52 protein-coding genes (2 of these 52 only partly in view) are annotated in these 57,671 nt (G+C 48.8%); 30 read left to right on the top strand and 22 right to left on the bottom strand.

Annotated elements, in window-relative coordinates:
• From IEV98_RS10480 to IEV98_RS10460, 5 genes are all read right to left on the bottom strand, one after another.
• On the bottom strand, positions 1-1,612 hold the start of the coding sequence (locus IEV98_RS10480) for a SusC/RagA family TonB-linked outer membrane protein (RefSeq protein ID WP_229738667.1). Its footprint begins 1,670 nt before the window's first position; only the first 1,612 of its 3,282 coding nucleotides appear in the window; it begins with the start codon at positions 1,610-1,612; its stop codon lies off the left edge, out of view.
• Positions 1,613-1,899: 287 nt separating this feature from the next.
• Entirely contained in the window at positions 1,900-3,117 is a 1,218-nt protein-coding gene (locus IEV98_RS10475; RefSeq protein ID WP_188505786.1) for a FecR family protein, read from the bottom strand.
• A 76-nt stretch (positions 3,118-3,193) separates the two neighbouring features.
• Entirely contained in the window at positions 3,194-3,808 is a 615-nt protein-coding gene (locus IEV98_RS10470; protein WP_188505785.1) for an RNA polymerase sigma-70 factor, read from the bottom strand.
• Between the two features lie 279 nt (positions 3,809-4,087).
• The gene (locus IEV98_RS10465; protein ID WP_188505784.1) at positions 4,088-4,708 is read right to left on the bottom strand and encodes a response regulator transcription factor; all 621 of its coding nucleotides are present in this window, start codon (positions 4,706-4,708) and stop codon (positions 4,088-4,090) included.
• 67 nt (positions 4,709-4,775) lie between these two features.
• Positions 4,776-7,748 (bottom strand): sensor histidine kinase, encoded by a 2,973-nt coding sequence (locus IEV98_RS10460; RefSeq protein WP_188505783.1) that lies wholly within the window; start codon positions 7,746-7,748, stop codon positions 4,776-4,778.
• A 129-nt stretch (positions 7,749-7,877) separates the two neighbouring features.
• Here IEV98_RS10460 and IEV98_RS10455 point away from each other — a divergent pair, with 129 nt between their 5' ends.
• From IEV98_RS10455 to IEV98_RS10425, 7 genes are read left to right on the top strand one after another with little or no spacing between them, the layout of a single operon-like run.
• Entirely contained in the window at positions 7,878-8,951 is a 1,074-nt protein-coding gene (locus IEV98_RS10455; RefSeq protein ID WP_188505782.1) for a complex I subunit 1/NuoH family protein, read from the top strand.
• Between the two features lie 60 nt (positions 8,952-9,011).
• Entirely contained in the window at positions 9,012-9,572 is a 561-nt protein-coding gene (locus IEV98_RS10450; RefSeq protein ID WP_188505781.1) for a 4Fe-4S binding protein, read from the top strand.
• Positions 9,573-10,121, top strand: a complete 549-nt coding sequence (locus IEV98_RS10445) for an NADH-quinone oxidoreductase subunit J family protein (RefSeq protein ID WP_188505780.1) — start codon at positions 9,573-9,575, stop codon at positions 10,119-10,121.
• The gene (nuoK, locus tag IEV98_RS10440) at positions 10,118-10,423 is read left to right on the top strand and encodes an NADH-quinone oxidoreductase subunit NuoK (protein WP_188505779.1); all 306 of its coding nucleotides are present in this window, start codon (positions 10,118-10,120) and stop codon (positions 10,421-10,423) included. The genes IEV98_RS10445 and nuoK overlap by 4 nt, the downstream gene beginning before the upstream one ends.
• An 11-nt stretch (positions 10,424-10,434) precedes the next feature.
• Positions 10,435-12,477, top strand: coding sequence for an NADH-quinone oxidoreductase subunit 5 family protein (locus tag IEV98_RS10435; RefSeq protein WP_229738666.1), 2,043 nt, complete (start codon positions 10,435-10,437; stop codon positions 12,475-12,477).
• Complete coding sequence (locus IEV98_RS10430; protein ID WP_188505778.1) at positions 12,474-14,075, top strand: complex I subunit 4 family protein; 1,602 nt, start codon at positions 12,474-12,476, stop codon at positions 14,073-14,075. The genes IEV98_RS10435 and IEV98_RS10430 overlap by 4 nt, the downstream gene beginning before the upstream one ends.
• Before the next feature lie 5 nt (positions 14,076-14,080).
• Positions 14,081-15,556 (top strand): NADH-quinone oxidoreductase subunit N, encoded by a 1,476-nt coding sequence (locus IEV98_RS10425; protein ID WP_229738665.1) that lies wholly within the window; start codon positions 14,081-14,083, stop codon positions 15,554-15,556.
• Positions 15,557-15,664: 108 nt separating this feature from the next.
• Here the strand turns inward: IEV98_RS10425 and IEV98_RS10420 are convergent, their stop codons facing one another.
• From IEV98_RS10420 to IEV98_RS10395, 6 genes are all read right to left on the bottom strand, one after another.
• The gene (locus IEV98_RS10420) at positions 15,665-16,411 is read right to left on the bottom strand and encodes a hypothetical protein (RefSeq protein ID WP_188505776.1); all 747 of its coding nucleotides are present in this window, start codon (positions 16,409-16,411) and stop codon (positions 15,665-15,667) included.
• Positions 16,398-16,784 carry a GntR family transcriptional regulator gene (locus IEV98_RS10415; RefSeq protein WP_188505775.1) on the bottom strand — a complete coding sequence of 129 codons (387 nt, stop codon included), beginning with the start codon at positions 16,782-16,784 and terminating at the stop codon, positions 16,398-16,400. Before IEV98_RS10415 ends, IEV98_RS10420 begins: the two co-directional genes overlap by 14 nt.
• 1 nt (position 16,785) lies before the next feature.
• A complete protein-coding gene (locus IEV98_RS10410) occupies positions 16,786-17,526 on the bottom strand; it encodes a hypothetical protein (RefSeq protein WP_188505774.1) in 741 nt (246 codons plus the stop codon).
• 59 nt (positions 17,527-17,585) lie between these two features.
• Positions 17,586-18,431, bottom strand: a complete 846-nt coding sequence (locus IEV98_RS10405; RefSeq protein ID WP_188505773.1) for an ABC transporter ATP-binding protein — start codon at positions 18,429-18,431, stop codon at positions 17,586-17,588.
• 317 nt (positions 18,432-18,748) lie between these two features.
• A complete protein-coding gene (locus IEV98_RS10400) occupies positions 18,749-19,525 on the bottom strand; it encodes a GLPGLI family protein (RefSeq protein WP_188505772.1) in 777 nt (258 codons plus the stop codon).
• A gap of 5 nt (positions 19,526-19,530) precedes the next feature.
• Positions 19,531-22,323, bottom strand: a complete 2,793-nt coding sequence (locus IEV98_RS10395) for a TonB-dependent receptor (RefSeq protein WP_188505771.1) — start codon at positions 22,321-22,323, stop codon at positions 19,531-19,533.
• Positions 22,324-22,737: 414 nt separating this feature from the next.
• Here IEV98_RS10395 and IEV98_RS10390 point away from each other — a divergent pair, with 414 nt between their 5' ends.
• From IEV98_RS10390 to trpA, 8 genes are all read left to right on the top strand, one after another.
• Positions 22,738-24,105, top strand: a complete 1,368-nt coding sequence (locus IEV98_RS10390; protein WP_188505770.1) for a dipeptidase — start codon at positions 22,738-22,740, stop codon at positions 24,103-24,105.
• 60 nt (positions 24,106-24,165) lie between these two features.
• On the top strand, positions 24,166-24,870 hold the full coding sequence (locus tag IEV98_RS10385) for a lysophospholipid acyltransferase family protein (RefSeq protein WP_229738664.1): 705 nt from the start codon (positions 24,166-24,168) through the stop codon (positions 24,868-24,870).
• 41 nt (positions 24,871-24,911) lie between these two features.
• Complete coding sequence (locus IEV98_RS10380) at positions 24,912-25,670, top strand: ABC transporter ATP-binding protein (RefSeq protein WP_188505768.1); 759 nt, start codon at positions 24,912-24,914, stop codon at positions 25,668-25,670.
• A gap of 221 nt (positions 25,671-25,891) precedes the next feature.
• Positions 25,892-26,113 (top strand): DUF2795 domain-containing protein, encoded by a 222-nt coding sequence (locus tag IEV98_RS10375; RefSeq protein WP_002996718.1) that lies wholly within the window; start codon positions 25,892-25,894, stop codon positions 26,111-26,113.
• 257 nt (positions 26,114-26,370) lie between these two features.
• Positions 26,371-27,357: an anthranilate phosphoribosyltransferase gene (gene trpD / locus IEV98_RS10370; protein WP_188505767.1), complete on the top strand. Its 987-nt coding sequence runs from the start codon at positions 26,371-26,373 to the stop codon at positions 27,355-27,357.
• Positions 27,354-27,980 carry a phosphoribosylanthranilate isomerase gene (locus tag IEV98_RS10365; protein WP_188505766.1) on the top strand — a complete coding sequence of 209 codons (627 nt, stop codon included), beginning with the start codon at positions 27,354-27,356 and terminating at the stop codon, positions 27,978-27,980. Before trpD ends, IEV98_RS10365 begins: the two co-directional genes overlap by 4 nt.
• Positions 27,973-29,157 (top strand): tryptophan synthase subunit beta, encoded by a 1,185-nt coding sequence (trpB, locus tag IEV98_RS10360; RefSeq protein WP_188505765.1) that lies wholly within the window; start codon positions 27,973-27,975, stop codon positions 29,155-29,157. The genes IEV98_RS10365 and trpB overlap by 8 nt, the downstream gene beginning before the upstream one ends.
• Positions 29,158-29,159: 2 nt before the next feature.
• Positions 29,160-29,933 (top strand): tryptophan synthase subunit alpha, encoded by a 774-nt coding sequence (gene trpA, locus IEV98_RS10355; RefSeq protein WP_188505764.1) that lies wholly within the window; start codon positions 29,160-29,162, stop codon positions 29,931-29,933.
• Positions 29,934-29,949: 16 nt separating this feature from the next.
• On the opposite strand, the gene IEV98_RS10350 is transcribed toward trpA, so the two are convergent.
• Positions 29,950-30,399 (bottom strand): PepSY-like domain-containing protein, encoded by a 450-nt coding sequence (locus tag IEV98_RS10350; protein WP_188505763.1) that lies wholly within the window; start codon positions 30,397-30,399, stop codon positions 29,950-29,952.
• A 178-nt stretch (positions 30,400-30,577) separates the two neighbouring features.
• On the opposite strand from IEV98_RS10350, the gene IEV98_RS10345 reads away from it, so the two are divergent.
• The 4 genes from IEV98_RS10345 (at position 30,578) to IEV98_RS10330 (ending at position 36,021) form a co-directional block, all read left to right on the top strand.
• Complete coding sequence (locus tag IEV98_RS10345) at positions 30,578-31,171, top strand: hypothetical protein (protein ID WP_188505762.1); 594 nt, start codon at positions 30,578-30,580, stop codon at positions 31,169-31,171.
• A gap of 69 nt (positions 31,172-31,240) precedes the next feature.
• A complete protein-coding gene (locus tag IEV98_RS10340) occupies positions 31,241-32,824 on the top strand; it encodes a flotillin family protein (protein WP_188505761.1) in 1,584 nt (527 codons plus the stop codon).
• 62 nt (positions 32,825-32,886) lie between these two features.
• Positions 32,887-33,339, top strand: a complete 453-nt coding sequence (locus IEV98_RS10335; RefSeq protein ID WP_188505760.1) for an HYC_CC_PP family protein — start codon at positions 32,887-32,889, stop codon at positions 33,337-33,339.
• Between the two features lie 117 nt (positions 33,340-33,456).
• Positions 33,457-36,021, top strand: a complete 2,565-nt coding sequence (locus IEV98_RS10330) for a TonB-dependent receptor plug domain-containing protein (RefSeq protein ID WP_188505759.1) — start codon at positions 33,457-33,459, stop codon at positions 36,019-36,021.
• A gap of 91 nt (positions 36,022-36,112) precedes the next feature.
• On the opposite strand, the gene IEV98_RS10325 is transcribed toward IEV98_RS10330, so the two are convergent.
• The 4 genes from IEV98_RS10325 to IEV98_RS10310 all read right to left on the bottom strand — a co-directional run bounded on the left by IEV98_RS10325 (position 36,113) and on the right by IEV98_RS10310 (position 39,449).
• On the bottom strand, positions 36,113-36,670 hold the full coding sequence (locus IEV98_RS10325; protein WP_188505758.1) for a Maf family nucleotide pyrophosphatase: 558 nt from the start codon (positions 36,668-36,670) through the stop codon (positions 36,113-36,115).
• Positions 36,667-37,161, bottom strand: a complete 495-nt coding sequence (locus IEV98_RS10320) for a KdsC family phosphatase (protein ID WP_188505757.1) — start codon at positions 37,159-37,161, stop codon at positions 36,667-36,669. The genes IEV98_RS10325 and IEV98_RS10320 overlap by 4 nt, the downstream gene beginning before the upstream one ends.
• Positions 37,162-37,593: 432 nt before the next feature.
• Positions 37,594-38,595 (bottom strand): flotillin-like protein FloA, encoded by a 1,002-nt coding sequence (floA, locus tag IEV98_RS10315; RefSeq protein WP_188505756.1) that lies wholly within the window; start codon positions 38,593-38,595, stop codon positions 37,594-37,596.
• Between the two features lie 134 nt (positions 38,596-38,729).
• Positions 38,730-39,449 carry a head GIN domain-containing protein gene (locus IEV98_RS10310; RefSeq protein WP_188505755.1) on the bottom strand — a complete coding sequence of 240 codons (720 nt, stop codon included), beginning with the start codon at positions 39,447-39,449 and terminating at the stop codon, positions 38,730-38,732.
• 199 nt (positions 39,450-39,648) lie between these two features.
• On the opposite strand from IEV98_RS10310, the gene IEV98_RS10305 reads away from it, so the two are divergent.
• The 8 genes from IEV98_RS10305 to IEV98_RS10270 all read left to right on the top strand — a co-directional run bounded on the left by IEV98_RS10305 (position 39,649) and on the right by IEV98_RS10270 (position 49,629).
• Positions 39,649-40,815, top strand: coding sequence for a hypothetical protein (locus IEV98_RS10305; protein ID WP_188505754.1), 1,167 nt, complete (start codon positions 39,649-39,651; stop codon positions 40,813-40,815).
• Positions 40,816-40,903: 88 nt separating this feature from the next.
• Entirely contained in the window at positions 40,904-43,984 is a 3,081-nt protein-coding gene (locus tag IEV98_RS10300) for a response regulator (protein WP_188505753.1), read from the top strand.
• A gap of 10 nt (positions 43,985-43,994) precedes the next feature.
• The gene (locus tag IEV98_RS10295) at positions 43,995-44,807 is read left to right on the top strand and encodes a CheR family methyltransferase (protein ID WP_188505752.1); all 813 of its coding nucleotides are present in this window, start codon (positions 43,995-43,997) and stop codon (positions 44,805-44,807) included.
• Positions 44,800-45,417, top strand: coding sequence for a chemotaxis protein CheB (locus IEV98_RS10290; RefSeq protein WP_188505751.1), 618 nt, complete (start codon positions 44,800-44,802; stop codon positions 45,415-45,417). Before IEV98_RS10295 ends, IEV98_RS10290 begins: the two co-directional genes overlap by 8 nt.
• A 2-nt stretch (positions 45,418-45,419) precedes the next feature.
• Positions 45,420-47,033, top strand: a complete 1,614-nt coding sequence (locus tag IEV98_RS10285; protein WP_188505750.1) for a hybrid sensor histidine kinase/response regulator — start codon at positions 45,420-45,422, stop codon at positions 47,031-47,033.
• Between the two features lie 133 nt (positions 47,034-47,166).
• Positions 47,167-47,700: a plastocyanin/azurin family copper-binding protein gene (locus IEV98_RS10280; protein ID WP_188505749.1), complete on the top strand. Its 534-nt coding sequence runs from the start codon at positions 47,167-47,169 to the stop codon at positions 47,698-47,700.
• A 124-nt stretch (positions 47,701-47,824) separates the two neighbouring features.
• Positions 47,825-49,231, top strand: coding sequence for a dihydrolipoyl dehydrogenase (lpdA, locus tag IEV98_RS10275; RefSeq protein ID WP_188505748.1), 1,407 nt, complete (start codon positions 47,825-47,827; stop codon positions 49,229-49,231).
• Positions 49,232-49,239: 8 nt separating this feature from the next.
• A complete protein-coding gene (locus IEV98_RS10270; RefSeq protein WP_188505747.1) occupies positions 49,240-49,629 on the top strand; it encodes an acyl-CoA thioesterase in 390 nt (129 codons plus the stop codon).
• A gap of 1 nt (position 49,630) precedes the next feature.
• Here IEV98_RS10270 and IEV98_RS10265 read toward each other — a convergent pair whose 3' ends face one another.
• Positions 49,631-49,933, bottom strand: a complete 303-nt coding sequence (locus tag IEV98_RS10265) for a DUF3817 domain-containing protein (RefSeq protein WP_188505746.1) — start codon at positions 49,931-49,933, stop codon at positions 49,631-49,633.
• Positions 49,934-50,116: 183 nt separating this feature from the next.
• On the opposite strand from IEV98_RS10265, the gene lpdA (IEV98_RS10260) reads away from it, so the two are divergent.
• Positions 50,117-51,505, top strand: a complete 1,389-nt coding sequence (lpdA, locus tag IEV98_RS10260) for a dihydrolipoyl dehydrogenase (RefSeq protein WP_188505745.1) — start codon at positions 50,117-50,119, stop codon at positions 51,503-51,505.
• 80 nt (positions 51,506-51,585) lie between these two features.
• Here the strand turns inward: lpdA (IEV98_RS10260) and IEV98_RS10255 are convergent, their stop codons facing one another.
• From IEV98_RS10255 to IEV98_RS10235, 5 genes are all read right to left on the bottom strand, one after another.
• Positions 51,586-52,599: a LacI family DNA-binding transcriptional regulator gene (locus tag IEV98_RS10255; RefSeq protein WP_188505744.1), complete on the bottom strand. Its 1,014-nt coding sequence runs from the start codon at positions 52,597-52,599 to the stop codon at positions 51,586-51,588.
• Between the two features lie 93 nt (positions 52,600-52,692).
• On the bottom strand, positions 52,693-54,147 hold the full coding sequence (locus IEV98_RS10250; protein ID WP_188505743.1) for a S41 family peptidase: 1,455 nt from the start codon (positions 54,145-54,147) through the stop codon (positions 52,693-52,695).
• A 5-nt stretch (positions 54,148-54,152) separates the two neighbouring features.
• Entirely contained in the window at positions 54,153-54,794 is a 642-nt protein-coding gene (locus tag IEV98_RS10245) for an HAD family hydrolase (RefSeq protein WP_188505742.1), read from the bottom strand.
• Between the two features lie 78 nt (positions 54,795-54,872).
• Positions 54,873-55,361 carry a hypothetical protein gene (locus tag IEV98_RS10240; protein ID WP_188505741.1) on the bottom strand — a complete coding sequence of 163 codons (489 nt, stop codon included), beginning with the start codon at positions 55,359-55,361 and terminating at the stop codon, positions 54,873-54,875.
• A 5-nt stretch (positions 55,362-55,366) separates the two neighbouring features.
• Positions 55,367-56,029: an ABC transporter ATP-binding protein gene (locus tag IEV98_RS10235; protein WP_188505740.1), complete on the bottom strand. Its 663-nt coding sequence runs from the start codon at positions 56,027-56,029 to the stop codon at positions 55,367-55,369.
• Between the two features lie 153 nt (positions 56,030-56,182).
• On the opposite strand from IEV98_RS10235, the gene sucC reads away from it, so the two are divergent.
• Both sucC and asnS read left to right on the top strand, forming a co-directional pair.
• Positions 56,183-57,373, top strand: a complete 1,191-nt coding sequence (sucC, locus tag IEV98_RS10230; protein WP_188505739.1) for an ADP-forming succinate--CoA ligase subunit beta — start codon at positions 56,183-56,185, stop codon at positions 57,371-57,373.
• Between the two features lie 147 nt (positions 57,374-57,520).
• Positions 57,521-57,671 carry the 5' end (the start) of an asparagine--tRNA ligase gene (gene asnS, locus IEV98_RS10225; RefSeq protein WP_188505738.1) on the top strand. The gene runs 1,295 nt beyond the window's last position, so 151 of the gene's 1,446 nt are visible here — the first part of the coding sequence; its start codon is at positions 57,521-57,523; its stop codon lies off the right edge, out of view.

The following is a 57,671-nucleotide window of genomic DNA, read 5'->3' as shown; positions in this document are numbered from 1 at the left end:
CTTCGACAATAGCTACTTCCAAATATCCATTTACGAGGAAACGATTGACCGTGGTAAAATCCTTTCTTGCAAGCTCCGCCATTGGATTGACGGTTTCCCGATAACGTCCGTTCATTTGATCGGCAAAAGGAAAAGGGCTCCCATCAGCCCGGAAAGGTGATAAGGTAGGCGGGGCCGCTACGGCACGACCTAATATCCCTTCGCGTGCACTGGTTACGTTGACACCGGTACCACCCGCCCTGACTTTATTTTCGCCAGTAATGGTGTAGTAAAGACTGGTACCGACTTTTACCGATTTATTGATTTTCTGATCAACATTCAATCGGAGTGCATATCGTTGATAATCACTATTTTTAATCACTCCTTCTTGATTGAAGTAGTTTAGTCCCAAAGCCGCCTGTGTGTTTTCACTGCCGCCTACTACAGAAACCTGATGGTTCTGGATACTTCCCTGGCGCAACACCAAATCCAGGTAATTCGTTCCCTCGCCTAAGATTGCTGGATCTTCGTAAATCACATTGGGACTGTAGGTGTCATTTTCCAACTCGGCGAACTGCGTTGCGTTAAGGATGTCAAGTTTGTTTGTGGGAGACTGCTGGCCGATATAGCCATCATAGGTAACATTTGTCACACCGCCCGTCCCTCGTTTAGTAGTGATCAACACGACACCATTTGCAGCCCGTGCGCCATAAATCGCCGTCGCAGAAGCGTCCTTTAATACTTCTACCGATGCAACATCCGATGGATTGATCTGCGACAACGGGTTGGCTGCATTAATCGCCGATGATGCAGAAATTTGTATACCGTCTATCACATATAAGGGTTCTGAAGTACCATTGATTGAATTGGTTCCGCGAATCCGAATACTGATATTTCCGCCAGGGGTTCCCGAATTTTGTCTCATATCAAGCCCCGCTACCCTTCCCTGTAAACCCTGCGCTAAATTCGCAACGGGCGTTGTGGTCAGTTCTTCCGGCTTGACCGTAGCAACGGATCCGGTAATCGACTTTCGGGTTCTTGTTCCGTATCCCACCACGACGACTTCATCCAAATCGCTTATGGATACCTTCATGGAAATATTAACAGTAGAAAGCTCTCCAATTGACTGTTCCATGGTTTCAAATCCTACGATCGAAAAAACCAGCATGTTTCCTTGCTCATCCACAACGATACGATAGTCTCCCGTCGTACTCGTTTTGACAGCAACGGAAGTACCTTTTACGGTAACCGTTACCCCGTCAATCGGGTTCCCCTGTTCATCTGTAACTTTACCCGATACCACGCGCTGCTGTAACGGCTCCGTTTGCGTAACAGGCCGGGATGGTTTAGCAGTAATCGTCACAATACCTTCTTCTAGCACCCAGTCTAATCCTTTTTGTTCCAGGATAGTCCTCATGGCGTCCGCAAACTCCACCTGCGCTAACTTGACGTCTACGCGAATGTCGGCAATGTGGTTGCCATGGAACAAAAACGAATAACCCTGTTGCCGCTGAATTTCCCGCATGACCTCACGGAGCGGTGCGTTCTTTTTATGAAGCGTAATCTTCTGTGCTTTACTCTCTGCGATGGCGTGAAATGCAAAAGCAATGGTTAAGAATATCGCCAATTTCATAATTAGTAAAAATCGGTAGTTAATAGACCAATAAAGGCCTGTTACACATCGTGTAAAAATCATATATTTGTCCTGTTTGGATAGTTTATAAATGGGTTTTCGACCGAGCTTTCGACGCACAGGCCGTTTATCAGTCCGGACAAGCTAACGGGTGATGGAGCAAACATCATCCGTTTTTTTGTGGACATTCGCGGTTACAATAAGGTTATGTTTCCATGGTTATCTCCTCTTTAGCATTAATAATCGATTCCATATTTAGTCTGTCGGCTTCTGCATCGCTTCACTCATTACCTGTTTCCCGAGACTTGCAACTCCTTCCTTTCGCCGGATGAGGTGACCTCGAATTTAAGTCCATTCTTAGCTAACGCATTCAACACGGCACTGAGCGGCTTGTCCCGGTCAATCATCCCAAAAACGATGGTTTCGGGTGTGTTTCCATCGTAAATCACATCAAGGTCATACCACCTGGCCACCTGTTCAATTGCCTTCCGCGACGGAATATTGTCAAAGTAAAACAGGCCTTCTTTCCAAGCGGTGTGGGGCTCGGTATCGACCTTGCGGATTTGGGTGGCCGCTCCACGGGTGGTGGCCTGCTGGCCGGGTGATAATAGATTGGAGGCGTGAGATTTGAGATTTGAGATCTTTACCTTGCCTTCTATGAGCGTGGTTTTGGTTTCGGGATCATCAGTGTAGGCCGATACGTTGAATTGGGTACCTAGGACCTCAACCGTTTGGCCAGCGGTTTGGACTTTAAAAGGCAGACGTCTGGCAGGCAGCCCCCCGCGGTCAGCGGTCGGCCCTTTTCCGGTTGTCGATGACTGATGGCTAACGGCAAAAAAGGCTTCACCCTCTAAAATTACTTCTCTTACATCTCCCGTGAATTGGGATGGGTATTTCAGGGTACTGTTCGCGTTGAGCCAGACTTGTGAGCCGTCAGGGAGGGTAATGGAGTAAGTGCCGCCCTTCGGAGTGGTGAGCGTCAGCTTGTGAGTTTGTGAGCTTGTGAGTTCCTCACCGACCCCCTTACTCAGTGATTCACTAAGTACAGCGCTTCCGTCCAGGTAGGTAATTCCGTCCGCTATGACGATACCGGCGTGCCCGGAACTTAAATTGATTGTCCGGCCATCGGCCAATGTGAGTGTAGCGCGATTGGCTCCCGGTGCGACATCCTCAGCATTCACCAGCTTTTCGGCGGGCATCTGCTGGCTGAATTGGTCACTGAAGAATAGCCAGGAAGCGGCTGTAACCACAAGTAAGACAGCGGCTGCATATGGCATCCACCGACGGAGCCTACGGATGGTGGTTGACGCTGTATTACGGCGGATATGACGGTGCATGCGCCGCATGGCGCGGTCGGGGTTTTCAGCATCCGAATGGATAAAGGTGTCGTCGCTATGGTTGTTGTACCATGACTCGAAATCGGCTTCCTCTGCCGGCGTGAGGGTGCCAAGCCGGTACTTATGGGCTAATGCTTCAATATACTCCTTAGAAAACCGGTCGTTCATCCGCTTTTGTTTTCTCTTTAGTGCGGAAAACAGCGCGTACCCCTTGCCCGGAAACAGTATTTTTTCTAAATCTCTTTCAACAGACTGATAACCAAACGACAAGTTTAAAAGAATGTATCCAATGGCTCACTATGATGGCGGGTGCAACCGCGCTTAGGTTATTGCGGATATCGGATAGCGCACGGGTGATGTGTCCCTCCACAGTCTTTTCGGATATTCCAAGTTCGGCGGCGATTTCTTTATTGCTTTTGCCTTCGTCCCTGCTCAACCGGTACACCATACGGCACTTTTCGGGCAGCGCCTGCACAGTGGTCTCGATCCGCGCCATCAGTTCCTTCTCAAAGAGCGCCAACTCGGGCGAATCGACTGTGGATTCGTCGGTAACCTCCCCTGCCAGCTGTGTGCGCTTTAAATAACGCAGATCGAGTCGTTTGATCACCTGATACTTGATGGCTGCGCCCAGGTACGTGTTGAGCGTGTGCTTCACGACGACATCGGCACGCCGCAGCCAGAGGCTGGTGAAAACATCCTGCACGCATTCTTCTGCTTCCTGCTCGTCGCCAAGCCGATTGATGCATACGGCCAGCAGTTTGTCCCAATACCGGGTATATATCTCGGTAAACGCGCCCCGGTGATCCCGATTCAACAAGTGGATGAGCTCGGTATCCGATAGGTTTTTCAGCGTTTCCATGGTTTTCTTGGCCTTTAGCAAAGTAAAGATAAGAAGAAAACCATGGAATATCATTATTTCTGATTAAACACTTCTTTAAGCGCTTCCAAATATTCGGTATCCGATTCGAGATAATCCCTCCTTTACTTTCAAATAAACTAACTCCCATTACGAATCTAACCTAATCAGTTTAGGAGGCATCCAGCCAGGTCATCCCAATTCCTATTTCACGCAGCTACGAGCGCGGCATCCACAATTCAACAATGCTTCATTCCGTTGCGAGGAATGGTTCCAAACCGTTTATTTGTACTTACGGCTGATCAGTGCATGGCGGCTATTGACCTGCAGTTTCTCGTAGATGTTTTTGATGTGATATTTGACCGTTTCGAGGGAAATATCGAACCGGATGGCCACTTCTTTGTTAGTAAGGCCCTGCTCGATGGCTTCCACCACCTGCGCTTCGCGCGGGGTCAGTTTTTCGTAAAGATCGGTCGTCCCCTTCGGATTGAAATATTCCACCACCTTCCGCGCAATGCCGGGCGACATCGGCGCGCCGCCTTCATGGAGTGACAACACGGCCTCTTTGATTTTCTGCAACGGTGTTTGCTTAAGCAGGTACCCAGACGCCCCGTTGCATAGGGCTTGGAATATACGGTTGGCATCGTCATAGACCGTCAGCATGATCACCTCGCACTTCGGCGCGTGCTTCTTGATGCGCTTTACGCCCTGGATGCCCGACTCTCCCGGGAGACCGATGTCAGAAAGGACGATATCCAGAAAGATGTCAGCTTTCCACTGCTCGAAAAATGCTTCTACCGAATATGCGGACAGCAGGCATGAAAAACCGGGCTGTTCCTTGAAAAAATCAACCAGCATAGTCCTGATCTCTTCGTCATCTTCTATAATGCCTAGGCGAATCATATCGTAAAGGTATGGAATGCCGATTAAAACTCACACCCCCCTTTTGGGTAGTGTGGGCAATGACGTACTAAGGGACAACCAGTTCGAGGCGGAATACGCCACTTTCTGCCGTGTACGAGAACTCCCCACCCACCCGGGCTGCCCGTTGCTGCATATTTTGCAAGCCACACCCGCCCTGCTGGTCGATGATGGGGCCATTGCCCCCAGAATACCGATTCTGGAGGGTGAGTCGGATGGCGCGGTCGAAGTTCAACTCGATGATGATTTCCGAACCGTCGCCATATTTGATGGCATTGGTTAACGCCTCCTTGAAAATAAGGAATAGGTTTTGCCTTACGAGCTGTGTCACAGCACGCGCGGATTGGTCGCCTTGCACATCAAACCGATAGGTAATATCCAGCTCGTCGCGCAATTTGTACACGTAGTCCTTCATGCGGATCAGCAGATCCTTTACCGTATCGAAACGCGAGTCGATAGACCATACCATGTCGCTCATGGTGAGCAACGCCTGTTTACTGGTATTGGCAATCTGCCGCAACTGCTTATCGTCAGTCAACTCCCGGTGTTTGGCCGACAGCATATCTGCCTGGAAATAGATACGGGTGAGCGAGCTGCCCACCTCATCATGCAGATCACTGGCAATCTTAATACGCATTTTCTTCTCATTCCGCTGGATGTTTTCGCGGTACCTGAAAAAGCCGCCAATGACGCCGGCTACCGTCAGGAGAACCAATGCATTAAACCACCACGTTTCATAAAAGTGCGGCAGTTTGGTAATCGTAAACATTCGTCTACTAGCCGTTACTGCGGCGCTCCGTGTTTCCAATTGGAACCGGTATCCGGCTGGCGAGGGTTCGATAAGTGAAATGAATTGGCCCAATTCCAGCGGCTCCCAATTGCCGTCGTTTAGCAAATACCGGATCTCGCTATTCATGCGGTGATTGCCCGGTGTCCCCACATACAGACCGGTTAAGCTCTGACCAGGTTGCAGTTCTAACGCGTCCTCACCCCGATAGGGCCATGTGTAGTCGGCTGATTTTGCGCCTGAAGCACCGCTGGTTGTATGTATTTCCGTCACATAACTCTCCAGTCGATGTCGGCGGTCAAACCACGGCTGGGTCATATCCAGCACCGTGTATCCCATCAACCCGCCCACATACATTCGCTGTCGTGCCTCATCCCAAAACGATGCGCCCGAATTGAACTCCGACTGGCTCAAGCCTTCCGGCATGCCGATCCGTCGGACGCGCTCACCGATGACTAGGTTCAACCCGTCTGCCGTACCAGCAACGAAGAGACCGTTGGCATATTCTAAGCTATACACCAAGTTGTTACTGAGCCCTTCGCCCGTGGTGATTGTCCGGAGCGGATGTCCTGCGTTATCTATTGCCACCATCCCATTCCCTTGGGTAGCCAACCAAATCGTGTCGCTTACTACGACCGACTTGAAAACACCAATATTGCCGGTCTGGGGGTATCGTTTGGTAACACGTCCCCTCCGCACCTCATAGAGTCCCAGATGCGTACTTAATAACAAACCGCTGTCGGGCAGTAACCGGATATGCCGGATTTGCACATCCAATCCATTGGCCTCCATGGAGACCAATGGATACTTATCCAACCGATGGCTTTCCTTATTCAGCAGCCAAAGTCCGCCCATGCTACCGATGAGATAGTCTGTCTCGGTCTCGGCGAGGCTCATCACGTAGGTGGGCAGGTTAAAAGCATATTGATTGCTAGCTGCCTCGGAAAGCGTGTACCGGAGATCCGATATCCGACGGCGTCTTCGGTCAAAGATTTTAAGCATCCCCCCCTCCGTACCAATCAACAGTTCGTTGTCGCTCATCGGGAGCATCACATAGGCATGCTTCAAATCCTCCAAAACCACTGTTTCTCCATCGGGCGCGACGAATCCGGCTCCGTTATAGGTTCCATAGAACCGCGCTCCATCGGGGTAGATATAGATGCCCCGCGTGCTTTTGTTGGCACCGGCATTGGTAGGGATGAATTGCGAGAGTCCATCGGTTTTTCGATAAACCACAAAAATCCCCTCGTCGGTACCCAGCAGTGCCTCATTTCTAGAAATCGTAATGCTGGTGGTATTGAACCGATGCATCGACGGGATGGACAGCTGCTGTTGCAGACCGAGGCCAGCGTCTAACAAACAAGCCGATTCATCGTCGGCGTAGATGCACATACCACCATCCTGCGCCAAAACGTAGGATTTATCGTTCGACAGGGAGAATAATTCATCGGGTGTATAAACGCGAAGCCCCTCCTGTGCATCGAATCGAAAAACACCCTGTTCATAGACGTCCAGCAGCAAGGCGTCTTCTTGGGCAATCAGGAAATTAACAATATGGTCGATGCCCGGTAACCGATGGTACCGGGTATGGATGGGGTCAGTGGCCTCGATAGACAATACGCTGCCGGCAGTGGTGCCTACCCAGTATTTCCCTTTCCAGAAAGCCACGCATCGAGGCGATACCCGATTATTGGCCACATGGCCCCGTTCGTATAATTCGTCTATCCGTGTTTGTGTATCGCCCCTGATCAGGAGCAGGTGTCCGTTCTCATAGGCCACCATCACGCAAGAATCGGGTAGCTGCTCGATCCAAACCACCGTTCGGTCCTGCACGGGCGGCAGCAACGCCGAATCCACGGCATGCACCTGCCACGTTTTGAGATCGAGGTAACTCAGGTTCGCATTCCCGGCCATCCACAATCGATTCTGTTGATCGACGAGGATGCGTTGAGGCATGTCGTCCGTGAGCCGCTGATCTGCAATGGTCTTCAGGATATCCAACGAGCGATAGCCGTCATAGCGATAAATTTCGCCATTTGTCAAGAACCAAATAAAACCAAGGCTGTCTACGGTTACATCTTTGATAAGTACTTCTTCACGATCGGGGAAAAGCTTCAGTTTGGCGATGGTATACTCTTGGCTCTGCCCAGCTAACGCGATAAGCAAAAGCCAAACACAACAGCCGATATGAAAACGCCATTTTCCCAGCAAACTGGTCAGTAGATGTAAATACACCCTTCAAAGGTAACACAAATTGGGGTAAATTTGAGGTGCTTAGAACCATTCAAAATAATCTACCAATCCGCTATATATTATCCCACCAAATCCGTATGTTTGCACGATATTTTCAGCGGATAGCGCAACGTGGCTTTTTACCTCACATACCTCATTATCGGCATCGTCTTGTTCGGGTTTATCGCGGGCTTTACGTTGTTTGCGGTATACAGCGAACGTAAAATAGCGGGGTTCGTGCAGGATCGGCTTGGGCCAATGGAAACCGGCAAGTACGGCAGCTTGCAAACGCTTGCAGACATCCTCAAGCTTATTCAAAAAGAATTCATCACACCTTCAGCGGCCGACAACATATTGTTTGCCGCGGCACCGGTAATTATCTTTGTGGCGGTGTTCCTCGGCTTTGCCGTGATGCCATGGGCACCCGGCATGGCTCCATCAGCGCTCAATCTGGGGCTTTTTTATGTCCTCGCCATCATCTCGGTGGATGCCATCGGCCTGCTGATGGCTGGCTGGGGATCTAACAACAAATTTTCGCTGCTTGGCTCCATGCGGGCGGTGGCACAGATCGTTTCGTATGAAATTCCGGCAGGCATCGCCCTGATTTCAGTCGTCATGATCGCTCAGTCACTTAATTTGCAGGAAATCGCACTCAACCAAGGCATTAAGGCGGCCAGCCCCCAACTTTTTATCGGACTATGGGATGTCAGCGGAATCGGAGGAATACTGGCGTGGAATGTTTTTCAGGCACCCCATTTGCTGCTGGCTTACGTCATTTTCTTTATTGCTTCACTGGCCGAATGCAATCGGGCACCGTTCGATATACCCGAAGCGGAATCGGAACTGGTGGGCGGCTTCCACACCGAATATGGTGGTTTGCGGTTTGCTTTTATCTTCCTCGCTGAATATGCCATGATGTTTTTAGTGGCCATGATCGGTGTGGTGGTTTTCCTTGGCGCATGGAACACGCCACTGCCTAACATTGGAGCGTTAAAACTCGCCGATTGGACCACGGGGTTGGTATGGGGTATCTTTTGGACACTCTCCAAGACCTTGCTCGTTGTAGGGGTACAGATGTGGATCCGATGGACCCTGCCCCGTCTGCGCGCTGACCAGCTCATGTCGCTCTGCTGGAAAGTATTGACGCCGCTAGCCTTTCTGTGCATGGCCATTTCGGGAATTTGGCGGGTATGGGTAATGGTTTGAGTTGTAGCTATTAGTTAGCCACTAAAGATTAAAGTAGAATATACGGCATAAGACATCAAAATGTTCAAAACCACCTTACATGCATTCATCACCGCAGCGAAGGGACTGGTAGTTACCCTTGCGCACCTCTTCGGTGCGCGCCGATCGCGCAAAATACGGGATGTACGTAAAGTGGACTACTTCGATAAACAGGATGGTGTAACTACTGTGCAATTCCCTAGGGAAAAAATGCCTATACCAGAGGTAGCGCGTTATCAATTGGATGTCGAGATAGACGACTGCATTGTCTGTGATCTCTGCGCCAAAGCCTGCCCAGTAGATTGCATCACCATCGAATCCGTTAAATCACCGGATGTCATCGGAAAGACATCGGATGGAAGCGTGAAACGCCTTTATGCTGCGCAATTCGATATCGACATGGCCAAGTGTATGTATTGCGGGCTATGCACGGTGGTATGTCCCACCGAGTGCATTGTGATGACCGATCAATACGACCGCAGCATGACGAACTTGGCCGAGCTGACGTATTCCTTTACCGATATGACGGCCGAGGAGGTGGAGCAAAAGAAACGGGAATGGACCAGATTCCAAGCTGAAAAGGAGGCAGCAAAGAACAAATAGATGACGATACAAACGCTTTTATTTTATGGTCTATCAGCAATAGCAATTGGATCGGCAGTCATGCTGGTGAGTATGCGCAACATCGCCAGGGCATTGTTCCTATTTTTCATCGTGCTCTTCTCCGTTGCCGGGCTGTATGTTTTTGCACTGGCCGATTTTGTGGCAATCACGCAGATTTTGGTATATGTAGGCGGCGTATTGGTACTGATGCTCTTTGCATTCATGCTGTCCAGCAAAACACTTGTTGACCAGTTGCAAAACGGTGCGTCTCATTTTTTTGCGTTACCGGTATGGCAATCACTACTAATTGCCGCTTCTTTTCTGGCCATATTGGTCTATGCATCGCTGCAATTTGGCGCGCACGAACCAACATGGATCGTTACAGCTAGGGAATCGGGCACTGCTATCGAACCCACCGCCAATACGGTACAGCAAATCGGCGTGCAGGTGATGACACGGTACCTGTTGCCCTTCGAAATCGTTTCGGTGCTGCTCATGATGGCCTTGATCGGTGCCGCCCACCTCACACGGAAGGAGGGAAAATTGTGATTACGCTTACTCACTTCCTTGTTGTCGGCGCATGTATATTTGCTATCGGGCTGTATGCAGTCATCGCACGTCGCAATGCCATCCTGGTATTGGTTGGCATCGAATTGATGATCAATGCCGCGATACTCAACCTTGTCGCTTTCGGCCGCTATGACAGTACACGTTACGGTGGTCAGGCATTCGCATTGTTTGCCATCGTATTGGCAGCAGCTGGTGTGGCGGTCGCGTTGGCCATCATCCTCAACGTGTATAAGCACTATAAGACGATAAATCCGGAAGACATCAATAAATTAAGAGACTAAAAACGAAAACATTGCCCCTACCGACGTTGACATATCCCGTGCTGGCTGCCGTTTCGGCAGTACTGCTTCCGTTCGTCGGATTTCTCCTGCAGGCCTTGATGGGTAAAAGAAGCCAAAACGGTGCCATCGCCCTCATTACAATTGCACTAAGCTTGCTGGCCGCCGGCTACACGTTCGCACAGGTGTGGGGCAATGAGCCGATCCATGTCCAGTGGCGTTGGTTTACCATCGGGCAACAGGTCTTTTATGTTGGCCTGTTGCTGGATAACGTTTCCGTACTCATGCTGCTGTTAGTGGCTTTCGTTGCGCTGCCGGTACATGCCTATTCGGTTGCCTATATGAAGGGGGATTCCGGTATCCACCGGTACTGGACCTACCTCAGCCTGTTTTGCTCGGCGATGTTGGGACTGGTCGTAGCCGATAACCTGCTGCTGATGTATGTCTGCTGGGAGCTTGTGGGCTTTGCCTCCTACCTGCTTATCGGCTTCTGGTTCACGAGGGATGCCGCAGCGGCCGCCAATAAAAAGGCGTTTATCGTAAACCGCATAGGAGACATCGGTTTCCTGATCGGCTTCGCCATCCTCTACAGCTTTTTGGGCACCTTAGACCTAAACACGCTGTTCGGACAAGAGGGATTTTTCGCTACCGCCAGCGGCGCAGAGGCCTCCGGTATCATCGCGCATCCTAAAATCCCCGCCGGTTGGCTCACGACCGCCGGATTGGCATTTTTTCTTGGAGCTATGGCCAAATCTGCACAATTCCCCCTGCACGTATGGCTGCCCGCAGCGATGGAAGGGCCCACATCGGTTTCATCGCTCATCCATGCAGCTACTATGGTGGCTGCCGGGGTGTTCCTGCTTGCTCGGATATTCCCATTATTTGACGATACCGCGCTATTGGTGATCGCCACTACCGGCGCGGTCACCGCCTTCGTCGCGGCCTATTTTGCACTTACCCAATACGACATTAAAAAGATACTGGCCTACTCTACCATTTCCCAGCTGGGTTTTATGATGGTTGGTATCGGGATCGGCATGTATCAACTTGCCTTGTTCTATCTGGTTACGCATGCATTCTTCAAATGCCTGCTTTTCCTTGGTGCCGGAGCAATCATCCATGAGTTGCAGCACCTCAACGACAAGCACCAGCTTGGTATCGACCCACAAGACATCCGCCACATGGGTGGACTTCGTAAGTACATGCCCATTACGTTCGTTACCATGCTCATCGCCTCCTTGGCGCTGGCCGGGTTCCCGCTCACTGCCGGATACCTCTCCAAAGATGCGCTACTGATACATGCCTTCGAATGGGCGGCATTGCAGAACGATGCATCAGTCGCGATACCTTACGTACTTGCTGTGGCGAGTATCCTCACCAGCTTTTACATTCTTCGCTTGTTGGCCAAGGTCTTCCTTGGATCGCCGGCTATAGGCGTTATGACGAGTGCCCGTCCTCATGAAGCCTCCGCATGGATGCTCGTGCCCATGCTCGTACTGGCAGCTTGCTCCCTCTTCCCACTATTTACGACGAGCCCGCTCAATTACGGACAAGCGTGGCTTTTACAGAAAATCTTACCAATGGCGGCATTGCCTCCGCTTCCTTTGCTGCATGTGCTTGTTCCCCTACTGACGACGATGGCTACCGTGGCCATGACGCTGCTGGTATGGCAATGGTATGTCAAACAAAAATATCCGCTGAAGGCAGGTGGTCTGTTTTTCCGCTTATCCCAGCAACAAGGTTACGTGGATGTTTTCTATGATCGAATCGTGGCAGCAGCGGTCCTGAGGTGTTCCAACGTCTTGTTTTGGGTCGATAAGCACATCATAGACGGTGCAGTAAACGGCCTTGCTGCGCTGGGACGCATATTGGCTGCAATTGCCGGATGGGTAGACCAGCGGCTGGTAGACGGTTTCGTACGGCTTGTTGGCAAACTAGCCTGGGGGCTGGGCAATGTGCTTAGACGTTCTCAGACCGGGCGGTTACAAGACTACATGGCCAGCGTATTTTTTATTATTTTGGTGATTTTGCTATATCATCTAATCGTGCAAGCATGAACCCACACCTATTAACCATACTCATTTTCATACCGTTGGTTGCCGCGATGATCATGTTCATCGTGCCTTCCGGTAAACGGGCTGCCTACAAGTACATTGCCCTTATCACGGGTATCCTCCAACTGGTATTGAGCGGTGGGATGTATTGCCTGTTCCATCCAAAAGGCGCCGGCATCTCCGAGGAACGCTTATACCAGTTCGTAGACCACATCCCGTGGATACGGTTAGATATGGGCAGCTTCGGCAGGCTGGAAATCGATTATTTCATCGGAGTTGACGGGCTCTCCATGCCCCTGCTCTTCCTATCGGCACTGGTTATGGTCGTCGCCATCGGTGCCTCGTGGAACGTTCAGAAAAGCGTAAAAGGATATTTCATTCTACTCATGATCCTCGACATGGCAGTGATGGGCGTATTCTCCGCGCTCGATTTTTTCCTGTTCTACGTTTTTTATGAGCTGATGCTACTCCCGCTCTATTTCCTCATCGGCATTTGGGGTGGCGCCAGGCGCGAATATGCAGCGATGAAGTTTTTCCTCTACACCCTGTTCGGCTCGGTATTCATGCTGCTCATCATGGTGGGACTTTATTTCTCGGTGACCAACCCCGATACAGGTGCGCATACGTTCAACATGCTGCATATGATGAACCCTGCTAATTACGTCAATGGATCGTTCTTTTCCGCATTAGCCAATCAGGAACTTTTCGGCATATCCGCCCGGCTGCTGGGCTTTGTTGTACTGTTCATCGCTTTTGCGATCAAGGTACCCATTGTACCGCTGCATACCTGGTTGCCCGATGCGCACGTGGAGGCACCGACACCGATCTCCATCATCCTGGCAGGTATCTTGTTGAAAGTCGGCGGATATGGTATCCTTCGTATCTGCTTCAGCATCTTTCCGGATGCCGCCCTGCAATCCGCATGGTGGTTGGGTTTAATTGGTGTCGTATCCATTGTCTATGGCGCGCTTGTCGCGTTGGCGCAGCGCGACTTGAAGCGCATGATTGCCTATTCGTCGGTGTCTCACATGGGCTTCGTGTTGCTCGGTATTGCATCACTCACCACAGAGGGCACTGCGGGCGCCCTATTCCAGATGGTCAGTCACGGCTTTTTGTCGGCAGCCCTATTTTTCCTGGTAGGTATGCTCTATGACCGGGTACACGACCGTAATATCTACCATTTCAGAGGGCTGGCAACCGTGATGCCGCGGTACACGGTATTCATCGCGGTCGCGTTTTTTGCCTCACTCGGTTTACCCGGATTTTCGGCATTCATCGGCGAGGTATTCGTGATCATCGGGGCCTTCAATGCGGAAAGCATAAATGGCCTACTGCCGAGGTGGATGGCTATCGCCGGTTCACTGGGTATTTTACTCAGCGCGGTGTATTTCCTGTGGACCTTGCAACGCATGTTTTTCGGGCAGGTACGGCTCAAAGGTGGCAACGTTTGGTCGGCTGCGCTTACTGATGCTTCGCCACGGGAGACCGTGATTATGGTGCCCATGCTCGCCCTTGCTTTGGTGTTAGGCATATACCCCGCCCTGGCGTTGGATAAAATCAATGCGTCGGTACTGGCGTTGGTTGAGTTGATCACGAAATGAATTCCATGCTACCTGACATCACCGAAAAACTGGACCACATCCTCAGTGGCTTACCCGCGTTGACACCAGAGTTGGTGTTGATTGCAGCATTCATAGCGAGTATCCTAACCGGACTGTTCGTCGACCGACTGTGGCGCCACAGCACCTTTTTCATTACGGTAATCGGGATGGCCCTTTCTGCGTTGTACAGTGGCTTCTTGCTTTACGAACCCAACGCCGATGGGGTATTATTCGGCATGGTGGCGACCGATGCGTTCGGCCAGTATATGCGCATACTGATCGCTCTTGTATGTATGCTGTTTGTCCTCTTCGTAAACGCCAGCCCCGATTTTAGGGTACACCGAAAAAAAACAGCCGACTTGTACAGCATTTTGATTGCCGTGCAGATCGGTCTAAACTTGATGACGCTTGCCACCAATTGGCTGATGACATTCGTTGCGATAGAAATGGTATCAATCGGTTCCTATCTCATGGTGGGCTATTTGGCCAAAGAGGCACGGCAAACCGAAGCCGCGATGAAATACGTATTGTTCGGTGCCGTGTGTTCCGCCGTGATGCTATACGGGATGTCACTGCTGTACGGGTTGACCGGCAACCTCGATTACACGTCGGCCCAACACATCCAAGGGCTCAACGATGCATCCCCCCTACTGGTTACCCTGGCCCTCCTCTTCGTCTTCACCGGCATCGGCTTCAAACTTACCTTCGTTCCTTTCCACTTCTGGACACCGGATGTGTATCAGGGCGCACCTACACCGGTTACCGCATTCCTTTCCACTGCTCCGAAAATCGCCGGTATTGCCTTGCTAGCCCATATCCTGTATGCTTGGCCGGAAGACAGTTTTGCCTATCAGAACCTCCGGTTGATGTTAGTGGCTGCCGCTGCCGTGACGATGCTGTGGGGTAATCTGGCGGCGTTGCGGCAAACTGATGTGAAACGCATGATGGCCTATTCATCCATCGGCCATACCGGTTTTCTGATGATGGCTGTACTGGCCTACTCCGCTCAGGATTATACCGTTTTATTATATTACCTCGCCGTTTACTCGCTGATGAACATGGGGGTATTCATGCTTACCGGCTACATCGAATCGCGCACAGGCGCTGTAAACGTGGCGCAATACCACGGCTTGGGCAAGTCCATGCCATTGGCAATGATCTGTTTTACGCTAATCATGATATCGCTCACGGGTATTCCGCCTACATCAGGCTTCGTAGCGAAGTTGCTGGTGTTTACTGCGGTGTTCCATGATTGGCAGGCCACGGGCGAGATCGGTATGGTCGTGCTGTTGATTATCGGTGCCCTCACCACCGTCATTTCCCTTTTCTTTTACTTTAAAATACCGTTGCATGCATTCCTAAAAACAGCGGAAAAGGAACCGGAAATGAAACCCTTGCGGTATTCCATCCTATGGTTGGCCGTACTGCTTACTGTGGTAATTTGGATACTTGGGATATTCCCCAACTGGCTGGTGGGGTGATCGCTTGCCGGCGTTCAATCCACCACCCCGAGCGTACTATTCAATATCATCTCAAACGTGTTTTCGGACGGCATCGGCTTTCCGTAGGTGAAGCTCAATCCGTGTGTTTCAATGATGTGCTCCATGGGCTGTTAGTTGGGCACCTTTAACAATGAACTGGCCCTTATCGGCTACGTCGGTAGACACTGCGCCGATTTGTGTGTGATCCAACGTAATTGTAGCCTCATCGCCCACGGTTAAGGAGGCATGTCCTAACTCATTCCCCCGAATCTCCACCACGCCCGCGCGGTCTGCCCTAGCGATCAGAGAGTCGACCGTTAAACCGTCTAAGACTACTTCCATACCATCCACTGCCAAAACATTCAGCCCCGCGCCGTGAAAACCCTCGATGGTCACCTGGCTTTTCTGGTAATACCGCCGCGTGATCACGTGAGCGTCTGCCGGGAGGTCCAGGCTATCCAGCGGAATCCCGATAGCGGTTAACGCAATCAAATCCGGGCATTCGATGATGATTTCCGGTTGTCTTTTGATATCGGTTTCATAGTCTTTCACATGGTCGACATTGATTTTAAGGGTCTCCCCCACCAGTTCCATACGGATGAAATCCAGCGCGGTATACCGCACGTTGACACGCTCGGCGTACTTCACGGTGACATGTAACCGCTTACCGATGTTGCGCGGCGCCGTGCCCGAGATTTCAACGGTGTTGAAACTTGCCATTGGAAACTCCGTGAACCGCGTTGCTTTACTTGAAACCATCTCGGCAAATCGGCTCTTAAGCGTCAGCGCATTGACCACCGCAGCCGTAACCAATAGCAGCACAGCCGCTACCAATAATTTATTACTCGTCTTCATGATCTGTATAATTTTCATTTAGGTACGCCTGGTATCTTGCCGCAATTTCATCCGGCGAGATACCTAATAGGTACATGTTTCTAAAAAACTCCGGCAGGTCGCGGTCTAAAAAGCGCTCGCGTTGCTGCTTCTTGATGTGGCGCTTCGCCTGTTCAGCGACGAAAAACCCAATACCCCGTTTGTTGAAAATGACGCCCGACTGCTGAAGGTGCTCGTACGTCCGCATCACGGTATTCGGGTTTACCTGAAGGTCTGCCGCCAGCTCCCTCACCGAAGGAATCTTTTCATTGACCGCCCATCGCCCCAACAGAATGTGCTCATTGACGTAGTCAGCGATCTGCATGTAAATGGCATCTTTGCTTTTAAACTCCATATCACCCCTCCTTTTCGCGTAATTTATGGTACGATGCGACCCAGAGCAGGCCCATAACCGCTATCGAAAGCGCAAGTAACCAATAAGGCCAATCTGGAATATCTACTTGATAAACCATACCGTCCCCTTGGAGAAATAGTGGCATCAACGGCAACAGCGGTGTCTGCTGGATATCCAGCTGGAACAACGAACGATATAACATCCCGTTGACCACCCAATACGCCAACACCACCAAAAGCAGCGCCAGCGCAGTCTTCAGCACCGCCATTTTACGGAACATCAACGAACCATAGAGTGCAAACGAATGCAAAAACAAATATATCGCTGCGAGTACCCACGCCATCGATATGCCGTTCTGCTGAAACAAAATCCGATCGTAATCCAGAAATCCCGACACTTCATATCCCTGTGCCGCATAATACTGCAACACGGCGTAGCGAATCACAAAAAACACGACATTTGCACAAATCGTGTAACCAACCAACGATACCAACCAACCCAATAAGAACTTTTCAAATCCTGATGCCGGAAGCATCAGCTGAAACGGGCCTTCCCTTGGTCGTTGGAAGGGCTGGAAAACTCCAACGGTGAAAATAAATAAGCCAGCATAGATTACGATAAGGTACACGAAAAACTGCTTGCCGGCGACTATTGCCTCCTCTCGATAAGAAGAGACTACCAATACAAACAAGCCGATGGTCACACCGGCGAACACGACGCAGCTGATCAAATATGTCTTCAAGTTCTTTCTAAAATGGCTGCCCACTAGATGTAGAAATCGGTTCAAATCAAATATTTGGCTCATCGTACTCCCTCCGTTGTTAAATAATCCAACAATATCCCCGAATCACTCACCACTGCATTGAATAGCAGTTCTAAATTGGGCTTGCTTGACGCCCCCTCCGGATTTGGGAGGATGGCATGTGTGCCATCAATTGCTTGTTCGCCGTACAGGATGTCCGCAGTGTCGGCTCCAGAAACATTTCCAAAGCGGATTTGCGATGTCAGTTGATCCAATGGAGCGTTGAGTTTTATCGCTCCACCATGCAGTATGATCACCGAGTCAATCAGGTTATCGAGGTCCCGTACCTGATGCGTGGATAACACAATGCAGCGGTCTTCATCAAATGCCGATGCCAGCACTTTGCGGAACTGTACTTTGGACGGGATGTCCAGACCGTTGGTCGGTTCATCCATCACCAATAGTTTCGTGCGGCACGCCAAGGCAAATGCCACCATGAATTTCTTTTGCTGCCCCAGTGAAAGCTTGGTGAGCACGCGTTGCTCGGGCACTTCAAAAGCTTCCAGATAACCTCCGAATAATGTCCGGTCGAATTGCGGGTAAAACGTGCTATTCATTCCCAAAAAAACTTTTGCGGTTTGGTCTGGGACGTAGGGCTCTTCCGGCAGGAAAAACATGCGACTCAGCACGTTGGGGCGACGCTTGGCCGTATCCTCCCCGGCCACCGTTGCCCGGCCAGCCTGCGGGCTGCGTAGCCCGACCATATTTTTCAGCAATGTTGTCTTACCCGAACCATTTTTACCCAGTAAGCCATAAATATGCCCAACCCCTAGTGACAGGTTGAGGCCGCTGAACAGCGATGGTTGGTTTCGGTAACCAAATGACAAATCTGTCAATCGAACCATAATTTAGTGTATTAGTTAAATAGTACACTACAAAAGTAATAGTTCGGTTTAAAAATACAAGAAAATGTTTGATTTTTTTTGCCTTCGTTGGGTTAAACCATACTACACAATAATGCGCTGTGTGCCCGGCGCAAGAAAGCGTTGCATCACGGAGGGGTCAGCTTGCTGTCACACTGCTGTTGGCCTGCTTTAACGGTGCTGCAAACACCCACCACACAGCCAGGCCACAGCACGCAAATAGCTAGGCCACGCGCAGCAGTCCGGGAGCCGTCGGGGAGCAGGTGCACAGCCTTCCTACAGGTTTAGCTAAACAGCCCCTAAAGCATCATTGCCTTCACAATGGATTGTGCATAATCGCCCCAATTCTTCAGACTGGCTTCCAGCTGCTCCCGCAGCTCGCGGTAGTTGACGGCCTTCCCTTTTTTCGGGGCTTCCAATTCCTTCGCCGATACCGGTCGATCATCGACCTTCGTTGCAAAAAAGGTTGTGTTTTCATACGGAAGCGCTACCCCTAGGATCATGCCCGGTAGGCCAGTGAATGATTCCGGCCCGCCCGAAACGGGAATCTGATCGGTATAAAAAGCGACCACATAGATCGAATCGAGCACCAGCGCATTGGCACGGCGGCATTCATACCCTGCTATCTCACGTGTTTCGTTTGTGAAGCGCCATTGGATGCGCCGGGTACTGTCGGTGATGAGATACGTTTCCTCATAGATACTTTTCTGACTAATGCTCTGACCGGCGAGCAGGTCGGTAAAGATGATATTGCCCAAGTCTATAGACGGATCGTTACCAAAGAAACCTCCTGAGGAACTCCCTTGCTCAGCGTGGGGCCAAAAGCGTGTTTTGTTTAGGTCGAATGCCAAACTATATTTGAACGCTTTAAACTGCGGATTGCTGCGCTGGTATTGTTCAAATGCCTGCTCCATAAACGTGCTGTTGCCAACCCGATTCTTGATTTTGGCATACATGTTTACGCGTTTTTCGAACTCAACCACACCGCTTTCCACGAAACGGGCATACTGGGCGATCAATGGCTGTGTTAAAAACATCAGCGCAGACAGACTACATATGATACGGACAGTCTTCATAATAATCAATTTTGTATGGAAGCACCACCCATTTTGTTGAAATCCCAGGCAAGGGAGAACATGAGGAAGCGCGTAATCGTCGTATACCTATTTTGTGAAATTATATTATTATTCGCATAACGGCTAAAGCCTACATTCTGGTTAAAGATATCGTTTACACCTACTGAAAAGCGGAGTGTTTCATCTTTCAAGAATTTCTTGCTTACGGAAGCATCGACAATAAGCCGTTCGAAATTTTCATCAAAAGACTGAGTAGCTGCCGTATACGTATACCGGCCTTCAGAAGATATCTGAAATTTCAATGGCAGATAGATATTAAAAGAATAGTTACCATTCAACCCCCAGCCATTGTTGTTTTGCTGCCGCTGTAAGGAAGATTCACCGTAGGTATAAGTTGGACCGAAGGTGAGGTAGAAGTCGTATTTCTTCTGGATATATTGCCTGAGATTGAGTGTACCTGAATACGTTGTACTCTGGGTTTTATTCAATTCTCCGTTGGTTAGGTTATAGTAAATGTTGCCGTTTGTATTAAGACCACCCCCTACATTGATATTCCACTTTTTCAGATTCTTGCTGAAACTGCCGTAGAAATAATAGTTCATGGGCGCTTTGTCGGTCAGGTTGGCGTATTGGAACGTATTTCTCCCTACCGAATCGGTATAGGTATTGCTCACGATCGGATTGTTGGTGTTAGAGAAACTACCCGAAAAATAGACGTATTGATTGCCTATAACCTTAAATGAGTTGTAAGACATGTTAAACCTATTGGTGTAGGAGGGCTTCAGATCAGGATTCCCGAGTATGATGTTCATTGGGTCGTCATTAACCGTTACCGGCTGAATCTGGTTGATCGAGGGCTGCGTATTGTTGCCGTTGTACGAAACCGTAAACGACTTCTGTTGGGAAAACCGATACTGGTACCTCAATTGTGGATTGTGGTTCGTAAAACTCCGCTCAAAGCGGCTATCCACATACCGATCCGTTTGGTCGAATTGGACGCGGCTTACCCGCGTTCCAAAATTGAGGGTTGACTTTCCCTTCTTGAAATTGAATATCGCGCCCAACTGGTTGGAAAGCTGGTTGAGTTTGAAATCGTTGCTGAACAAGGAATCTAATTCGGTGTATTCACCATTTGCCGGGTTGAAGGCCTGCCTGAGCGATGTGGCATTATTTGCGGTAAGCCGGTAATTCAGCACCAGGGCCAGCGCCTCGGTAAACGGCTCTGAATACGTAACGTTTGAGTTGAACACCGAACTGCTGCTGTTATTAACCTTCATTTGGTCGACCAACAGCACGCTGTCTACTCCCCCATCGCTGTAGAAGCTGTTTTCGGAAAACAGGAATCCGTTGGCTTTGCTCTGGTTAATGGTCTCATTGACTTCCCAAGAGAGCGTTCGCCCCTTTTTCCTCATTTTCTTTGTCCACAGCGCCGTGAGATAAGCGCTTTGCCCTTCCGTATCATTGGTCGTCCTGCGCGTGGACTGGTTGAGCATCCCGCCGTCGCCATCTGTACCCGTTGACTGGTTGAACTCTGTCGTTTCACCATTACGGAGGGTCCCATCTACCGTTACCTTTAATGTAGACGTGGAATCCAACTGCACGTCATAAATCGCTCCACCCCGCTGCCGGAATATCCGGCGATCGAACGTCTGGCCGGAATTGGTATTGATGATCCCGGTAGGAAGGTTGTTCTGGCTGATCGTATTGCTTGTGCCCTTTACGCCCAATTCTCCGATCTTATAATTGCCGTTGATCGACTGTTTATCATCATCCCACTTATTGCTATAAAAAGCTCCACCATTCAGTACAGATGGGATTCCCCGGCCGTCATACCGTCCGCCCCATGATTCGATGTCATCCTGCCCACCCCCCATCGAAATCATGATACCGCCGTCGTCAGTGAGGGTTGTAGAACCTGAAGGCGCATAACGGTCGGCATCCTGCCAGCTCAGCCCAGTACGCCCCGTGTTTCCGATGGTACCGAAAGCCGAAAAGCGCTGCTTATTATTAAAGCGATTGAACATCGCCTGCCCCTGATACATTTCATTGGTACCTGCCCCCACATCTACCTTACCGAAATACCCCTTCTTTTTATCTTCCTTTAGCTTGATGTTGAGGGTTTTCGAGCGTTCGCCATCATCCACGCCGGTAAACTCCGCTTGATCACTCCGCTTATCATACAGTTGCACCTTGTCTACCATATCACCGCGAAGGTTACGGGTAACCAACGTGGGGTCATCACCAAAAAATTCCTCCCCATCTACGAGCACCTTATTCACGGTCTGTCCCTGTGCGGTGATTTTCCCATCTTGGTCTACCTGTATACCCGGAAGTTGTTTCAGCAGGTCCTCCACCTTGGAGTTGGGCTGTATCGTAAAACTCGCTGCATCGTACTCTGTCGTATCCCCCCGGATGGTGATTGCCTGACTGCGGTTAACCAACACTTCTTCCAATAGCTTGGCGCGTAGTACCAATCCCAGATGACCGAGATCCACGGTGCTTGCCGTACTATCCAATGTAAAGTGTTCAACGTAGTCCGCATATTCCGGAAAGGTGGCGAAAAGAATATACGCTCCTGTATCCAGCCCTTCCATCTGAAAGCGACCGGATTCATCCGTCCGTGTAAAACGGTACAGCATCGAATCCTGCGCATGCACAAGTACAATGGACGACTTCGCCAGCGTTTTACTGGAAGCGGTGTCTATTACCGTGCCCATAATGGAATAGTTCCCCTCTTGAGCAACGGCCCCCAACCAGCATAAGCAGGTTACAACTAACGTAAAAAGCGATCTTTTCATAATGGCCTTCAATACTACAGTTTATTGCAAGTTTATCGTACGGTTGCAAACGATCCCGTCCGTGCCTAACACTGCTCCCCTTCGTCTCCAACCGCCGGCAAATATAGAACTAAAAAATTAGTTTTTAGGTTCGGTCGCATTTTTTAACATTTTTTAGCAAATCGGACACCGCGCACGCACTCCAGTTTTGGTCTTAGACGTGCTTCCGCGTTAGATGTTGCAAAAACCGATCGTTTTTACCTAAATTTCATCTCGACTTTTAGTTTTCAAAAGCAGGCGAGCGATCGCTAACTTGCCTATCTCTGACAAATTAGCTAAGTTTCGCTTGTCACGCTAATTTTTTAAGGCAAGCGAGAGATCGCTAATTTGCCTTTCTTTGGCAAATTAGCTAAGTTTGCGGCAAAGCCTTAGGATATGCAAACAATAAAAAAATATGTGGAAGCGAACAAACAGCGCTTTCTGGATGAGCTATTTGAATTGCTTCGTTTTCCTTCCGTAAGTGCCGATCCGAAATACAAGGACGACGTACGAAATGCTGCGGAATATGTAGCCGAAAAATTACGGGATGCTGGTGCGGACAACGTGGAAGTATGCCCCACCGCAGGCCATCCCATCGTATATGGTGAAAAAATCATTGATTCCAGCAAGCCAACCGTGTTGGTTTATGGCCATTATGATGTACAGCCGGCCGACCCGCTGGAGCTTTGGGAAACTCCGCCTTTTGAACCGACGGTGCGCGATGGTAAAATCTTTGCCCGTGGCGCGTGCGACGATAAAGGACAATTTTACATGCATGTGAAAGCTTTTGAATTGATGCAGGAAACCGGTACACTGGCGTGTAATATCAAATTCATGATCGAAGGTGAGGAAGAAGTGGGTTCCGACAACCTCGGCACATTCGTAAAGGCCAACAAACAACGGCTCGATGCGGATGTCGTGCTTATTTCGGATACGGCGATGATTAGCCTGGATAGCCCGTCGTTGGAAACGGGCTTACGCGGTTTGTCGTACCTCGAAGTGGAGGTAACAGGGCCAAACCGCGATCTGCATTCAGGGGTATACGGAGGTGCTGTGGCTAATCCAGCGACCATATTGGCCAAACTGATCGCCTCATTGCATGATGAGAGCAACCGCATCAACATCCCCGGTTTCTATGACGATGTCGTTGAATTAAGTGATGTCGAACGCAAGGCGTTGAATGAAGCGCCTTTCGATGAAACCGATTACAAAAGTGATTTAGGGATTAAGGCGCTTTGGGGTGAAAATGGCTATACCACCATCGAACGTACGGGTATCCGGCCCACGCTCGAAGTAAACGGTATCTGGGGTGGGTATATCGGCAAAGGCGCCAAGACCGTCCTTCCATCAAAGGCACACGCCAAAATTTCGATGCGCCTGGTACCCAATCAGGATTCCAATAAAATCACTGCGCTCTTTAGCAAGCATTTTGAAAGCATCGCACCCGATTACGTAACGGTAAAAGTAACTCCCCATCACGGCGGCCAGCCCGCGGTTACGCCCACTGACAGTATCGCCTACCGTGCTGCCGAGAAGGCCATTGAAGAAGCTTTTGGGAAAAAACCGATTCCTACACGCGGCGGGGGCAGTATCCCCATCGTTTCTTTATTTGAAGACGAACTCGGCTTGAAAACAGTACTGATGGGCTTTGGGCTTGATAGTGACAACCTGCATTCACCCAATGAGAAGTATGATATTGCCAATTATTTCAAAGGGATCGAAACCATTCCGCTGTTTCACAAGTATTTTGCGGAGTTGAGCTAGCGAACGCAAAGCCTAAATGGGATGATACGTTTATTAAGAAAAATACACAGGTGCCTATATTTGGCATCTGTTTTATTTTTCTTTCTGCTCTTTTATCCGGTATTGTTCTTTTTAGCAAAAGATCCCCAGCGGCATTCCCATCATCTCGCCCGTTGCCGCCGCATCATCGCGTTCCTGAGCTCGACATCCGTAGGGATATTTTACCGGTTCAGATACAAAACGCCTATTGATTGGTCGAAGCCTTGCGTGATCTGCGCCAATCACACCTCCAACCTGGATATCACAGCGATGGTGTTGCTCTGCCCCTCCGACTTCTCGTTTATGGGCAAAATCGAACTGCTCAATAACCCGGTTACCGGAATGTTCTTCAGGACCATTGACATCCCGCTCGACCGGCAGCGCAAGATTTCTGCTTTCAAGGCCTTCAAACGAGCGGATGAGCAGCTTAAGAACGGACGATCCATGGTGATTTTTCCAGAAGGCCAGATCGGGAATGAATATCCACCGCATTTGTGTGATTTCAAGAGCGGACCTTTCAAACTAGCCATCGAAACCAAAGTGGATATCATCCCCGTAGTCATCCATAATGCCTGGAAAATCTGCTGGGACGATGCTAAACAATTAGGAAGTCGGCCAGGTATCGTGCACATCGATGTACTACCTCCCATCAGTACGACCAACCTCCTGCTAAAAGATGCCGAACAGTTACTGGGCGAGGTACATGCCCTGATAAAAAATCATTGGAATGGAACGGGCGGCCTGTAACTTTTCCTATATTAGCACGTCTTAAGCAAAAAGAAAGAGCTATGTCGCAACAGCCACTCATTGAAATTACGGATATCGGGCGTAAATACGTCATTGGCGCGGAGACCATCCACGCGCTGAAGTCGGTGACGCTGAATATCAACAAGGGTGAATTTGTCGCATTGATGGGTCCCTCGGGTTCCGGTAAATCCACGCTGATGAATATCCTGGGTTGTTTGGATACGCCTACCCGTGGTGAATATATCCTCAATGGCATCAATGTAAGCGACATGACCGATGACGAGCTGGCCGAGGTACGCAATAAGGAAATCGGTTTCGTCTTCCAAACATTCAACCTATTGCCGCGGTCTACATCGCTTGATAATGTAGCCTTACCGCTGGTGTATGCAGGATACAGCAAGAGCAAACGGAGCGAAATGGCCCAAAAAGTATTGGAGAGTGTCGGCTTGGGCAACCGCGTGGACCACAAGCCGAACGAACTTTCTGGTGGCCAGCGTCAACGGGTGGCGGTGGCCAGGGCTTTGATCAATAATCCGTCGATCATCCTGGCCGACGAACCAACAGGCAACCTGGATACCAAGACGTCTGTTGAAATCATGGCGCTGTTGGAAGAAATACATTCCAATGGCAATACCATCATTCTCGTAACTCACGAAGAAGACATCGCCCAACACGCACACCGCATCGTCCGCATGCGGGATGGGCTTATCGAAGATGACTATCTCAATAATGACATCAAGAGCGTGTCACCACGGCTTGCGGCGCTACGAGAAAAAGGCAGCGATTTCGAGAATATTTAGTGGTTTTCACGGGGGTGATGCCTTGCATATGAGCATACCTCATATTGTATTTTATTCTCCGGGAAAAGCCATTTTTTTGTAAAAAAGACGCCCAGAACGAACAATAAACAACTGTATATCAATAACTTAAATCGATCATAAAAAATATTAACAAAAAACTCAAAAATCATAATAGAAATATTATATTTTTGCGCAAAAATGAAAACTTAAATTGATAGGTTATGTATTGGACATTAGAGTTAGCCTCACATTTGGAAGATGCACCTTGGCCGGCCACGAAAGACGAGCTGATTGACTACGCCATCCGCTCAGGGGCCCCTGTGGAAGTGATTGAGAACTTGCAGGCCCTGGAAGACGATGGTGAACCCTATGAAAATATAGAGGAGATCTGGCCCGATTATCCGACCAAGGATGATTTCTTCTTCAATGAAGATGAATACTGAAGCATAGCTGCCCCGAACAAGAGTCCGGGGCGGTTTTGTTTTACACCAAACACATAAAAGCCCGACCGCTCTTGCATCTTTCAAAACAAAAGCCCATATTTGCCTCACAACAATAATGGATTTTCAAACAGGACATATTACTTGGTGGTGGCATAGCAATTAAGGCTGTGGCAACCTCCTATTGTAAGTAATAGTTACTGAAACGTATAGCGGCTTGCCCATCATCGGCAAGCTTTTTTTATGGATATGAAACAACGATGAAACAGATCTTAGCGCATCTTTTCGAATTCAAGACCTTCACCCGTCGTGAGGCGTATGAAATATTGACCAATATCGCATCCGGAAAGTATAACAATTCCCAAATAGCGGCATTCATGACTGCTTATGGGATGCGAAGCATCCGTGTGGAAGAATTGGAGGGATTCCGCGATGCCATGTATGATTTATGCCTGCAGTTGGATTTTCCCGGCTATAAGCTCATCGACCTCTGTGGTACGGGGGGCGACGGCAAAAACACCTTCAACATCTCTACGCTAGCTTCCTTCGTGGTAGCCGGTGCCGGTTATCCCGTGGCTAAACATGGTAACTATGGTGTGTCATCCGGGTGCGGATCGTCCAACGTGATGGAGTACCTTGGCTATCAATTCACCAATGACAAAGCGATTATCAGCCAGCAATTGGAAAGCGCCTGTATCTGCTTTCTCCATGCGCCGCTTTTCCATCCGGCCATGAAGACCGTGGCCCCTATCCGTCGCGAACTGGGCGTGAAAACGTTCTTCAACATGATCGGCCCCTTGGTTAATCCTACAAACCCACATTACCAGTCCGTAGGCGTGTTTAGTTTGGAACTAGCCCGTTTATATGGCTACCTTTATCAGCAAACCGATAAACAATACACGATCCTCCATGCGTTGGATGGATACGACGAAGTTTCCCTCACAGGAGACTTCAAAACAATCAGCAATAAGGGAGAGCATATCTATGCGATCGAGCACCTCGGCTTCACCCCGATATCTGCTGACTGTATCCACGGCGGAGAAACCGTCGAAGAAGCCGCCAAGATCTTTACGACCGTGCTTCATGGCGACGGCAACGCCGAACAAAATGCGGTAGTGCTCGCCAACGCATCCATCGCCATCCAGACTATCCATCCGGAGAAGAGTTTCGGGGATTGTTACTATGAAGCGGAAGCCTCATTACTGGGAAAGAAAGCGCTCGAAAGTTTCAGGAAATTGGTGAAATGAAACCGAAAATAAAAATATGTGGCCTTAAGCACCCCGAGAACATCCGGGAAGTGCTTAGCTTGCAGCCGGATTACATCGGTTTCATTTTCTACCCCGGTTCTAAACGTTTCGTGGGACAACTCGAGGCAGCGTGGGTTGCCCGATTGAAAGGGGTCAAGAAAACAGGGGTTTTTGTCAATGCTGATATTGACCATGTGAAGGCGACGGCCAGCCAATATGCTTTCCAAGCAATACAATTGCATGGAAATGAAAGTCCGGCGTATTGCGCCGACTTAAAGGAAAATCACGTTGAAATCGTCAAAGCCTTCGGCATCAACGCGCATTTTGATTGGGCTAAATTGGCGGACTACGAGGGGGTAACTGACTATTATCTATTTGATACCCAAAGCGCACATCATGGTGGCACAGGTATACGGTTTGATTGGAAACTACTCGACGGCTACCCATCCGATAAACCGTTTTTCCTGAGTGGTGGAATAGGCGCTGAAAACATAGCAGACGCCCTACTGCTGGGTGACAGCCGCCTCTACGCCGTTGATCTGAACTCAAGATTCGAGACGGAACCAGGCATCAAGGACATTGCATTATTAAAACGAACGTTACAAACCATCAACGATGAGTGAATATCAAGTAAACGAGAAAGGCTACTATGGCCATTTTGGCGGAGCCTACATCCCCGAAATGCTGTACCCCAATGTGGAGGAACTGCGGCAGCAATACTTAGCGATCATCCACAGTGATGATTTCAGGCAAGAATTTGACAAGTTGCTGAGGGACTACGTAGGCCGGCCCTCTCCCCTTTACCCCGCGCAACGACTTTCGGAACGTTACGGCACTAATATCTTCCTCAAGCGGGAAGACCTCAACCACACCGGTGCGCATAAAATCAATAATACCATTGGCCAGATCTTACTCGCGGAGCGGCTTGGCAAGAAACGCATCATTGCCGAGACAGGCGCCGGGCAACACGGCGTGGCTACCGCCACGGTGTGCGCACTCAAAGGCCTAAAATGCGTGGTCTATATGGGCGCTATTGATATCGAGAGGCAAGCACCCAACGTAGCGCGGATGAAAATGATGGGTGCCGAGGTAATCGCCGCCGAGTCGGGCAGTAAAACGTTGAAAGATGCAACCAACGAAGCACTGCGCGACTGGATAAATAATCCCGTAGATACGCATTATATCATCGGATCGGTCGTTGGTCCACACCCCTATCCGGATATGGTGGCCCGTTTCCAGTCGGTCATCTCGGCCGAAACGCGAAAACAATTGCTGGAAAAAACCGGCCGCGAAACGCCCGACCATGTGATAGCTTGCGTAGGCGGTGGTAGCAATGCCGCCGGCATGTTCTATCACTTCCTAGACGATCATGACGTGAAACTGGTGGCTGTAGAAGCCGCCGGCAAAGGGGTGGATTCCGGTGAATCGGCGGCGACAACCGTCCTTGGGCGCGAGGGCGTGTTGCACGGTAGCCGTTCGTTATTGATGCAGACCGATGACGGACAGGTTATCGAGCCCTATTCCATTTCCGCCGGATTGGATTATCCGGGTGTCGGGCCGCAGCATGCCTGGCTATATGAAAAGGGGCGTGCTACCTACGTTAATATTACGGATGATGAAGCCATGCAAGCGGGTTTACTACTCACCCGGCTGGAAGGCATCATCCCCGCAATTGAAAGCGCTCATGCGCTGGCTCAACTGGAGAAAATGACTTTCAAGGGTGACGAAAATGTGGTCGTTTGTCTTTCCGGGCGCGGCGACAAGGATTTGGATAATTACATGAAGTATTTTGGGTTTTAACCATGAACAGGATCAATCGCTTATTTGCCGACAAAGGCAGCAAACGCATACTCTCTATTTATTATACAGCCGGATATCCGACATTGGAAAGCACAGTGGATATCGCCGAAACGTTAGAAAACGCAGGAGTGGATTTCCTTGAAATCGGATTCCCCTACTCTGATCCGGTGGCGGACGGGCCGGTTATCCAGCATAGTTCGGAAGCGGCCTTACGCAACGGCATGTCGCTCGGTGTCCTCTTCGAACAGCTCAAGGACCTTCGCCGACGGGTCAACATCCCGGTGCTGCTCATGGGCTACGTCAATCCGGTGCTGCAGTATGGCGTGGAAAGCTTCTGCAAATCCTGTAAAGCGGTTGGCGTGGATGGGGTAATTGTTCCCGACCTGCCCATGTACGAGTACGAAGAGCGGTACCGGAGCGTATTCGAAGAAAATGGGCTGAGCAACATTTTCCTTGTGACCCCGCAAACATCCGAAGAACGCATCCGGAAAATTGACGACCTATCGACCGGTTTTATTTACCTCTTGTCTTCTTCGGCCACCACCGGCAAAAACCTTTCGGTGTCTGAAAATACCGAAGCCTATTTTTCACGCATCCGCGCAATGCAATTGAAAAACCCGGTGGCCATCGGCTTTGGCATCTCAGGCCACCATGCCTTTACACGGGCTACCGATCACGCCGATGGTGCCATCGTGGGTAGTGCGTTCGTAAAATTGCTGGGAGAAACCGATTACAGCAGGAAAATACCGCAATTCATCCGCCAACTGAAGGGATAAATGAAACGGATGGGCCTTAGTCCATCCGTTCCTTGACGATCTTTCCTTCGGGGTCAAAATCCACTTTCAAATCACCATAGCGATTATCCAGTTCAACCGCATAGGTAATCTTGCCGTCTACCTCGATTTTCTTAACATCTCCAATGCGGTATTCGGCAAATTCTGTCTTGATTTGTGTCTTGACAGCATCCGGAAGCGAAGAAGACGTTATTTCTTCTTCGTATCGAAGCACTTTCCCTTCGGGACTGATAATCGCCTGATGGTCGCGGCTTATCAAGCCTATGTCAAACTCCACTTCGTAGTTGCCGTCTTTCTTTTTTTCCCACTCCACTTGCCGCGCCTTTGGGAACTGTTGCTGAAACGCATTCAATACCACAGCTGGTACGCCACGCCGCTGGGCATCTTGTCCCACCGCGGAAAGACTTATAAAAGTAATAACCGTCAGGCCTAATAGTAGCTTTTTCATATCAGTATATTTTGTAACACCCACAAAATAAAGCCCTAAAACGGGAAAAACTTGGGAAATTAGGAATTCTTGTAACATCTTCCCAAATTTGACATCTAATAAACAAACACACGTTACCCAATCGCCATGTTGGTTGAGTAACACCAATTGACGAACACAGCGTAAATCTATACACTAAATGATGAAAACACTATCCATAGCATCTTGGTGGCAAACCCTCGGGGGTGTCGAAAAATTCTTTTGGGCCGTCGCACTACTATTCTCCTTTATGTTTGTTGTCCAAACCATTATCTCATTTATCGGGGGTGATGACGACGGTGCATTCGGCGATTCGGATGAATACGTGGATGGTGATGGTGGAATCGATTACCAGTTTTTTACCATCAAAAACTTCATTACCTTTTTCACGGTATTCGGCTGGGTAGGATTGGCCTGCCTTCAAGGTAATCTGCCGCTCGCGCAGGTCATCCTTTGGTCATCCTTATCCGGCATCGCGATCGTAATGGTCATGTTTTTGCTCTTTTCGCGGATGGCGAAACTTCGCTCAAGTGGTACATTACTGATCCAGAATGCACTGCATAAACAAGCAGAAACGTATTTGCGGATACCGGCCGCTCGTGGTGGCTATGGCAAAGTACACATCCGTGTACAAGGGTCACTGCGCGAATTGCGGGCGTTAACGGATGATGAAGTTGATGTTCCGACGGGAAAACCCGTAACGGTCATCGGAATTGTAAACGACAGTGTACTCCTCGTCACCGGGAAAATGTGAAGATTTGAAGACGTGACAATTTAACGATTACCGAACTATATTTTTACACCAAATAACACTTAAAGCCGTATGGAATTTATGTTGATTGCGATTGCCGTTGGCATCATTATCGTATTCGTATTTGTCATCTCACTATTCAAGCGCTATAAGCGCTGTCCGTCGGACCGCATTTTGGTGGTCTATGGTAAAGTAGGGAAAAATGCTACTGACAACACCCGGACCGCAAAATGCATCCACGGCGGGGCGGCGTTTATTTGGCCGGTCATTCAGGATTACTCTTTTTTGGATCTCACCCCGATATCCATTGAGGTAAACCTCACCAGCGCACTCAGTAAACAAAATATCCGGGTAGACGTTCCTTCACGCTATACGGTAGGTATCTCCACAGAACCATCTGTAATGATGAATGCGGCGGAGCGCCTATTGGGTATGCAACGCCCGCAAGTCCATGAACTGGCCAAAGACATTATCCTAGGGCAAATGCGTCTTGTGGTCGCTATGATGGATATTGAAGAAATCAACAACAACCGTGACAAATTCCTGCATAACATTGCCACTAACGTGGAGGCCGAACTCAATAAGATCGGCCTTAAAATGATCAACGTCAACGTCACCGATATCAAAGACGAAAGCGGCTACATCGATGCGTTAGGTAAAGAAGCAGCCGCCAAGGCAATCAATGAAGCGAAAATAAGGGTAGCCGATCAAGAACGCTTGGGTGATATCGGGAAAACCGAGGCCGAAAAAGAACGGGATATCAAGGTGGCTGAAATGCAGCGTGACCGGGATATTGAAGTGGCTATCGCCGACAAAGACAGGGAGGTGAGCATAGCGGGGGCTTCTAGAGACGAAAACATCGGTAAGGCTGAGGCGGAACGTGATACCCGTGTAAAAATAGCCGACGCCAATGCCATTGCTGTACAAGGAGAAAACCAATCAAAGATCCAAATCGCCGCGTCTGATGCCCAACGTCGCGAACGGGAAGCAGAGGCGCTGAAAAAGGCGGTGGCCGCCGAAAAGGTGCAACAGGCAAAAGCACTGGAAGAGGCTTATCGAGCAGAACAACTTGCCGAAGATGCCCGTGCCGAGCGCGACCGCGCGGCACAAAATGCAACCATTGTGGTAGCCGCCGAAATCCAAAAACAAAAGGCCATCATCGAAGCACAGGCTGAAGCCGAGCAGCTCCGTGAAAAAGCACGGGGTGAAGCCGATGCGATTTTTGCTAAACTGGAAGCCGAAGCCCGCGGCGTATACGAAATGCTTACTAAACAGGCTGAAGGACTCAACGAAATTGTCAAATCTGCAGGCAATAATCCGAAAGATGCGGTATTGCTGCTTATTGCCGATAAATTGCCAGAGCTGGTCAAGCTGCAGACAGAAGCCATCAAAAACATCAAGATCGATAAAGTCACGGTATGGGATGGTGGCAATGGTGGCGGAGAAGATGGCAAGACGTCCACAGCCAACTTTGTATCCGGTCTTTATAAATCCGTACCCCCACTGAAAGACATCTTTGATATGGCTGGTATGGAATTGCCCAGCTACCTCGGTGAAAGCAAAGATAAACAATCACCGGCCATACCCGGATCGAGCAAGAAACAGAAAAATGACAGGCCTGGCGATGATATCCAGGATGCCGAAGAAGTGAAATAATAGCCCAGACCTCACAGGTGCTTTGAAACCTGTGAGGTTTTTCGTTATCTTTGCACCGATAGATGGTTAAGGTCTTCTCCATATTGCTCATGTGTGTATACGCATTTTCGGCGACTGGGGCGACTGTGCACCTGCATTATTGTTGTGGAAAGCTCCAGGAACTTGCCATTCAAGATCAGAAAAGCGCCAGTCATGATGATTGCCCGCTTTGCTTGACACAGCAGGAAAGCAAAAAAACCGAGGACTGCAATAGCAGTGAGCACTGCGCCACCGATCAACAATCGCAAAGCCATTGCAAGAGTGTAAAAGTAGACGCTCAAAAAACAACCGGAGATCACCTTCCCGCGAATGATAAAAATCCGGCAAAAATCTATCCTGCTGAATTGTTGGCGTTTGCGTTGGTTAGTTTCGTTGGCTTTCCTTTGGACATCCACCACAGTGTCCAAGCCATGGACGCCCCGCCACCCGCAGACGCGATCCCCCTATTTGTCCGGCACTGCACCTACCTTATCTGATTAAAGTCTCATCAAATCATTAGCAACCGCTGCACCAGATTTCCGTATTTGGCTTGCGTAAAAATTGTGCAACCGCACAAACACTATTCATGATCAGGACTAAAATCAATTACGATAATGACATTTTTCATAAACATATTTTCCTTCATAGTTATCTCACTGCCAATAGCATTCCTATCGGTAGCCAACGCCCAAGACAGTACGGCTACCTTCAATGTGGCCGGAGTGTGCGGCATGTGCAAATCCAGGATAGAAAAGGCGGCTGGAGCGGACGGGCTGAAAAAAGCAGCTTGGGATGCGGGCAGCCAATCGCTTACCCTCACATTCGACTTCGATAGCTACGATGTCGAAGCTGCAAAACAACGTATTCTAGCGGTGGGCCACGATGTGGAAGGCCGGCAAGCTGACCCAATTGCATATAAGAAGCTGCCTGCATGCTGTCATTATCACGATGAAAAAAATGTACACAAAACTGGCGGATACGATGATCACGACCATCCCGTTACCGGCGTGATCATGCAGGAAAACAATCGTGGTGAACTCAATCCGATTGAATCGGCCAATATCCATTGGTTAGAAGACACATCCGTAAATACGCGGTCAGATGCATCGGGTGTATTTAAGATCGATCATCAATCACATTTCAAGCAACTCGTCATTTCCTACACAGGGTTTCGATCCGATACATTGACCATCAACGATCCACAAGAGATTGTGGTAGTCACTGCCAAGGAAAACGTATTGGCCGAAGTGACCATATCGGCAAGGCGTAGCTCAAATTACATATCGGCACTTAGTCCTACACGGCTGGAGGTACTGACGGGCCAGGAACTTTTTAAAGCTGCTTGCTGCGACCTCAGCGAAAGCTTTGAGACCAATGCTTCTGTCGATGTTGTCAGCAGCGATGCCGTCACGGGCAGTAAGCAGATCCAGATGCTCGGACTTAGTGGCATCTACACACAACTCACCGTGGAAAATCTTCCGGGGCCGCGCGGATTGGCCACGCCGCTGGGGCTCAACAGTATCTCCGGTACATGGATTGAATCCATCCAGATCGGCAAGGGCATAGGCTCTGTGGTGAATGGTTTCGAGAATATAGCCGGACAAATTAATGTGGAGTTGAAAAAGCCGGAAACATCAGAAAAACTGTTCTTCAATGCGTACGGGAACAACATGGGGAGATCTGACATCAACCTCAACCTGTCCCAGCGATTCAATGAGCGTTGGTCGGGCAGCTTGCTCCTACACGATAATTTCATGTACAACAAGTCCATGAACTTCAGCGATAACGGTTTCAGGGATATTCCTGTAGGAAATCTCTTTTCGGGAGTAAACCGCTGGAAATATGAAGACGGAAAAGGCTTTATCCTCCAGTTCGGCGTCAAATTCCTCAGCGACAACCGTACCGGTGGGCAAACTGATTTTGACCCCGAAACCGACAAGCTTACCGAAAACCGGTACGGACTGGGCTTCGACATCGACCGCTATGAGGCTTTTGCCAAAATCGGCTATGTGTTTCCCCAAAACACACAGCGAAGCATTGGCTTGCAGCTATCAGGTACATCTTATAATCAAAAATCCTATTTCGGTCTACGCACCTATGATGCCGAACAACAGAACGCCTATGCCAATCTGATTTATCAGGATATTATAGGAACGGTAGTGCACAAATACCGCACGGGTTTGAGCATGCAATACGACCGCTATGATGAGCGCTACATCGGCGAGCGATTTGAACGCACTGAAATCGTTCCGGGTGGCTTTTTTGAATACACCTTCAGCCCTTCTGATAAGTTCGACGCCGTAGTGGGCATACGGGGTGATTACAACAACCTGTATGGCTGGTTTGCAACACCACGCGCACACCTGCGTTATCAGCCCATACAGGGCACCACCTTTAGGCTCAGCGGTGGGCGAGGTCAGCGTACAGCCAATATCTTTGCGGAAAATACCGCTGCCTTAGCTAGTGCCCGGGTTGTTCGCATTGCTGCGGCCAACACCGCCGAAAACGCTTACGGCCTCAAGCCGGAAATCGCCTGGAACACGGGTATCAGCTTTGACCAATCCTTCCGCTTGTTCCACCGCGAGGCTTCCTTTAGCACGGAGTTTTTCCGAAATGATTTCATCAATCAAGTGGTTGTCGATTACGAAAACCCTCGGGAGCTAGCTTTCTACAACCTCGAAGGCGAGTCATACTCCAACAGTTTACAGACTGAATTGCGGTTTATACCACTACCCCATTTCGAGACACGATTGGCTTATCGGTTTTTCGATGTGAAGACCACTTATGGTGACGAATTGTTGCGAAAGCCACTTGTAGCTCGCCACCGGGGTTTCGTAAACCTGGGATATAACACGCATAGCGGCGGATGGCATTTTGACTATACACTCAATATAACCGGCCAAAAGCGCTTGCCTTCAACCGCCAGCAACCCCACGGCGTATCAGATGCCCGAATATTCAAATGCATACGTAACGATGAACGCCCAAATCAGCAAAACAATCGGTAAGGTGCGTCCCATCGATCTGTATATCGGGGGGGAAAACCTGACTAACTTTTTCCAGCAGAACCCGGTGCTGGCTGCAGATCAGCCCTTCAGCGAATTTTTCGACACGTCAATGCTTTGGGGGCCGCTTACCGGCAGGATGTTTTATGCGGGGATCAGGTTTAGTATCGACTAAAAAGAACAAACATTAAGGAGCGCTTGCTCCTTAATGTTTATCCTTAAGCGTTCGTCAGTCTCTCAATATCAAATTTTCTCATCTTCATTCGCTAAAGGAAGTTGTGCAATTCCTTGCTTAGTCTTGCGGTAGGAAGACCGACCACATTCATATAGGAACCCACGATTTTGTCGACGGCCACAACACCAATCCATTCCTGAATGCCATATGCTCCCGCTTTATCAAAAGGTTTGAAATGCTCGATGTAATGTTCAATTTCTTCAATGGTGATCACCCGGAAATAAACCTCCGTTACTTCATGGAATAGTTTGATTTTACCCTTATGGAGTAATGCCACCGCCGTGATGACCTCGTGTTTCTGCCCGGACAATTGCGTAAGCATTTCGGTGGCATGGACGGCATCTACCGGCTTACCCAGTATCTGGCCGTCGATAGTGACAATGGTATCCGCTGTGATAACCAACTCGTCTTTCGCGCCATCGATAAAAGCCCTTGCCTTCTTTTCGGCAATATGCCGGACAGCTGCGATGGGGTCCAACTGATCTGGAAAGGATTCATCCACTTCCCGCAGGGCGACTTCGAAAGGAATGCCCATAAGGGCCAACAATTCACGGCGGCGTGGTGATTGGGAGGCGAGGATGATTTTCATACCCACGTATCTTGAAGTTTCATCACTTTTTCGACGACATCCCGGACGGCGCCATCGCCACCTCTACAAAATGAGATGTATGCAGCTACCGCCCTGACTTCGGTCGCTGCATCCGCAGGGCATGTCGCGAACCCAGCAAGTTGCATACCTAATAAATCCGGGATATCACTTCCCATATAAAGCACGTCTCCGGCCGTCAGCCCCTTGTGCGACAGCCAATCGTGCAGCACCGCCTTTTTGTCATCAACACCAAAGAATAAGTCTACCCCCCCAATGAATTCCATCCTTCTTTTTACCCCCTGGAGATTGCCCGCGCTCACTACAGCAATCGGATAGTCTCGCTTTATGGCTAGCTGTAGGGCATAGTCATCCTTGCCGTCCAAGCGGTGCAACTGCTCGCCACCTGGCGTCAGCCAAATCTTTCCATCCGTTAAAACACCATCTACAGCAAACATGAAGGCTTTTACCCGTTTCAATCGATTAAATAACATGACACACCGACAATTTGACGTCAAACTTAACACAAAATAAGAAATCCAGTCCATTCCAATAAAAAAACATCGGTGTCAATTATGCGCACAAGTTGTCTTGTTTAGTGAAGTTGTTGGCCGTCGAGGGATCAGAGCCCGCGCTTGATTAGATCATTGAAAAACATTACTTATCTATCGATTTTTTTGGCACGGTGTTTGAAACAACCCTTATGAACGCCGAAGCGATATCATTAAGGCAGGTTCAAACAATGTTCTTTTGACAATTTATTAACAAAAGTTTCATTAGAAATAACAAAATAGTGTTTATTTTTGCACTATGATTAACCCGGATAGTTGCGGGAATTTATTATTGTCTTTTCATAATTTAGGTTTATAATTGGTTAGTAAACAAACCCCGGTGCCCATCACCGGGGTTTTGTTTTTAAGGCTTTTCTATTTTTTCCGGTCGCCTTCGCCCCCTTTGCTTGTATCTCCGCCTGGCTTGGCAATAGAACCGCGCATATCGGTATCGGCTTGGATATTCTGCATCTTATAATAATCCATCACCCCCAGATTGCCGTTCCGAAATGCCTCGGCCATGGCAAGAGGTACCTGTGCTTCCGCCTCGATAACCTTCGCGCGGGCCTCCTGCGCCTTGGAGCGCATTTCCTGTTCGGATGCCACGGCCATTGCTCGGCGCTCTTCGGCACGCGCGTTTGCAACTTTGAGATCTGCCTCGGCTTGGTCGGTCTGTAATTTTGCACCTACGTTTTCACCAATATCAATGTCAGCAATATCGATAGACAGGATCTCGAATGCCGTGCCACTGTCCAGCCCTTTGGCCAACACGGTCTTTGAAATACGGTCGGGATTCTCCAACACTTCTTTATGATTAAGCGCCGAACCGATAGTTGTCACGATCCCCTCCCCTACACGGGCAAGGATGGTTTCCTCACCGGCACCGCCCACCAATTGGTTGATGTTTGCCCTTACCGTCACCCGCGCTTTGGCAATGAGTTGGATACCGTCTTTGGCTACTGCAGCCACGGGGGGCGTATTGATAACCCGTGGATTGACCGATAGCTGTACCGCGTCGAACACATCGCGCCCGGCGAGGTCAATAGCCGTAGCCAATTTGAAATCCAATGGAATGTTCGCCTTATCGGCAGAAATCAACGCCTTAATCACGTTGTTGACATTGCCACCGGCCAAAAAATGGGTTTCAATCTCATTTGACGAGATATTTAATCCGGCTTTGGTGGAGGTAATCATTGCGTTGGTGACCAGCGCCGGTGAAACTTTGCGCAAACGCATCAACAACAGGTTTAGCAGGTTGACGCGGACGCCTGATAACTGGGCGGTAAACCACAGGTTTACGGGGAGCAGATAAAGCAAGATAAAAAATGCTACAATTGCTCCTACGATCATCAAAATTGGAGTGAAGCTGGGATCCATAAGGTTCAATAAGTTTAAAAGCGTTTAAAGCTCCTAAAGATATGACTTTTTCGCAGTCAATTCAAAAAAGACTGAAAACAGTTTGCGCAGTGCCTGCTAATCCCGAGCTACCGACGGTTACGCTTGTCGGCATGTTAAATTTTCCGGACCCGTCCCGAGCCGGATGTCCGCACATTGGTCTCTGCATTACCGCTGTAACTGACATTACCGGACCCGCTGATGGCGGCATCCAATTGCCGATCAGCATGAATGGAAATGTTTCCTGAACCTGATATTTTAAGGCTGGCAGACTGGGTCTTCAGATCGCCCCCATCAAACCGGCCCGAGCCGCTGATGGAAATATTACTTTCGGTAGCATTCCCATTGGCAACTATCCGCCCCGAACCACTGATGGATGCGTTGATCACACTGGCATCAGACTCGAAGGCTATCCGTCCAGACCCGCTCAGGGCGGCATTCAGCTCCTTACCCGAAACCGCTCCGATTACGGCGATTCTGCCCGAGCCCGACTGTGAGAGTGCATCCAGCTGCTTAGCGGTTACAAAGGCTGTCACTTTACCCCAGTTGCGACCACCTGACTCAGACCGCTTCCGATACCTGATTTTCAATGTGCCGCCTTCTACCACGGTCTCTATCTCCCGGATGGCGGCCCCATCGCCCTCCAGCCTCACAGATTCACTGCTACCAAAACGCACTTCCACTTCGATACTGCCACTATTGGATAGTGCATGAAACCCGGAGACATCCCGGACTTCGTCCTGAATCGACAGCGAGGAAGCAGCGTGGGCCAACCCCACACAAAAGACTGGCAGCACTAACGCTAACCAACCTAACGATGACAATCTTAATTTCATTCGTAATTTGTTTAATTTTAACGGCCTTATGGAACCTGCTGGTTACATAGTATTTACTTTCTCAAAATAAGACGCCATAAATCACCATACGTTGCAAGCAATATGTTTTTTTTTGCAAAGCTTCCGAATAGGTCATTTCTTGCATAAACGGACACAAACCCCTACTTTTAAAGCGTTTTGAGTTTACCATGTCTTTTTTATGAAAATTCTGCCTGTAGTTGGAAAAGAACTGGAACAGCTGTTTATCACGATGGCACCGGCACTTTATCGAGATGACCCGCATTATATCAGACCGTTCGATAGCGACGTGCATCACGTATTCGACCCACTCATAAATCCCCGTTATGAAAACGGGCATTGTGCGCGTTGGTTGCTTCATGACGATGCAGGCCGCACCATCGGTCGCATAGCCGCATTTTACAGTTTAGACACATTCGAACGCGATGAACTTCCCGTCGGTGGGTGCGGGTTCTTTGAATGCATTGATGATCAAAGGGCGGCTGATATACTTTTTGATACGGCAAAGGAATGGTTATCAAAAGCAGGCATACAAGCCATGGACGGCCCGATCAACTTTGGCAACCGGGAGCGCTGGTGGGGTTTGCTTGTCGATGGGTTCCATCCGCCATGCTATTGCTGCAATTACAACCCCCCATACTACCAGCAGCTTTTTGAGCACTATGGATTTGAAGTGTTTTTCAAGCAATTTACCTATCGGCGAGAGATTGCAACCAAGCTCTCCAGCAGGATAGGTGAAAAAGCGATTCATGCCATGAAAGATACGGGCTATACCTTCGCTCCGATAGACCGGAGACGACTTGATAAGGCGGCTGCAGATTTCTGTACCGTATATAATGAAGCATGGGCCAAGCATGAAGGGGTAAGCCCGATGAGTCTGGAGGACGCCAGTAAGCTGATGCAAAGCATGAAACCTATCATCGATCCGAATATCATTTGGTTTGCCTATCACCATGAACAACCCGTAGCCTTTTGGGTCAACATCCCGGATGTTAACCAATTGATTGTTAAATACATGAATGGGCGACTGACGCTATCGGGAAAAATCCGGTTTATTTGGAACCGATGGACGAAACGCTGCAAAACCATGTTTGGTATCGTATTCGGTGTTGTGCCAGCGCACCAGCGGAAAGGCGTAGAAGCAGCACTGGTGGTGACGGCTACGAAAGTCTTGCAGGATCCCTCCCGTTCGCATTATGAAGAAGTGCAGATGAATTGGATTGGCGATTTTAACCCGAAGATGATGAATGTGGCCCGGCACATCGGCGGCAGCGTCTATAAAACCCACCATACCTACCGATACCTGTTTGACCGCACCCAGCCATTTGAAAGGCACCCTATCCTTTAACCATGGATGTTGTTCGATCGTTTTCTGTTGGACAGGCCTTCATATTTGGACTTTTTGTATTTTTGAAAAAAAAACGATTCGGTTGGCTATGAAAAAACTAACGTTTAAGATGCATATCTATCTAGGTTTTTTTCTTTTGATCGCTATCTTACTCGCCAGCCTGTTTTACCTGTCGTTGTTATTTAAGCAGATTGACATCGCGCATGCCACGCTGGAAAGCATCAAGATCACCTTCATTGTCACCGCCATATTTGTTTTTGGGGTTATCGTTTGGCTACTGGTATACGTCACGAAGACCTTTGAGCATCAGAAAAAGACGGGACGGCTCATCCGCAAGTCCAATGCCGACTTAAGTAGGCTGTCAAAAGAAAAAGAAGCCGACAATTGGATACTAAGTGGCTTGACTGCGCTCGATGACCAGACCCGTGGCGGAAGAAGCGAAAAGGAAATCGCTGCGAATGCAATACAGGCCGTTTGTCAGCACGTCAACGCAAAGATCGGAACCATCTACCTTAAAAGCCCATCAACGGATGACGTATTCGTACATGCTGGTTCTTATGCCGCCGCGCAACAACATATAGAGCCGAAAATCATGAAAAGCCAAGGGCTGATTGGCGAAAGCATTGCTTCCAAAAAACAGCTCGTAATATCGGATATACCCGAAAACTATTTAACAGTGACATCATCGTTGGGCAACGCTGCCCCAGAAAACATCGTCATACAGCCTTTTTTGTACGAAGACGAGATTCTCGGCGTGATGGAAATTGGATTCTTCCGCAAAGTCAATTCCCCCACGTTGCAGTTTCTGCAACGAGCCGGTGTCACGCTGGCAGTGGCCAGCAAAGTAGCTCATAACCATTCAGCACTTACCCACCTCTTTGAAGAAATCCAGCAGCAAGCCGAAGAGCTGGAAGCACAACAGGAAGAACTACGGACGACCAACGACGAGTTGATACAACAGACACATCTTTTGGAGGCGTCCGAAGAAGAGCTTCGGGTGCAGCAGGAAGAACTGAAACACGCCAATCTTGAACTCGAAGAGAAAGCGAGGCAGTTGGAAGAACGTAATTTCTCCATCGAACAGGCTCGTCAATCCATTGCAATGAAAGCCAATGAGCTGGAACTGTCTGGCAAATACAAGTCAGAGTTCCTGGCCAATATGAGCCACGAACTGCGTACGCCGCTCAATAGCATACTCATACTTGCAAAATTGCTGGAGGACAACAAATCCGGCAACCTCGTGCCCGACCAGGTAAAGTATGCATCCGTCATCTATAGTGCCGGCACTGATCTCCTCAATTTAATCAATAACATCCTTGATTTGTCAAAAATCGAAGCAGGAAACATAGAATTGCAGATCGAGGAAACGCCGCTATCCGACGTTGCCCAAGATCTACTCGAACTATTCAACAGTGTTGCCGACAGCAAAGCTATCGACTTCCGCATCACGATTGCGGAGGGGACCCCAACCACCATTGATACGGATGAACAGCGCCTCAAACAGGTGTTGAAGAACCTGCTCTCCAATGCGTTCAAATTCACCAATGAAAAAGGCCGTGTAGAATTACGCTGTGGCTTGGCAAGCCAATCTCCGGATTGGAGAGCGGGGATGCTTGGTGGCATGCCGCCAAATGAGGCCATTGCATTTTCCGTGATAGATACCGGTATCGGCATCCCAGAGGATAAGCAACAGCTTATTTTCGAGGCCTTTAAACAGGCAGATGGTTCCACCAGCCGCAAATTCGGTGGTACGGGATTGGGACTATCCATCTGCAACGAACTTACAGCCATGCTAAATGGCGAAATCCACGTAACAAGCCAATCTGGAAAAGGCAGCACCTTTACCCTATTCCTACCGCTAAAAAGCACCGATACCGCTGGCCGCAATCCACAGGATGAAGACGGAAAAATCTCGAAACCTGTACCCGAAAAAGAAAAACAACACAAACCAGCGTCTTCGATAACACAAGAAAAACCTGGGCCGAAACGGCTTCTTATTGTCGAAGACGATCGAAATTTTGCCGATATCCTCGGTACATACGCCCGTGACCGCGGATTTGAAACCCTCGCGGCTTACCAGGGTGACACCGGTTTGCAGATGGCTCTGGAGCAGCTGCCTGATGCCATCATTTTGGATATTATGCTGCCGGTGATGAATGGATGGACGGTACTCAAAGAGCTCAAGAATAATCCCGATACCCGGGATATACCCGTACATATGATGTCGGCTGACCGGCCAAGCAAACATAAGATCGAAGCGGAAGCCATCGGGTTCCTCAAAAAACCGGTCGACAAGAAATCGTTGGACGATGTATTCGAACAGCTACATAAGACAATCGAATCACCACTGAGAAAAGTATTGGTGGTGGAGGATCACGAAGTCCAAAGCGACAGCCTGAAGTCGCGGCTACTGGAAAGCGGCGTGGACGTAAAGCAGGCCTTTACCGGTGCTCAGGCCATGGACGCCTTGAAATCTGGCGAACACTACGACTGCATTATCCTCGACATTAATCTTCCCGATAAATCCGGAATGGATCTGCTAGACGACATTAAGCACATCGACCAATACACAGATATTCCGGTCATTATCAATACAGCCATGGAGCTCAATCCCGAAATGACCAGCCGTATTGCACAGCACACCAAAACCATGGTGCTTAAATCCGAAAAGTCCAATAACCGCATCCTCGATGAAGTCAATTTGTTTATCAATAGGGTAAAAAACGATACATCAATATCCAATCCGCTCCGTATGTTCAACCATTCGGAATCGAAAACGGTACAGTTCGACAACGTGTTAGAGGGTAAACGGATCTTGTTGGCAGACGACGATATGCGCAACATCTTTGCTTTGAGCACGATATTTGCGTCCTATAGGATGCACATTGAAACTGCCAACAACGGACTGGAAGCCTTGGAAGCACTTCGTAAAAATCCAGAGATAGACCTGGTATTGATGGACATTATGATGCCGGAAATGGACGGCTATGAAGCCATAATGAAAATCAGAAGCATTAAAAAGTTCATGAAATTACCTGTGATTGCCATTACGGCAAAGGCAATGCAGGGGGATCGGCAACGTGTACTGGATGCAGGCGCTAACGATTACATCGCCAAGCCGGTGGACGTAAACAAGTTACTTTCCCTAATGCGTGTGTGGCTAAGTTAATCGAAGAACGATGGGTATATCATTTGGGAACCTGGAAGAATTAATCGAATTAGTCAACAACATTTACAGTTTTGACTTAAATGGCTATTCGCGTGCGTCGCTCAAACGACGTGTATCCCGTATCATGGATCTATACAGCCTGGATTTCTCCAGTTTAAAAGACAATTTGACAAACACGCCCGGCTTTTTCAACAAGTTTCTCATTGAAATCACCGTCAATGTAACGGAGATGTTTCGCGATCCGTCATTTTATATTGCATTGCGCGACGAAGTCTTCCCCTACCTTGCCACCTTTCCACATATCAAAATTTGGAGTGCAGGATGTGCTACCGGTGAAGAAGTATACTCCTTAGCCATCTTACTCGAAAAGCAGAATTTGTACCAAAGAGCCTTCATATATGGTACCGATATTAACTCGGATGTGATCGAACACGCCAAACGGGGAATCATCGATCTGAAAAAGATGAAAGCATATTCCGACAACTATTTCCAGACCGGTTCCGGCGATTCGTTATCAGAATATTATACCGCGAGATACGACGCAGCCATCATCCATCACCATTTACGCAAAAATAGCTTGTTTTCCATCCATAATCTGGTGTCAGGCGGTGTATTCAACGAGTTTCAACTGATTACCTGTCGAAATGTACTTATTTACTTCAACGTCACACTACAACATCGGGTGTTGGATTTGCTTTATGCAAGCCTCGCGCTATTTGGTTTTCTTTGCCTGGGATCAAAAGAGACACTTCGTTCAGACCACCTCACGGACAAGTTCAGGCTAGTCAATAAGACACAGAATATTTATCAGAAAATTGCTTAAGTTAAGCCCACATATCGCCAGCAAACTTCAACGGATTGAAGTACTCGTATTGGCCTGTTCTGCAGGCGGGTTTAAGGTCTTGTTAAATATGTTACAAGTACTACCAGAAAACCTTTCTATAGGAGTCTTGGTGATTATTCACCGGAATGCCAAATATGAAACCAATATCGAAACAAGCTTATCCGATAAATGTCGGATCGTCGTCAAGATGGCCGAAGAGAAAGAGTATGTTAAACCGGCAACGGCATATTTTGCGCCGGCCGGATACCATTTATTAATGGAGCCCGATCACAGCATGTCTTTGGACGTTTCGGAACCTGTAAATTTTTGCAGGCCGTCTATCGATGTGACGATGCAAAGTGTTTCTGATGTATACGGAGCATCCACGGCAGCAATCTTGCTATCTGGGGCAAACCAAGATGGCGCAAAAGGCATGCAATCCATCCATCAGGCGGGCGGGCTATGTATTGCACAACACCCCGAGCAGGCGGAAATTGCAACGATGCCCGCATCCGCTATCGCACTGGGTGTGGTAGACGTCATCCTTAAGAACGATGAACTTTTAACATTCAGCCGCCAATTGAACAACTATATTTTGAGAAGAGATTAGCCATGGAGAAATTGAAGTTAGTCATCGTAGACGACAAAGAGGAGAACGTATTGAGTCTAAAGGCATTGTTAGCAGACGTGGACAATCTTGATATTTGGGGAAGTACTTCACCCAACGAAGCGCTTCGCTATTGTTGGAACCAAGATATTGCCATCGCGCTGGTAGATGTCCAGATGCCCGAAATCAACGGGTTTGAGTTCGTTTCCCTATTACAAAGCAACCCAAAAACGTGGCAGATCATGGTCATTATGGTTACTGCCATATCCAAAGAAGATAAATTCTTACTTAAAGGGCTACATAGCGGGGCGATTGACTACCTGTATAAACCCCTTAACCCGGATATCACCGTGGCCAAGGTCAAATCGTTTATGCAACAAGTATACATTCAACGGGAACTTAAGCGGAAAAACGAAGAGCTGGAACGGTCTCACATGGAATTGGTCAAGGCCAAAAAAGAAGCGGACCTGGCTCGTAAATCAAAGGAGAATTTTCTCGCCAACATGAGTCATGAGATCCGGACCCCCATTAATGGTATTACGGGAATCACCACCATGCTTCGGAATTCGCCGCTCAATGAAGAACAATCCGAGTGGCTGGATTACCTCGAAAATGCCTCACAGCAACTATTGCTCATCATCAATGACATTTTGGATCTCTCTAAGATCGATTCGGGAAAAATGCGATTGGACTTTGCCAAAACCTCGCTTGCCGGAGTCATTAAAGAGCTTACCAAACTATTCACTTACAAAGCCGAGCAGAAGGGCATAACCTTTCACGCTGTTAACGACGACAAGCTACCCAAACATATCCTTGCAGACTCCCTACGATTGACCCAGATACTGAGTAATTTGATTTCAAATGGCATTAAATTCACGGAGGAAGGAAGCGTGACATTGGAAACAAAATTACTGAAGCGATCGAAACAACGGGTTCATATCCAATTTTCAGTAAAAGATACGGGCATCGGTATTAACAGCAACGCAATCGACAAAATCTTCCATTCGTTTGAACAGGGAGAAGAGGGCATTACAAAGCGTTTCGGCGGCACCGGACTGGGGTTAGCGATTGTAAAGCGACTGGTGAACCTGCACCAGGGACAAATCCACGCTTACAGTGAATTGGGTATGGGCAGTGAATTCGTATTCCAATGTTGGTTTGACGAAGAAGCTTCCGAAGCCGCACCCAAGTCGGACAAAAAACAATATACGGATTTGCCAATGCTCGACGGCATCCGTATCCTTCTGGCTGAAGACAACGAATTAAACAGTTTCATGGTCACCCATATGCTCAACACCTGGGGGATTACCGTGGATACGGTAAAAAACGGAAAAGAAGCGCTTGACAAAGTAGAAAACATAAGCTATAGCCTTATTCTCATGGACGCACACATGCCCGTGATGAGTGGATTTGACGCCATTCGAGCAATCAGGAACGACCAGCGTGAACACATCCGAAATGTCCCCATCATCTCCATTTCGGCTTCGGTGCTTCAACGGGAACAGCAGGCGGCGTACGCCGCCGGTGCCGACGCCGTGGTGGGGAAGCCCTTCGATCCCGTATCCTTGTACCAAATCATCAAAACGTTGACGCAGGCCAAAGATAAAACCAATTCGTAATACTAAATTTACATTTCAATGATAAATGCGTTTTTGTTCCTTTCCAAATTCAGCTACCTTTGAAGCGCAAACAAACAGCATACTTACACTGTTGCTATATTGGATAATCTGACAAATTAGATTTTAAACACAAATGAAAAAAATTTTTTTAGTCCCCGTGGTAGCGGGCGCAGTTTTTATCGCTGCCTGCGGTGGCAACCAGAAAAGTGAAGAGTCGACTGAAACAGCAGCGGCAACGACCGAGCAACAAGCACCTGCGGTAGATATACCCGGTTTGGAAGATGTTGCCGTGAGTAATGAGGTGGCTCTGGAAGGTAATGATTTGATGCAATACAATAAGACACTTTTCCGGGTCAAGGCTGGACAACCGATAAAACTGACATTTAAAAATGCTGGCGAGATGCCCAAGGAATCCATGGGCCACAATGTCGTTGTGGTACAACCTGGAACCGACCTACCCGCTTTAGGTGGCGAAGCCATCAAGGCCGTCGATACCGAATACATACCGGTTACCTTCGCATCGTCCATCATCGCCCACACCAAACTACTTGGCCCCGGCGAAACGGATGCCATTGAATTCACATTGGAGGAAAAAGGCGTATATCCTTTCCTTTGCAGTTTCCCTGGCCACTACGGTGTCATGCAGGGAAAAATCGTAGCCGAATAAGAAATTCTCCGCAAGCGATTACGGAAAAGACAGTCAAACGGCTGTCTTTTTTTTGTTCCGTTTCCACCCCAGTGTAATAATATGTACCTTTGGGTCATCGAATTGACTAATTTCATTACACAACATGCAATACGACGTCATTGTAATTGGTAGCGGGCCCGGAGGCTACGTAGCCGCCATTCGCTGCGCACAATTGGGCTTGAAAACAGCCGTTATAGAAAAATACGACACTTTCGGAGGCACTTGCCTAAATGTAGGATGTATTCCTTCCAAGGCGTTGCTGGATTCTTCGGAACATTATCACAATGCTGCCCACCACTTCACGGCACACGGCATTAACCTAAGTGAGCTCGCGGTAGACATGAAGCAAATGATAGCTCGAAAGGATGATGTCATTGCCCAAAATGTAGCCGGCATCGAATTCCTCTTCAAAAAGAATAAAATAGACAGCTTCATCGGTGTTGGTTCATTCGTCGACAAAAACACCATTAAGGTGACCAAAGCAGACGGAAAAGCCGAACAGATTACCGGCAAACATGTCATTATCGCTTCGGGGTCTAAGCCCACCTCCTTACCATTCCTCCCGATTGATAAGAAAAGGGTTATTACGTCTACGGAAGCCTTGACATTGACCGAGATCCCTAAACACCTCATTGTTATCGGTGGTGGTGTTATCGGTCTGGAACTCGGTTCGGTATATGCGCGCTTGGGGGCAAAGGTGTCTGTTGTAGAGTACGAAAAGACTATTATTCCAACCATGGATGGAGGACTCGGCAAGGAACTGCAACGCGTATTGAAGAAAACACTTGGCATGGAATTCTACCTTGGACACAAGGTGACCGGCGCGACTACCAAAGGAAAAAAAGTAACAGTCGCTGCAGAAAATACCAAAGGGGAAGCGGTAAAATGGGAAGGCGATTATTGCATTGTGGCCGTGGGCCGCACCGCTTATACCGAAGGGCTAGGCTTGGAAAATATTGGCATCACGCTGGAAGAGCGGGGAAAGAAAATACCCGTAAATGAACACCTAGAAACCCCGGTGCAGGGGGTGTATGCCATTGGTGACGTCATCAAGGGGGCCATGCTAGCCCATAAGGCTGAAGACGAAGGGGTTTTCGTTGCCGAGCTTATCGCTGGGCAGAAACCGCACGTCGACTACAACCTGATTCCCGGTGTGGTGTATACCTGGCCGGAAGTAGCCAGCGTAGGCAAAACCGAAGAACAGCTAAAAGAAGCAGGCTTGAAGTATAAGACAGGTTCGTTCCCGTTTAAGGCGAGCGGCCGTGCCAAGGCCAGCGGTGACACTGATGGCTTCGTGAAGGTGCTGGCCGATGCAAATACCGACGAAGTATTGGGGGTACACATGATTGGTCCCCGAGCCGCAGATATGATCGCCGAAGCGACGGTGGCAATGGAGTACAGAGCCTCGGCCGAAGACATTGCCCGGATTTGCCACGCTCATCCCACCTATACTGAAGCATTCAGGGAAGCATCGCTTGCTGCAACGGCAAACCGTGCCATCCATATGTAAAAAAGCATATGAATTTCCATACTCGCAAATGGGTCAAACCGGAGGACCTCAATCCTAATGGGTCTTTGTTTGGTGGCACCTTGCTCCGCTGGATTGACGAAGAGGCCGTTATCTACGCCATCGTACAATTGGGAAACCCGCTTGTGGTAACCAAGTTTATATCCGAAATCAACTTTGTAAGTTCGGCCACACAGGGTGATATCATTGAACTCGGCATCACCGCTACGCATTTCGGGCGTACATCCATTACGCTTACCTGTCAGGTACGCAATAAGATTACGCGGAAAAGCATCCTGACCATAGACAAACTGGTATTTGTAAATCTGGATCGTGATGGCAACCCGGCACCGCACGGCAAAACGGAGATTACCTATGCCTTTGCGGGCGACAAGCCATAACTTACCCTTCGTGTCGCAATTTCCGCTCTACAAAAAATGGCGCAAATGGAAGCAAAGAGGCTACAAAGAACAGCACAACACGGCCAAATTTCCATTTGTACTTGTCCGCACATGCCCACAACAGATATACGTATGCAATGAATAGGATACCATGGGCCCAACCGATATACTTGACCCCTAGTAAGGCCCACTCGTAGTCGGTGGTGCGCTTTAACACAGAAAACGTGACCAACACCACCATGGATATTCCCTCTATAAGGGCGATGTTTCGAAACCAGTTCAGGAATTGTTTATTCGTACTCATGATTAACGATTTGGAGCGGCAAGTTAGGCAAATTATCGAACCCGTAGTCGCTACCGTACCGGGTTTGACTGAATTGTGACCGTTGGGGTAGTTAATAAAAAAATATGTAAGTTTGTAGCCGCCCCGGCATGTTCGGAGCAGCGACAGAAACGATGAATCAATCTTAAGAAACAGTATCGGTATATGAACTACGACATCATTGTAATCGGAAGCGGACCAGGGGGTTATGTAGCAGCCATTCGGGCTTCCCAACTTGGTTTTAAGACGGCCATTGTAGAACGGGAATCCTTGGGGGGCATCTGCCTCAATTGGGGATGTATCCCCACCAAAGCACTGCTTAAAAGCGCTCAGGTATTTGAATACCTCAATCATGCTGAAGATTATGGCATAAAAGTAAGCGGTGGCGAAGCAGATTTTAGCGCCATTGTTAAGCGTAGTCGCGGAGTGGCTGAAGGCATGAGCAAGGGAATCCAGTTCCTGATGAAAAAGAACAAGATCGATGTGATCATGGGCACTGCCAAAATCGCGAAAGGCGGGAAGGTAGAAGTAAAAGACAGCGATGGCGCAACTAAAACATACAGTGCAAAGCATACGATATTAGCCACTGGTGCCCGCTCACGCGAGCTGCCCAACCTTAATCAAGATGGTAAACGGATCATCGGATATCGCCAGGCGATGAACCTTGAGAAGCAGCCTGAATCCATTGTCGTTGTTGGATCCGGTGCCATCGGCGTTGAATTCGCATATTTCTACAATGCCATTGGCACCAAGGTTACCGTCGTCGAGTACCTCGATCGCGTTGTACCTGTGGAAGATGAGGAGGTATCCAAACAATTGGAGCGTAGCCTTAAAAAGGCCGGGATAAGCATCCTCACCAGCGCCGAAGTACAGTCTGTCGATACTTCAGGCAAACAGTGCAAGGTACAAATCAAAACAGCAAAGGGCACCGAAACCATTGAAGCAGAGACCGTTTTGTCGGCTGTAGGTATCGCACCCAATATCGAGGGCATTGGCTTGGAAGAAGTAGGCGTTAAGACGGACAAGGGTCGCGTGTTGGTCGACGATTTCTATAAAACCAATATTGAGGGCGTTTATGCCATTGGCGACATTGTGAAAGGCCAGGCATTGGCACACGTAGCGTCTGCCGAAGGCATCACCTGCGTGGAGAAGATTAAAGGGATGGAGGTATCGCCAATTGACTACAATAACATACCAGGTTGCACGTATTGCGCTCCGGAGATCGCATCGGTTGGGTACACCGAGAAAGCCGCTCGGGATGCTGGATATGACGTCAAAGTAGGCAAATTCCCTTTTTCCGCATCGGGCAAGGCCAGTGCTGCCGGAGCGAAGGATGGCTTTGTAAAGGTTATCTTTGACGCCAAATACGGCGAGTTTCTTGGCGCCCATATGATTGGTGCTAATGTTACTGAGATGATTGGCGAAGTGGTGGTGGCACGTAAGCTGGAAACCACTGGCCATGAAATAATCAAAGCCATACACCCGCACCCCACCATGAGCGAAGCCATTATGGAAGCTGCCGCAGATGCGTACGGCGAAGTGATACACTTGTAAAGCACGAAATAGCAGGTATTAGGCTGTATGTGATATGCTTGCAGCTTAATGCCTGCCATCGGTTCCCGAAGCAGGGGCGGTCACGATACTTGGTTGACCAACCGGGATTTAAACACGACCTTAACCGGTTCTGGGCGCTCTACGGCATCAATCAGCTCAAAAAGCAACTCAGCAGCTTTCTTTCCCTGTTCTCCTGGAAATTGCTCTATGGACGCCATTGGCGGGTTCTCCATATACTTCCAGAGCGGGTAATTGGCATAACTGATAAAATGGATATCTTGGTTGAGTGCAAGCCCCTTTTGACGGACGGTCTTCATGACATCCAAGGCCACGTAATCGTTAAAAGAAACCACCGCAGAAGGTCGGTCGGAAAGGGCGAGCAATTGGGAGATGGCGGCCTCATTTCCTTCAGGCGTAAGGTCTGTGTTCACGATATATTCTTCCCTAAACGGAATACCGCATTTGCTAAGCCCCTTGAGGTACGCTTTCTTGCGCTCGATACTGGCGGGCAAAAGAACGGGACCATTGATGAGCGATATCGCAAGGTGCCCACAGGAAACGAAAATATCGATAGCCTCCAACATCCCGGTTTCGAGATCACTTACCACCCGATTAATGGTATTCAAATCGGGTACGCAGTCGAAGAATACGATGGGAATGCCTGCAGCTTCAAGTAGTTCGATAAAGGGGTAATCTCGGGTATTTTTACCAATCGACATCAATACGCCATCCACTCGATGTGTTTTTAGGGTCTGCAGGATACGGAGTTCGCGATCGGCATCATCGAGCGACTGGCCCATGATGACGGTATAATTCCTTTCGTTGGCCACATTCTCTATTTCGCTGATCGCTGCGGAGAAAAAGGGCTCCGATAGGCTCGGCAGTACCACGCCCACGGTAAATGTTTTACGTTGCTTGAAAAAAATAGCGGTTTGGTTGGGTTCATAATTCATTTCAGCGGCGACTTTTTTGACACGCATTGTCGTTACCAACCCAATACTAGGATGGTCATTCAATGCCCGGGACACCGTAGAAGGTGAAATCTTCAGCCGTCTTGCGATTTCCTTTATCGTTGCAGGTTTGCCTTCCTTCATCAGATTTCTTATTAAATGGCCAGTTCCAACAGCCGTTGGAAAGCGCAATATACTAAATTTTAACGTAAGCAGGTTGCTTCCGCGAAACGTTCTTTATTGGTTCGCCTTTTTGCCAAAATTGTACATCCCCTTCCTTCCGTGCCTATCCAGCGTTTGATTAATTGGGGCCGACATTTGCTTCGCAATACCCATTCGTGCCGTTGCTTGCAGGCCCGCGCCATCCGATGAAAATCCACCTTGACTCGCATAATGCAACGCTTCTGCAACCATATCTTCCTGTGCATCGCCGAAATCCCTGGTCAAGTCATCAAACACCACCTTGTCCACGGTCATACCCGAAAAATAGTCGCCATATCCAGCAGCGTTGAAGGTCTGGAAAGAAACCGCGTACAGGTCAACCCCCAATATATTCCAGTTAAAATAGCCAACCGGCTTTCCATACGTCTTATGCTCACCGATGAGCTTCACATCGATGTGTGGTCTCAGGTTATTGATCAGTAATTCACTTGCAGAGGCCGTACCCTCTGTGACCAAAAAATAGATCCGGCTTAGATTAAGCGAATTCCTCTTATTGAAATGAACCGGGGAAAAATCAATCCTGACGTTGTTGGCAAGCAAAAAATCGTCAAGTCCCGCATTTACCTTATTGGTGTACATGATGCCGTTACCGACCGCTGAGGGCACCAGCAGATTCGATAGGTATTCCGCGGTTACCACTGCACCTCCCCCATTATACCGCAGGTCCACGATTAACTCCTGGATGCCATCTGCCTCAAACTGCGCGACCAATTTGTCCAACTGGTCTTTCACATAGGTTGGGTTACCCCGATCATCAAGCGTCGATACAAAAATATCAAACGCAAAATATCCTACTTTTTTCCCCGCTACATCATATCGCTTTTGGTTCAATATCGGTTGGAGCTGATATGTTCCACGCTCGAGGGTTACGGAAACTTCATCGCCATCCGGTTTCCGAAGCAACAGGCTGATGCTGCCGGCATCCAATGCCCCAAAAAGAAACGTAAAATTATCCCGCTCCATAGATGCAGGGGAGAGGTCACTATTACCATTGATACTAAGGATTTTCCAGCCGCGTCGGAGGCCTTTCTGATAAGCCGGTGAACCGGCATCGACCTTCTTCACATAAAGGTCGGTATCACTGTTGTATCGCACATCAAACCCAAAGCTACCGGCAAGTCCCTGCTGAATTTCTGCATTTACCGTACCCCACCGATCCAGGAAACTAAATCGGTCATACGCATTACCGGCATCGTCTCGGGCATATCCTTTTAAAGTCTCCAATACAGCGTCCGCAGAGTTGTATCGCTTGGTATTTCCGCGCACGTCAGCAAACCAATTCGGCAAGTCCGCCTGCCATAGGTAAAACCCATACGTATAATGGTATACAGAGTCCTTCAACAGGTCTTCGTCGGTATCTGGGCGCGTCGGGCGTTCAAGCTCGGGCATGACGGTTTCCCGGCTACAGCCCACCATTAAGCTGCCAGATAGCAATGCAACTGCAATGAATTTTATATGTGTTATCTTCATTTCTATTAATATGATTGATGTGGCGGGGCGGTCGGTTTCTCCCAGAAACTTTTTGCTCCCATGCAATCGATACCCGGTACTATAGCAGACACTAGCTTGCTTTCAGCATGGATATACAGCACTTCCGACTTCTGCAACCCGTTATCGCCCAATAAATAACCAAAAGGATCATGCCCTTTCTCCTGCAATTCCTCCTGGAAATATACTTTCATTATCCGATCCAACCCATTCCACTCCACTTGCCGAAGTTTATTCAGTTGCATGGTTGGGTCTCCCTTCGTCAGGATCAGCAACCGCTTTCCGCTTTGGTGCGATGCCTGCATCAGTTCCAACATGGGTTGATACAGCAAGAGTTTCGCTGGTAGTTGGGCGGTAAGATGCATGCGGTCAAAGTGGGCTTTATACTTATGATCAATGGCAAATGTTTCCGCAGCGCGTTCAAAAAGGCCTTCTTCGCCGTGGTGTTCATAGGCGGTTTTGAGAAATCCTGTAAGCTCATTTGCCGGAGGTACCGTTTCGGTATATTCGAGCAGATGAGCGAACAGGTAATACACCTGCAACAAATAATCCCTTTTCGGAAAAAGCACATCGTCCAATTCAAATATCAGCGCTTTCTTATGGGTATCGATATCCGCGTATGTTAACATATATCGGTTTGAATCAAAAACACCGGATTGGTTTAATCATGTTTATTGCAATGGCATCATTGAGACCGTTTCACTCAGTTAATCGGCTATGCAACATAGTGCCAACTCGTCACCCGAATCCGATGGCGTGAAAACGCCGGAGAGCGTATCATACTGTTCATCTTCGCGAGCGCCGGTCACTGTATTGCCCTTGTGGAGCAGCAGCAGTGGTAGCTGTCGCGGTGGGTTTTCAATCACTGCCAATTCCGCCAGGTCGATTACCTCGGGCACCCATATGGCGATACCATATTCGGAAAAAAGTTGTCGAGCCTCCGCCATTGCATAAAGCTCATTGCTGCCTAGCGGTATCAGGTTCTCGACGTTGTTATCCAAGCAGATTCTGAGCATTTCATGCACAAAAGCCGGCGAATCTGCCCGTGGCGCCCTAAGGTAATTGCCTGCACGCAACAGTACCTCGGGCAACTCATCCGCTGCGCAAAACAACACGGGCTGCGCTGCCGGCAACAGCTTAGCCACCCGCTGTGCAAAGGGCCTTGTACCCCAAGTAATCAGCACCGCTCCCGCCATATTGATTATTCCTGATTTGCTTCAATCATGCCATCCTTGATATGCACCGTACGGTCAGCAATATTGGCTAATTCCTCATTGTGCGTCACGATGACAAATGTTTGATCGAGTTTGCTACGTAATTCTACAAACAGCTGATGTAAAGCGGTAGCATTCTCGGAGTCGAGGTTGCCGGATGGCTCATCAGCGAGGACAATAGCAGGGCTATTGACCAACGCTCGCGCCACTGCAACCCGCTGTTGCTCACCTCCCGACAATTCATTGGGCTTATGGTTCTTGCGATGATTTACACCGAGTAACTCCAGCAATTCGATCGCTCGGTGCTCAGCCTGGGTCCTACTCACCTTCCTGATAAAAGCGGGGATACATACGTTTTCCAATGCCGTAAACTCTGGCAGCAGGTGGTGAAACTGGAAAACAAAGCCGATATGCTCATTTCGGAAAGCGCTCAGTTGTTTGCCGTTAAGCGTACTGATATCCGTTCGATTGATGGTTACGGTACCGCTATCCGGTTTATCCAACGTACCGACAATATGCAGCAATGTACTTTTACCAGCGCCAGATGCACCAACGAGGCTGACGATCTCCCCCTTTGCGACCTGTAGGTCTACTCCCTTCAGGATAGGTAGTGTGCCATATGATTTGTATATGCCGTTTGCTTGTAGCATGTTGCGAAGGTAGAAATTTTTCGGGGTTTCCGGCAGCAATGTAGTGGCGCAAAAGATAAAGCGGGCAAATCCGCAGCCTTACCTGAAAAATACCAAGCTTATCGCTTGACCGTTCCCGATTAAAACCCTACTTTTACGGCAAATTTTTCGCAAATGAATATTCACGAATATCAAGGCAAACAAATACTGAAAGGTTTCGGTGTGCGGGTACAAGAGGGCATAGTGGCCGAAACACCAGAGCAAGCTGTAGAGGCAGCCAAGAAATTGAAGGAAGATTACAGTTCGGATTGGGTGGTGGTGAAAGCCCAAATCCATGCAGGCGGCCGAGGCAAAGGTGGGGGTGTAAAACTTGCAAAAAACCTTGATGAAGTGAAACAACGTGCTTCCGATATCATCGGTATGCAGCTGGTAACTCCACAGACCGGCCCGGAAGGCAAGAAGGTTAACAAGGTTTTGATAGCACAGGATGTATACTATCCTGGTGAAAGCGATACCAAGGAATTTTATATGAGCGTCCTACTTGATCGGGGGCGGGGCCGTAACATTATCATGTATTCCACCGAAGGTGGGATGGACATCGAGGAAGTGGCCGAAAAGACACCACACCTGATATTCAAGGAAGAAATTGACCCGAAGGTCGGGCTTCAGGGGTTCCAGGCCCGAAAGATAGCGTTCAACCTGGGGTTGAATGGAGGAGCTCTCAAGGAAATGACCAAATTTGTAGCTGCCCTCTATCAAGCCTACGAAGCCACGGATTCATCCATGTTTGAGATTAACCCCGTGCTAAAGACCTCCGATGATAAAATACTGGCCGTAGATGCCAAGGTAAATCTAGACGAAAACGGCTTGTTCCGGCACCCGGACTATGCGGCCATGCGCGATGTTACGGAAGAAGACCCCACGGAAGTGGAGGCAGGTGAATCCAACCTCAACTATGTAAAACTCGATGGCAATGTGGGCTGTATGGTCAATGGCGCCGGATTGGCCATGGCTACGATGGATATCATCAAACTCGCAGGTGGCGAGCCAGCCAACTTCCTCGATGTAGGCGGTACGGCCAATGCACAGACGGTAAAAGCAGGATTTAATATCATCCTCAAAGATCCGAATGTAAAAGCAATCCTGATTAACATCTTTGGCGGAATTGTCCGTTGCGATCGTGTTGCCCAAGGGGTCATCGATGCATATAGGGAAATCGGCGACATTCCGGTCCCCATCATCGTGCGTCTTCAAGGCACCAATGCCGAAGAGGCCAAAAAGTTGATTGACGAATCGGGATTGGAGGTATACTCCGCGATTCTACTCAAAGAAGCCGCTGATCTGGTAACGAAAGTCTTGTCTTGATTATATAGACAGTAGATTTTAGATTTCAAATTAAGCGATCACTTCATCATGAACCTCCATAGTAGTGGAGGTTTTTTGGTTTAGGCAAACCAATATGTTGTGCACTGTATAATAAGGACTCGAGGCGCTGATAGCTGATAACAAAACATGAAACATACACGTATAAAAGACCTGTTGAATGCCACGGAATATGGGCAACAGATAACCGTAAAGGGCTGGATAAAAACGTTCCGGAACAACCAATTCATCGCCATCAACGATGGTTCTACATTGGGTAATATTCAAGCGGTCGTCGACT

Origin of the sequence: Parapedobacter pyrenivorans (assembly GCF_014636865.1) — a bacterium.
Classification (GTDB): Bacteria; Bacteroidota; Bacteroidia; order Sphingobacteriales; family Sphingobacteriaceae; genus Parapedobacter; species Parapedobacter pyrenivorans.
This window is presented reverse-complemented; position numbering and strand designations above follow the sequence as displayed.

Bases quoted from the DNA above. Each gene is read 5' to 3' on its own strand.
- IEV98_RS10475 (WP_188505786.1), bottom strand. From the start codon at position 3,117: ATGAACGACCGGTTTTCTAAGGAGTATATTGAAGCATTAGCCCATAAG.
- IEV98_RS10470 (WP_188505785.1), bottom strand. From the start codon at position 3,808: ATGGAAACGCTGAAAAACCTATCGGATACCGAGCTCATCCACTTGTTG.
- IEV98_RS10465 (WP_188505784.1), bottom strand. From the start codon at position 4,708: ATGATTCGCCTAGGCATTATAGAAGATGACGAAGAGATCAGGACTATG.
- IEV98_RS10450 (WP_188505781.1), top strand. From the start codon at position 9,012: ATGTTCAAAACCACCTTACATGCATTCATCACCGCAGCGAAGGGACTG.
- IEV98_RS10445 (WP_188505780.1), top strand. From the start codon at position 9,573: ATGACGATACAAACGCTTTTATTTTATGGTCTATCAGCAATAGCAATT.
- IEV98_RS10430 (WP_188505778.1), top strand. From the start codon at position 12,474: ATGAACCCACACCTATTAACCATACTCATTTTCATACCGTTGGTTGCC.
- IEV98_RS10425 (WP_229738665.1), top strand. From the start codon at position 14,081: ATGCTACCTGACATCACCGAAAAACTGGACCACATCCTCAGTGGCTTA.
- IEV98_RS10420 (WP_188505776.1), bottom strand. From the start codon at position 16,411: ATGAAGACGAGTAATAAATTATTGGTAGCGGCTGTGCTGCTATTGGTT.
- IEV98_RS10415 (WP_188505775.1), bottom strand. From the start codon at position 16,784: ATGGAGTTTAAAAGCAAAGATGCCATTTACATGCAGATCGCTGACTAC.
- IEV98_RS10405 (WP_188505773.1), bottom strand. From the start codon at position 18,431: ATGGTTCGATTGACAGATTTGTCATTTGGTTACCGAAACCAACCATCG.
- IEV98_RS10400 (WP_188505772.1), bottom strand. From the start codon at position 19,525: ATGAAGACTGTCCGTATCATATGTAGTCTGTCTGCGCTGATGTTTTTA.
- IEV98_RS10395 (WP_188505771.1), bottom strand. From the start codon at position 22,323: ATGAAAAGATCGCTTTTTACGTTAGTTGTAACCTGCTTATGCTGGTTG.
- IEV98_RS10390 (WP_188505770.1), top strand. From the start codon at position 22,738: ATGCAAACAATAAAAAAATATGTGGAAGCGAACAAACAGCGCTTTCTG.
- IEV98_RS10380 (WP_188505768.1), top strand. From the start codon at position 24,912: ATGTCGCAACAGCCACTCATTGAAATTACGGATATCGGGCGTAAATAC.
- IEV98_RS10375 (WP_002996718.1), top strand. From the start codon at position 25,892: ATGTATTGGACATTAGAGTTAGCCTCACATTTGGAAGATGCACCTTGG.
- trpD (WP_188505767.1), top strand. From the start codon at position 26,371: ATGAAACAGATCTTAGCGCATCTTTTCGAATTCAAGACCTTCACCCGT.
- IEV98_RS10365 (WP_188505766.1), top strand. From the start codon at position 27,354: ATGAAACCGAAAATAAAAATATGTGGCCTTAAGCACCCCGAGAACATC.
- trpB (WP_188505765.1), top strand. From the start codon at position 27,973: ATGAGTGAATATCAAGTAAACGAGAAAGGCTACTATGGCCATTTTGGC.
- trpA (WP_188505764.1), top strand. From the start codon at position 29,160: ATGAACAGGATCAATCGCTTATTTGCCGACAAAGGCAGCAAACGCATA.
- IEV98_RS10350 (WP_188505763.1), bottom strand. From the start codon at position 30,399: ATGAAAAAGCTACTATTAGGCCTGACGGTTATTACTTTTATAAGTCTT.
- IEV98_RS10345 (WP_188505762.1), top strand. From the start codon at position 30,578: ATGATGAAAACACTATCCATAGCATCTTGGTGGCAAACCCTCGGGGGT.
- IEV98_RS10340 (WP_188505761.1), top strand. From the start codon at position 31,241: ATGGAATTTATGTTGATTGCGATTGCCGTTGGCATCATTATCGTATTC.
- IEV98_RS10335 (WP_188505760.1), top strand. From the start codon at position 32,887: ATGGTTAAGGTCTTCTCCATATTGCTCATGTGTGTATACGCATTTTCG.
- IEV98_RS10330 (WP_188505759.1), top strand. From the start codon at position 33,457: ATGACATTTTTCATAAACATATTTTCCTTCATAGTTATCTCACTGCCA.
- IEV98_RS10325 (WP_188505758.1), bottom strand. From the start codon at position 36,670: ATGAAAATCATCCTCGCCTCCCAATCACCACGCCGCCGTGAATTGTTG.
- IEV98_RS10320 (WP_188505757.1), bottom strand. From the start codon at position 37,161: ATGTTATTTAATCGATTGAAACGGGTAAAAGCCTTCATGTTTGCTGTA.
- floA (WP_188505756.1), bottom strand. From the start codon at position 38,595: ATGGATCCCAGCTTCACTCCAATTTTGATGATCGTAGGAGCAATTGTA.
- IEV98_RS10310 (WP_188505755.1), bottom strand. From the start codon at position 39,449: ATGAAATTAAGATTGTCATCGTTAGGTTGGTTAGCGTTAGTGCTGCCA.
- IEV98_RS10305 (WP_188505754.1), top strand. From the start codon at position 39,649: ATGAAAATTCTGCCTGTAGTTGGAAAAGAACTGGAACAGCTGTTTATC.
- IEV98_RS10300 (WP_188505753.1), top strand. From the start codon at position 40,904: ATGAAAAAACTAACGTTTAAGATGCATATCTATCTAGGTTTTTTTCTT.
- IEV98_RS10295 (WP_188505752.1), top strand. From the start codon at position 43,995: ATGGGTATATCATTTGGGAACCTGGAAGAATTAATCGAATTAGTCAAC.
- IEV98_RS10285 (WP_188505750.1), top strand. From the start codon at position 45,420: ATGGAGAAATTGAAGTTAGTCATCGTAGACGACAAAGAGGAGAACGTA.
- IEV98_RS10280 (WP_188505749.1), top strand. From the start codon at position 47,167: ATGAAAAAAATTTTTTTAGTCCCCGTGGTAGCGGGCGCAGTTTTTATC.
- lpdA (WP_188505748.1), top strand. From the start codon at position 47,825: ATGCAATACGACGTCATTGTAATTGGTAGCGGGCCCGGAGGCTACGTA.
- IEV98_RS10270 (WP_188505747.1), top strand. From the start codon at position 49,240: ATGAATTTCCATACTCGCAAATGGGTCAAACCGGAGGACCTCAATCCT.
- IEV98_RS10265 (WP_188505746.1), bottom strand. From the start codon at position 49,933: ATGAGTACGAATAAACAATTCCTGAACTGGTTTCGAAACATCGCCCTT.
- lpdA (WP_188505745.1), top strand. From the start codon at position 50,117: ATGAACTACGACATCATTGTAATCGGAAGCGGACCAGGGGGTTATGTA.
- IEV98_RS10255 (WP_188505744.1), bottom strand. From the start codon at position 52,599: ATGAAGGAAGGCAAACCTGCAACGATAAAGGAAATCGCAAGACGGCTG.
- IEV98_RS10250 (WP_188505743.1), bottom strand. From the start codon at position 54,147: ATGAAGATAACACATATAAAATTCATTGCAGTTGCATTGCTATCTGGC.
- IEV98_RS10245 (WP_188505742.1), bottom strand. From the start codon at position 54,794: ATGTTAACATACGCGGATATCGATACCCATAAGAAAGCGCTGATATTT.
- IEV98_RS10240 (WP_188505741.1), bottom strand. From the start codon at position 55,361: ATGGCGGGAGCGGTGCTGATTACTTGGGGTACAAGGCCCTTTGCACAG.
- IEV98_RS10235 (WP_188505740.1), bottom strand. From the start codon at position 56,029: ATGCTACAAGCAAACGGCATATACAAATCATATGGCACACTACCTATC.
- sucC (WP_188505739.1), top strand. From the start codon at position 56,183: ATGAATATTCACGAATATCAAGGCAAACAAATACTGAAAGGTTTCGGT.